The 52,216-nt window shown below is 74.4% G+C and carries 47 protein-coding genes, 4 tRNA genes and 2 pseudogenes; 26 read left to right on the forward strand and 27 right to left on the reverse strand.

The window, feature by feature from the left end; translation table 11 throughout:
• Window positions 1-84: 84 nt before the first annotated feature.
• Window positions 85-160, forward strand: a tRNA-His gene (locus tag RZ84_RS12985).
• A gap of 116 nt (window positions 161-276) precedes the next feature.
• On the opposite strand, the gene RZ84_RS12990 is transcribed toward RZ84_RS12985, so the two are convergent.
• The gene (locus RZ84_RS12990) at window positions 277-927 is read right to left on the reverse strand and encodes an NAD(P)-dependent oxidoreductase (RefSeq protein WP_043264450.1); all 651 of its coding nucleotides are present in this window, start codon (window positions 925-927) and stop codon (window positions 277-279) included.
• 150 nt (window positions 928-1,077) lie between these two features.
• Between RZ84_RS12990 and RZ84_RS12995 the strand changes: the two genes are divergently transcribed.
• Window positions 1,078-2,016 carry a helix-turn-helix domain-containing protein gene (locus RZ84_RS12995; protein ID WP_043264451.1) on the forward strand — a complete coding sequence of 313 codons (939 nt, stop codon included), beginning with the start codon at window positions 1,078-1,080 and terminating at the stop codon, window positions 2,014-2,016.
• 111 nt (window positions 2,017-2,127) lie between these two features.
• Here RZ84_RS12995 and RZ84_RS13000 read toward each other — a convergent pair.
• The 3 genes and pseudogenes from RZ84_RS13000 to RZ84_RS13010 all read right to left on the reverse strand — a co-directional run.
• Window positions 2,128-3,033 (reverse strand): annotated as a pseudogene (locus RZ84_RS13000) (chitinase); the annotation flags it as partial.
• 389 nt (window positions 3,034-3,422) lie between these two features.
• A complete protein-coding gene (locus RZ84_RS13005) occupies window positions 3,423-4,901 on the reverse strand; it encodes a HAMP domain-containing sensor histidine kinase (protein ID WP_043264453.1) in 1,479 nt (492 codons plus the stop codon).
• A 115-nt stretch (window positions 4,902-5,016) separates the two neighbouring features.
• A complete protein-coding gene (locus tag RZ84_RS13010) occupies window positions 5,017-5,709 on the reverse strand; it encodes a response regulator transcription factor (protein WP_043264454.1) in 693 nt (230 codons plus the stop codon).
• 118 nt (window positions 5,710-5,827) lie between these two features.
• Here RZ84_RS13010 and RZ84_RS13015 point away from each other — a divergent pair, with 118 nt between their 5' ends.
• The gene (locus RZ84_RS13015; RefSeq protein ID WP_043264455.1) at window positions 5,828-6,379 is read left to right on the forward strand and encodes a hypothetical protein; all 552 of its coding nucleotides are present in this window, start codon (window positions 5,828-5,830) and stop codon (window positions 6,377-6,379) included.
• A 33-nt stretch (window positions 6,380-6,412) separates the two neighbouring features.
• Here RZ84_RS13015 and RZ84_RS13020 read toward each other — a convergent pair whose 3' ends face one another.
• Both RZ84_RS13020 and RZ84_RS13025 read right to left on the reverse strand, forming a co-directional pair.
• Window positions 6,413-7,273: a spermidine synthase gene (locus RZ84_RS13020; protein ID WP_043264456.1), complete on the reverse strand. Its 861-nt coding sequence runs from the start codon at window positions 7,271-7,273 to the stop codon at window positions 6,413-6,415.
• A gap of 178 nt (window positions 7,274-7,451) precedes the next feature.
• Entirely contained in the window at window positions 7,452-7,742 is a 291-nt protein-coding gene (locus RZ84_RS13025; protein WP_043264457.1) for a chaplin, read from the reverse strand.
• Between the two features lie 219 nt (window positions 7,743-7,961).
• Here RZ84_RS13025 and RZ84_RS13030 point away from each other — a divergent pair, with 219 nt between their 5' ends.
• The 4 genes from RZ84_RS13030 (at window position 7,962) to RZ84_RS13045 (ending at window position 13,092) form a co-directional block, all read left to right on the forward strand.
• A complete protein-coding gene (locus RZ84_RS13030; RefSeq protein ID WP_043264458.1) occupies window positions 7,962-8,984 on the forward strand; it encodes a DUF3344 domain-containing protein in 1,023 nt (340 codons plus the stop codon).
• A gap of 61 nt (window positions 8,985-9,045) precedes the next feature.
• Window positions 9,046-10,242 (forward strand): glycosyltransferase, encoded by a 1,197-nt coding sequence (locus RZ84_RS13035; protein ID WP_241777686.1) that lies wholly within the window; start codon window positions 9,046-9,048, stop codon window positions 10,240-10,242.
• Window positions 10,239-11,723, forward strand: coding sequence for a sugar transferase (locus RZ84_RS13040; protein ID WP_043264459.1), 1,485 nt, complete (start codon window positions 10,239-10,241; stop codon window positions 11,721-11,723). The genes RZ84_RS13035 and RZ84_RS13040 overlap by 4 nt, the downstream gene beginning before the upstream one ends.
• 130 nt (window positions 11,724-11,853) lie before the next feature.
• On the forward strand, window positions 11,854-13,092 hold the full coding sequence (locus RZ84_RS13045; RefSeq protein WP_043264460.1) for a glycosyltransferase: 1,239 nt from the start codon (window positions 11,854-11,856) through the stop codon (window positions 13,090-13,092).
• Between the two features lie 154 nt (window positions 13,093-13,246).
• Here RZ84_RS13045 and RZ84_RS13050 read toward each other — a convergent pair whose 3' ends face one another.
• Window positions 13,247-13,699, reverse strand: a complete 453-nt coding sequence (locus tag RZ84_RS13050; RefSeq protein WP_043264461.1) for a hypothetical protein — start codon at window positions 13,697-13,699, stop codon at window positions 13,247-13,249.
• Window positions 13,700-13,945: 246 nt separating this feature from the next.
• Here RZ84_RS13050 and RZ84_RS13055 point away from each other — a divergent pair, with 246 nt between their 5' ends.
• Entirely contained in the window at window positions 13,946-15,388 is a 1,443-nt protein-coding gene (locus RZ84_RS13055) for a hypothetical protein (protein ID WP_043264462.1), read from the forward strand.
• Between the two features lie 16 nt (window positions 15,389-15,404).
• Here RZ84_RS13055 and RZ84_RS13060 read toward each other — a convergent pair whose 3' ends face one another.
• Window positions 15,405-15,998, reverse strand: a complete 594-nt coding sequence (locus RZ84_RS13060; RefSeq protein ID WP_043264463.1) for a histidine phosphatase family protein — start codon at window positions 15,996-15,998, stop codon at window positions 15,405-15,407.
• A gap of 272 nt (window positions 15,999-16,270) precedes the next feature.
• Between RZ84_RS13060 and RZ84_RS13065 the strand changes: the two genes are divergently transcribed.
• The 6 genes from RZ84_RS13065 (at window position 16,271) to RZ84_RS13090 (ending at window position 22,445) form a co-directional block, all read left to right on the forward strand.
• On the forward strand, window positions 16,271-17,449 hold the full coding sequence (locus tag RZ84_RS13065) for a hypothetical protein (RefSeq protein WP_107068266.1): 1,179 nt from the start codon (window positions 16,271-16,273) through the stop codon (window positions 17,447-17,449).
• Window positions 17,440-19,083, forward strand: coding sequence for a hypothetical protein (locus tag RZ84_RS13070; protein WP_241777687.1), 1,644 nt, complete (start codon window positions 17,440-17,442; stop codon window positions 19,081-19,083). The genes RZ84_RS13065 and RZ84_RS13070 overlap by 10 nt, the downstream gene beginning before the upstream one ends.
• 37 nt (window positions 19,084-19,120) lie before the next feature.
• Window positions 19,121-20,488: an AAA family ATPase gene (locus RZ84_RS13075; protein WP_043264465.1), complete on the forward strand. Its 1,368-nt coding sequence runs from the start codon at window positions 19,121-19,123 to the stop codon at window positions 20,486-20,488.
• 525 nt (window positions 20,489-21,013) lie between these two features.
• A complete protein-coding gene (locus tag RZ84_RS13080; RefSeq protein ID WP_052229919.1) occupies window positions 21,014-21,397 on the forward strand; it encodes a hypothetical protein in 384 nt (127 codons plus the stop codon).
• A 177-nt stretch (window positions 21,398-21,574) separates the two neighbouring features.
• Window positions 21,575-22,315 (forward strand): bifunctional DNA primase/polymerase, encoded by a 741-nt coding sequence (locus tag RZ84_RS13085; protein WP_241777688.1) that lies wholly within the window; start codon window positions 21,575-21,577, stop codon window positions 22,313-22,315.
• 56 nt (window positions 22,316-22,371) lie between these two features.
• Window positions 22,372-22,445: transfer RNA gene (locus tag RZ84_RS13090), tRNA-Lys, on the forward strand.
• A gap of 112 nt (window positions 22,446-22,557) precedes the next feature.
• Here the strand turns inward: RZ84_RS13090 and RZ84_RS13095 are convergent.
• Window positions 22,558-23,802 (reverse strand): M6 family metalloprotease domain-containing protein, encoded by a 1,245-nt coding sequence (locus RZ84_RS13095; protein ID WP_043269803.1) that lies wholly within the window; start codon window positions 23,800-23,802, stop codon window positions 22,558-22,560.
• A gap of 361 nt (window positions 23,803-24,163) precedes the next feature.
• Between RZ84_RS13095 and RZ84_RS13100 the strand changes: the two genes are divergently transcribed.
• On the forward strand, window positions 24,164-25,996 hold the full coding sequence (locus tag RZ84_RS13100; protein WP_043269805.1) for a putative bifunctional diguanylate cyclase/phosphodiesterase: 1,833 nt from the start codon (window positions 24,164-24,166) through the stop codon (window positions 25,994-25,996).
• A 29-nt stretch (window positions 25,997-26,025) separates the two neighbouring features.
• On the opposite strand, the gene RZ84_RS13105 is transcribed toward RZ84_RS13100, so the two are convergent.
• From RZ84_RS13105 to RZ84_RS13115, 3 genes are all read right to left on the reverse strand, one after another.
• On the reverse strand, window positions 26,026-27,150 hold the full coding sequence (locus RZ84_RS13105) for an LLM class flavin-dependent oxidoreductase (RefSeq protein WP_107068267.1): 1,125 nt from the start codon (window positions 27,148-27,150) through the stop codon (window positions 26,026-26,028).
• A gap of 245 nt (window positions 27,151-27,395) precedes the next feature.
• Window positions 27,396-28,121, reverse strand: a complete 726-nt coding sequence (locus RZ84_RS13110) for a maleate cis-trans isomerase family protein (RefSeq protein ID WP_043264467.1) — start codon at window positions 28,119-28,121, stop codon at window positions 27,396-27,398.
• Between the two features lie 100 nt (window positions 28,122-28,221).
• Window positions 28,222-29,160: a maleate cis-trans isomerase family protein gene (locus RZ84_RS13115; RefSeq protein ID WP_043264468.1), complete on the reverse strand. Its 939-nt coding sequence runs from the start codon at window positions 29,158-29,160 to the stop codon at window positions 28,222-28,224.
• A 207-nt stretch (window positions 29,161-29,367) separates the two neighbouring features.
• Between RZ84_RS13115 and RZ84_RS13120 the strand changes: the two genes are divergently transcribed.
• Both RZ84_RS13120 and RZ84_RS13125 read left to right on the forward strand, forming a co-directional pair.
• A complete protein-coding gene (locus RZ84_RS13120; RefSeq protein ID WP_043264469.1) occupies window positions 29,368-30,345 on the forward strand; it encodes a D-2-hydroxyacid dehydrogenase in 978 nt (325 codons plus the stop codon).
• Window positions 30,346-30,427: 82 nt separating this feature from the next.
• Window positions 30,428-31,846, forward strand: a complete 1,419-nt coding sequence (locus RZ84_RS13125; RefSeq protein WP_043264470.1) for an amidase — start codon at window positions 30,428-30,430, stop codon at window positions 31,844-31,846.
• 12 nt (window positions 31,847-31,858) lie between these two features.
• Here RZ84_RS13125 and RZ84_RS13130 read toward each other — a convergent pair whose 3' ends face one another.
• A complete protein-coding gene (locus tag RZ84_RS13130) occupies window positions 31,859-32,359 on the reverse strand; it encodes a DUF3830 family protein (protein WP_043264471.1) in 501 nt (166 codons plus the stop codon).
• A gap of 108 nt (window positions 32,360-32,467) precedes the next feature.
• Between RZ84_RS13130 and ehuB the strand changes: the two genes are divergently transcribed.
• From ehuB to RZ84_RS13160, 6 genes are all read left to right on the forward strand, one after another.
• Window positions 32,468-33,400: an ectoine/hydroxyectoine ABC transporter substrate-binding protein EhuB gene (gene ehuB, locus RZ84_RS13135; protein WP_052229920.1), complete on the forward strand. Its 933-nt coding sequence runs from the start codon at window positions 32,468-32,470 to the stop codon at window positions 33,398-33,400.
• Window positions 33,401-33,568: 168 nt separating this feature from the next.
• Entirely contained in the window at window positions 33,569-34,315 is a 747-nt protein-coding gene (ehuC, locus tag RZ84_RS13140) for an ectoine/hydroxyectoine ABC transporter permease subunit EhuC (protein ID WP_043264473.1), read from the forward strand.
• A complete protein-coding gene (ehuD, locus tag RZ84_RS13145; RefSeq protein ID WP_043264474.1) occupies window positions 34,312-34,962 on the forward strand; it encodes an ectoine/hydroxyectoine ABC transporter permease subunit EhuD in 651 nt (216 codons plus the stop codon). Before ehuC ends, ehuD begins: the two co-directional genes overlap by 4 nt.
• Window positions 34,963-35,059: 97 nt before the next feature.
• The gene (ehuA, locus tag RZ84_RS13150; RefSeq protein WP_043269807.1) at window positions 35,060-35,815 is read left to right on the forward strand and encodes an ectoine/hydroxyectoine ABC transporter ATP-binding protein EhuA; all 756 of its coding nucleotides are present in this window, start codon (window positions 35,060-35,062) and stop codon (window positions 35,813-35,815) included.
• A gap of 428 nt (window positions 35,816-36,243) precedes the next feature.
• Entirely contained in the window at window positions 36,244-37,002 is a 759-nt protein-coding gene (locus tag RZ84_RS13155; protein WP_043264475.1) for an IclR family transcriptional regulator, read from the forward strand.
• A gap of 87 nt (window positions 37,003-37,089) precedes the next feature.
• Window positions 37,090-37,163: transfer RNA gene (locus RZ84_RS13160), tRNA-Lys, on the forward strand.
• 168 nt (window positions 37,164-37,331) lie between these two features.
• Here RZ84_RS13160 and RZ84_RS13165 read toward each other — a convergent pair.
• From RZ84_RS13165 to RZ84_RS13175, 3 genes are read right to left on the reverse strand one after another with little or no spacing between them, the layout of a single operon-like run.
• The gene (locus RZ84_RS13165) at window positions 37,332-37,529 is read right to left on the reverse strand and encodes a hypothetical protein (protein ID WP_043264476.1); all 198 of its coding nucleotides are present in this window, start codon (window positions 37,527-37,529) and stop codon (window positions 37,332-37,334) included.
• A 14-nt stretch (window positions 37,530-37,543) separates the two neighbouring features.
• On the reverse strand, window positions 37,544-38,773 hold the full coding sequence (locus RZ84_RS13170; RefSeq protein ID WP_043269809.1) for a hypothetical protein: 1,230 nt from the start codon (window positions 38,771-38,773) through the stop codon (window positions 37,544-37,546).
• A gap of 8 nt (window positions 38,774-38,781) precedes the next feature.
• The gene (locus RZ84_RS13175) at window positions 38,782-39,201 is read right to left on the reverse strand and encodes an SsgA family sporulation/cell division regulator (RefSeq protein ID WP_043269811.1); all 420 of its coding nucleotides are present in this window, start codon (window positions 39,199-39,201) and stop codon (window positions 38,782-38,784) included.
• A 385-nt stretch (window positions 39,202-39,586) separates the two neighbouring features.
• Between RZ84_RS13175 and RZ84_RS42300 the strand changes: the two genes are divergently transcribed.
• Both RZ84_RS42300 and RZ84_RS13180 read left to right on the forward strand, forming a co-directional pair.
• A complete protein-coding gene (locus RZ84_RS42300; protein ID WP_277816872.1) occupies window positions 39,587-39,718 on the forward strand; it encodes a hypothetical protein in 132 nt (43 codons plus the stop codon).
• Between the two features lie 159 nt (window positions 39,719-39,877).
• Window positions 39,878-39,951: transfer RNA gene (locus RZ84_RS13180), tRNA-Lys, on the forward strand.
• A 110-nt stretch (window positions 39,952-40,061) separates the two neighbouring features.
• On the opposite strand, the gene RZ84_RS13185 is transcribed toward RZ84_RS13180, so the two are convergent.
• The 11 genes and pseudogenes from RZ84_RS13185 to RZ84_RS13235 all read right to left on the reverse strand — a co-directional run bounded on the left by RZ84_RS13185 (window position 40,062) and on the right by RZ84_RS13235 (window position 50,830).
• Window positions 40,062-40,829: a class F sortase gene (locus RZ84_RS13185; RefSeq protein WP_107068113.1), complete on the reverse strand. Its 768-nt coding sequence runs from the start codon at window positions 40,827-40,829 to the stop codon at window positions 40,062-40,064.
• A gap of 172 nt (window positions 40,830-41,001) precedes the next feature.
• The gene (locus tag RZ84_RS13190; RefSeq protein ID WP_043264477.1) at window positions 41,002-41,370 is read right to left on the reverse strand and encodes a hypothetical protein; all 369 of its coding nucleotides are present in this window, start codon (window positions 41,368-41,370) and stop codon (window positions 41,002-41,004) included.
• Window positions 41,371-41,514: 144 nt separating this feature from the next.
• A complete protein-coding gene (locus RZ84_RS13195) occupies window positions 41,515-42,294 on the reverse strand; it encodes an HAD-IIA family hydrolase (RefSeq protein WP_043269814.1) in 780 nt (259 codons plus the stop codon).
• 256 nt (window positions 42,295-42,550) lie between these two features.
• Entirely contained in the window at window positions 42,551-43,627 is a 1,077-nt protein-coding gene (locus tag RZ84_RS13200) for a 2-aminoethylphosphonate ABC transporter substrate-binding protein (protein WP_043264478.1), read from the reverse strand.
• A gap of 54 nt (window positions 43,628-43,681) precedes the next feature.
• A complete protein-coding gene (locus RZ84_RS13205; RefSeq protein ID WP_043264479.1) occupies window positions 43,682-44,479 on the reverse strand; it encodes an ABC transporter permease in 798 nt (265 codons plus the stop codon).
• Entirely contained in the window at window positions 44,466-45,446 is a 981-nt protein-coding gene (locus tag RZ84_RS13210) for a 2-aminoethylphosphonate ABC transporter permease subunit (RefSeq protein ID WP_078893732.1), read from the reverse strand. The genes RZ84_RS13205 and RZ84_RS13210 overlap by 14 nt, the downstream gene beginning before the upstream one ends.
• A pseudogene (locus RZ84_RS13215) lies at window positions 45,439-46,589 on the reverse strand (ABC transporter ATP-binding protein). The gene RZ84_RS13210 and the pseudogene RZ84_RS13215 overlap by 8 nt, the downstream one beginning before the upstream one ends.
• Window position 46,590: 1 nt before the next feature.
• Complete coding sequence (locus RZ84_RS13220) at window positions 46,591-47,331, reverse strand: phosphonatase-like hydrolase (protein ID WP_277816873.1); 741 nt, start codon at window positions 47,329-47,331, stop codon at window positions 46,591-46,593.
• Between the two features lie 5 nt (window positions 47,332-47,336).
• Window positions 47,337-48,458, reverse strand: coding sequence for a TIGR03364 family FAD-dependent oxidoreductase (locus RZ84_RS13225; protein ID WP_043264481.1), 1,122 nt, complete (start codon window positions 48,456-48,458; stop codon window positions 47,337-47,339).
• 193 nt (window positions 48,459-48,651) lie between these two features.
• Entirely contained in the window at window positions 48,652-49,425 is a 774-nt protein-coding gene (locus tag RZ84_RS13230) for a GntR family transcriptional regulator (protein WP_043264482.1), read from the reverse strand.
• A 250-nt stretch (window positions 49,426-49,675) separates the two neighbouring features.
• Entirely contained in the window at window positions 49,676-50,830 is a 1,155-nt protein-coding gene (locus tag RZ84_RS13235) for an ROK family transcriptional regulator (RefSeq protein WP_043264483.1), read from the reverse strand.
• A gap of 56 nt (window positions 50,831-50,886) precedes the next feature.
• Between RZ84_RS13235 and RZ84_RS13240 the strand changes: the two genes are divergently transcribed.
• Window positions 50,887-52,020, forward strand: coding sequence for a Gfo/Idh/MocA family oxidoreductase (locus tag RZ84_RS13240; RefSeq protein WP_052229922.1), 1,134 nt, complete (start codon window positions 50,887-50,889; stop codon window positions 52,018-52,020).
• Window positions 52,021-52,216 lie beyond the last annotated feature (196 nt).

Consider the following 52,216-nt stretch of genomic DNA (forward strand, 5'->3'; position numbering starts at 1 on the left):
GAAACCCGGGAGCGAGCACCCCTCCGGAGCCTGTACACTTTTTCTCAGCCGGTGGGGAAAAGGAACCACACAGCACCGGTCTTGGTGGGTATAGCTCAGCTGGTAGAGCACCTGGTTGTGGTCCAGGATGTCGCGGGTTCGAGTCCCGTTACTCACCCCAGCAGCAAGGCCCCCGATCTTCGGATCGGGGGCCTTGCGCGTTTTCCGTGAGCGGCGTTTTCCAGGAGCGCTTCCCGGGCCGGGCGCGGGCGTTGGCGCTCGGTAGCAGCCGACGGTTCAGTAGCCGACGGTGAAGCGCTCGCCGATGTGGCGGGGCTGCTCGACCTCGTCGAGGAGGGCGACGGCGTAGTCCTCGGCGGAGATGCGGCTGCTGCCGTCGGCGGCGGTGATCAGGTCGTCGGCGGCGGTGCGGTAGGTGCCGGTGCGCTCGCCGGGCTCGATGGACGCGCTCGGGCTGATGTTGGTCCAGCGGACATCGGAGACGGTGCGGTAGTAGTCGAGCGCGTCGCCGTGCGCGTGCATGATCTGGAGCAGGAAGACGGGGAGGCCCTCGGCGTCCCAGACCTGGCTGCCGTCGGGCTTGCGGAGCGAGCCGGCGCCGCCGACGGAGATCAGCCGGGGCGCGTCCCCGCCCAGCGTGCGCAGGCCCTCGACCAGCGCCTCGGCGGCGGGCCGGATGGTGGCGATGTGGCCCGGGCCGTCGCCGCCGCCGACCGCGCTGACCACGACGTCCTGGCCCTTGGCGACCTCGGCGACGGACTCCGGGTCGAGCACGTCGCCGTAGGTCACGGTGAGGGCGGGGTGGGTGGTGGTGACCTTCGCGGGGTCGCGGACGACCGCGGTGACCTGGTGGCCGCGGCGCAGCGCCTCGTCGAGGATGCGGCTGCCGATGGTGCCGGTGGCCCCGAAGAGAGCGATCTTGGACATGGTGCGTTCTCCCAGCTGTGCGTGCGTCCGGGTGCGGACGTCTGGTTCGGCCGGCCGCTTCCCGGCTGCCGTTTTCCGTCATATGTCGTGCTGACGTCTTCTACGCTAGGGGTATCAGCGGGACATTCCGGGGTAACGAGGCGACGGGTGATGGTGAAAAACCGACAGGAGGGTGAAGGGGAGATCCGCGAGGTGGCGTTCTCCGCACCGGCCGGCCGGCCCGCCGGGGTGGAGGTGATGACCCTCGCCGAGCTGCGCGGGCGGGCCGCGGCGTGCCGGCTGTCGACCCCGCACCGCCCCGGGTTCCACCATCTGCTGACCGTCGACCGCGGGCGGCTGGTGCACAGCGTCGACTTCCGGGAGCACGTCCTCGCGCCGGGGGACCTGCTGTGGTCGCGCCCCGGGCAGGTGCAGCACTTCGGGGACCTGACGGGCGCCGAGGGGCGGCTGGTGCTCTTCGAGTCCGGCTTCCTGGACCCGGCGACCGCCGCCGCGGCCCGGATCGAGGACTGGTACGGGCCCGCCGTACGGCATCCGGAGGGCGCGGCGGCGCGGGCGCTGGACGAGGCGCTGGGGCAGCTGCACCGGGAGTTCGCGGCGCTGGGCGGGCTGCCGCTGGAGGTGCACCTGGAGGTGCTGCGGCATCTGCTGGCCGTCCTGGTGCTGCGGGCCGCGTATCCGGGCGGGGCGGCGGACGGGGCGGGCGGCGCGGAGAACTGCGAGGCGAGCGAGACGTATCTGCGGTTCCGGGACGCGGTGGAGCGGGAGTTCACCCGCAGCCGCCGGGTCGGCGACTACGCCCGCTCGCTGGGCTATGCGCCGCGCACCCTGTCCCGGGCCACCGAGGCGGCGGCCGGGGTCGGGGCGAAGGAGTTCATCGACCGCCGGGTGGTCCTGGAGGCCAAGCGGCTGCTGGCGCACGGGGACCAGCCGGCGGCCCGGATCGCGGACCGGCTGGGGTTCGCGGACGCCACCAACTTCAGCAAGTTCTTCCAGCGGCAGGCCGGGACGACACCGATCGCGTTCCGGGCCGCCGTACGGGGAGGGAGCCCGGGCCTGTCCGATGGGTCAGGGTCGGACGGGCCCTGACCTTCTCCGGTCGGGTGGGCCCGTGGTGGCGGGGCGCAGCGGGTGGGGGGAACCGCCGCGCCCCGCCGGGGCGGGCCGGGACACGGGCCCGGACCGGTGTGGGGGGTCGGATCAGCCGGTGTAGGCGCCGAGCGCCTTGGTGAAGTCCAGCGGCGACTGGGCGATGGAACTGCACGTCGGCTGGGCGGAGTTGGACGAACCGCCGGGGCACGGCTTGTCGCGGTTGCCGGACCACATGGACAGCCAGGCCAGGTGCTTGCTCTGGGCGAACTTGACCAGCGCGGCGGCGTCGGCGGGCTTGAAGACCTCGTTCTGGACGTCGTTGACGCCGATCATCGGGGTCACCGCGACGCTCTTCCAGGCGTCCGCGTCGCTCAGCCCGAGGGCCTTCTTGAGCTGGGCCTGGGTGGCGGTGGCGGCCTGGGTGGCGTAGCCGCCCATGCTGCCGGTGTAGGAGGAGCCGTAGTCCATCGCCATGATGTTGACGGCGGAGATCTTGACGCCGTCCTTCTTGGCGCCGGTTAGCAGCGTGACGCCGTCCTGGGTGAGGCCCTCGGGCATGACCGGGAGGGTGAAGGAGACGTCCAGGCCGGGGTGCTGCTTCTGGAGCTGGGCGATGGCCTGGTCGCGGCGGGTGTTGGCGGCGGTGTTGGGCAGCGCGCCGCCCTCGATGTCGAAGTCGACCTTGGTGATCTTGTACTGGTCGATGACCTTGCCGTATGCGGCGGCCAGCTGTGCGGCGGAGGAGCAGGCGGCGCCCAGCTCGGTGCCGTTGGCGCCGCCGAAGGAGACCCGGACGTCGCCGCCGGCCTTGCGCAGCTCCGGAATCTGCTTGGCCACCGCGTCGCTGCCGAGGTCGCCGGAGCCGCCCCACTTGGGGACGCAGCCGCCGCCGGAGGTGATGAAGGCGAGGTTGAAGTTCTTCACCCCGGTCTTCTTGGCGGTGTCGGCGAGGTCGTAGGCGGGGGGGAGGGAGGGGTCGACGAACGGGGCGAAGCCGGCCTTCGCGGCGGCGGCCGGCCGCGGTGCCTTGGTGGCCATCGCGGAGCCGGCGACGGCGAACGCGCCGCCGGCCGCCAGCGTGCCGGCCACCGCCGTCCCGATCAGCTTGGCCGTGCGGCTCGTACGCCGGCGGTGTGCCGAGGAACTCATCTCATGCCTGCCTGTCTCACGTGGGGGGTGGAGGGGGGAGCACCGTGGTGCGTCCCGCACGCTAGCGGCAGCGAAACGGACAAATGCCGGGATCCGTACGGCGGTTGGCGGAATTATGGCCGCCTTAAGGAAGCGGAAGGGGCCGGTTAAGAGCGGCCCCGCCGCCCTCCGTCGTGAACCTCCGATGCCTTCCTGCGTTGCGTCCCCCCTTGCGTTCCCTCCTTGCGCTGCTCCGTGCGTCCCGCCGCGCGCCGTCACGCGCCGGCGTCGGGCGTACCGGTGCCCCGCGAACCGGTACGCGCGGCCCGCCGCCCGCGGGCGGCGAAGCCCCGGCCGCCGAGCCTGCGGCGCAGCCGGTGGCCGCGGCGCCCGCCGTGGTGGGCGCGCCGGCCGTCCAGCGCCAGCCAGACCCGTACCTCCGTGCCGCCCAGCACGGAGCGGCCGATCCGGACGTCGCCGCCGGTGGACTCGGCCAGCCGGCGCACGATGTCGAGGCCGAGGCCGGTGGAGCCTGCCCCCGCTACCGCTGGGGGGGGGTGCCCCCAGCCGCCGCCCGACCAGCCGCGGCGCAGCGCCGCGTCCGGGTCGGCGATGCCCGGGCCGGCGTCCGAGACCAGCACGATGACCGCCTCGTCGGCGTGGTGCACGTCCACCGCGAAGGCGGTGCCCTCGGGGGTGTGCCGGAAGACGTTGCCGAGCATCGCGTCCAGGGCGGCGGCGAGTTCGGAGCGGGCGACCGGGACACGGGCCGGGCGGTCCGCGCCGGCGACCCGGACCGTACGGTCCTCGTCCTCGGCGAGCGCCGACCAGAAGTCCATCCGCTCGCGGATCACCTCGGCGGCGTCGCAGCCGGCCGCGGCGACCGCCTGCTGGGGGTGCGCCTTCTGGGCGCGCGCGGTGCGGATGATCTGGTCGACCTCGCGCTCCAGCTGCTCGACGGCCGCCCGGGTCTGCTCGGCGGCCGGGCCGTCGCCGAGCGAGGCGGTGTTCAGCCGCAGCACGGTCAGCGGGGTGCGCAGCCGGTGCGAGAGGTCGGCGGCCAGCTCGCGCTCGTTGGCGAGCAGCTGGACGACCTGGTCGGCCATGGAGTTGAAGGCGCTGGCCGCGGACCGCAGTTCCCTGGGGCCGTCCTCCTGGACGCGGACGCCGAGCCGGCCCCGACCGAGGTCGTGGGCGGCGGCGGCCAGCCGTTCGGCGGGGCGGACCATGCGGGTGCCGAGCCGGTCGGCGACCGCGACCGAGCCGATGACCAGCGCCAGGCCGACGCCGGCCAGCACCGCCCAGGAGGTGGTCACGCCGTTGGTGAGCGCGTCGTCGGGCACGTACACCTCGACGACCGCGATGCCGGAGGCCACGGCGGTCGGCTGGAGCAGCGAGGTGCCGCCGGGGACCGGGGCGATGGAGGCCCGGCCGAGCTTGACGGCGGCGGCCACGTCCGCCGGGGAGGCCCGGCGGGTGCCGATCTCGACGGGCGCACCGCCCTTGGCGGCGGCCGGGACGTGGACGCCGATCCGGCCGCCGGGTCCGGTCTCGGCGCTGGCGACGGCCCGCTCCAGCTGGGTGCGGTCGGTGGTGATGGCGAGCACCGGGCCGATGGTGGCGGCCTGCCGCTCGGCGTTGGAGTACGCGCGGTCGCCGGCCATCTCCTTGACGACCAGCCCGAGCGGCACCGCGAACGCCACCACGACCATCGTGGTGACCGCCAGCGCCACCTTGACCAGGGCCCATCTCACGGCGTCCGGTCCTTCGCCGCTCCGCCCACGAGGCGCCGAGGCGCGGCTGTCACCGCCGTCCGCGACCGAGCGGCCTCGCCCGCTCCCCCGGCCGCCGCCGGAAGGTTCCCCCGGCTCACCGGGGTGGCTCCAGCTTCACGCCGACGCCGCGCAGGGTGTGCAAATACCGTGGCCGGGCGGCGGTTTCGCCCAGTTTGCGGCGGAGCCAGGACAGATGGACGTCGATGGTCTGGTCGTCCCCGTAGGACTGCTGCCAGACCTCGGCGAGCAGTTCCCTGCGCGGGACGACGACGCCGGGGCGCCCGGCGAGGAAGGCCAGCAGGTCGAACTCCCGGCGGGTGAGGTCGAGCGCGGTGCCGTCCAGCTCGGCCTGGCGGCGCAGCGGGTCGATGGACAGGCCGCCGACCCGGATCACTCGTGAGGGCGGTTCCGCCCCGGCCGCGGCGGCGCGGGAGCGGCGCAGGACGGCCGCCATCCGCGCGGAGAGGTGTTCGACCGAGAAGGGCTTGGTGAGGTAGTCGTCGGCGCCGTCGTTCAACAGCCGTACGATTTCGGCCTCGTCGTCCCGCGCGGTGGCGATGATCACGGGCACGTCGGTGATCCCGCGCAGCATCTTCAGCGCCTCGCCCCCGTCCAGGTCGGGCAGACCGAGGTCGAGGATGACGACGTCGAAGCCGACGTGCGCCACCTCGCGCAGCGCTTCCAGGGCGGTCCCGACGCTGCGCACCGTGTGGCCGGCCTCGGTCAGATGCCGGATGAGGGCCGAGCGTACGAACTGGTCGTCCTCGACCACGAGCACACTTGCCATGGGCGGCACCGTACGCCATACGGGCGGGTTTTCCGGCCCGCGGTTGACTCCTGGAGGGCGGTGACCCCGACCGCGGGAGGGCTGCGACCGGGCGGGCGGGTGGTGCAGTATGAGCCAAATGCAACGAGGACTGGTTCATGCGGCGGCCTGGACGCTGGCGACCGGCGCCGCGGTCACCCTGTCGTGGTTCGGCGTGCACACCGTGCTGTCCGGCACGGCGTACGACCCGCCGCGCGCGCTGCCGCTGTCGGACCAGGTGGCCTCCTCGGCCACGCCTCAGGCGTCCTCCACCCACCGCCCCAAACCGTCGGATTCGGCCACCGCGAGCCCCTCCCCCTCCGACAGCGGGACGCCGCGGACCGCCGTCCCGTCCCGTACCGGCGGCGGTGCGCCGCACTCCCCCTCCGCCGCCCCGGGCGGCGGCTCCGGGCCGGCCACCGGCAGTCGGATCCGCAGCTACGCGACCTCCGGCGGCCGGGTCGTCTTCGACCTCGGCCCGTCCTCCGCCGAGTTGGTCTCGGCCACCCCCAACGCGGGCTGGGACATGCAGGTGTGGAAGCAGAACCAGTGGATCCGCGTCGACTTCACCGGCGGTGGCGCGCGCAGCTCCGTCATCTGTACCTGGAACGGCCATACCCCGACCGTGCAGACCAGCAACAACGCCGCCTAGACAAAGGGCAGTTGGGATCCCCGTGCCGGTTCGTCAGTCGAAGGCGCCGGCGGGCGGGGCCGGCGAGGCGACGGCGGTGGCGTCGGTGACCGGGGCCGCGCCGCCGGTGAAGTCCAGCAGGCCGCGGCCGTGTTCGACCCGGCCGGCGTGCGGGTCGCCGGCCGCCCGCCGGGTCAGCTCGGCGACCGGCAGCTCCCGGTCGGCGGCGAGCAGCACGGCGTTGCCGAACCGCTTGCCGCGCAGCACCGCCGGGTCGGCGGTCAGCGCGAGCTCGGGGAAGACCGTGCGGACGGTGGCTATCTGGCCGCGCAGGAACCGCAGCGGCGGCCCGTCCGCGACGTTGGCCGCGTAGCAGCCCCCGGGGCGCAGCGCCCGCCGCACCTCCGCCACGAATTCCGTACTGGTCAGATGCGCGGGCGTACGGGCCCCGCCGAAGACGTCGGCGATGATCAGGTCCGCCCAGCCGTCCGGGATCCGCGCCAGCCCCGCGCGGGCGTCCGCGCCCCGCACCCGGATCCGCCAGCCGCTCTCCAACGGAAGCCGGCTGCGGACGAGTTGGACCAGCGGGGCGTCGATCTCCACGACCTGCTGGGTGGAGCGCGGGCGGGTGGCGGCGATGTAGCGCGCCAACGTCAGCGCACCGCCGCCCAGATGGACCGCGCGCAGCGGCGCGCCGGGCGGGGCGGCCAGGTCGGCGATGTGGCCGAGCCGCCGCTGGTAGGAGAACTCCAGGTGCGCCGGGTCGTCCAGGTCCACATGGGACTGCGGGGCGCCGTCGATGAGCAGCGTCCAGCCGCGCGGCCGGTCCCGGTCGGGCCGCAGTTCCGCGACGCCGCCGCCGACCGTCTCGGTGACGGACTCCGGGCCGCCGCGCCCCCGCCTGCTCTTCGCCATGCCTTCAGTATGGCGTGCCGGTGCGGGGCCGTATCCGCTGGTCAGCGGCTATGGCCCGGCCGGACCGAGGTGTCCGGCCGAGCCGGGTGGCGTGCCGCCCGCGGCCGGAGCCGTGGGCGGCACGCCACTTCATGCCGTGAACCGTGCCGGTCCGGTGTCCCTCCGGGCCGGCGGCCGGTCACTTGTTGATGCAGACGTTGCCGAATGCCGGGTCCAGCAGCGCGAGGACGTCGACGCTGTTGCCGCACACATTGATCGGGATGTCGATCGGAACCTGGATGACGTTCCCGCTGACGACACCCGGCGAGTGCTTGGCGAACCCGACCGCGGTCGCGCCCCGGCGGTGTTCGAAGCCGCGGCCGTGGTGGCCGTGCCCGCCGCCATCAGTGGCGGATGCGATGCCCGCGCCACCCAGCACCAGCGTGGAGGCAACGGCAGCCATAGCGGCGGTCTTGATGAACCGCTTCATCCCATTCTCCTTTCAGTTCGCGAATGGGGCATCGGACACAACGAACAATGGGAACGGGGGATGCGGGCGTTCCCCCTTACGGGAAAGCGTTGGGCTGTCTGGCTGGTATTCGGCTGATCGGAATCCGTACCGGCCGTGCGGCGTGCCTGCCGCGATTTCCAACATGATTTCTGTCAGAGTGCTCTCCTGTTTGACTGACTAGAAGTCGGAGAGGAAGTCATGCGGAAGTCGATGGACCGCACCGGGCGCGGCGCGGTATGCGCGCTCGCGGCCCTGGGATTGTCGGCCGCGCTGACTTCGGCGGCAGCGGCACCGGTGCCGAAGGAGTCCTCCCGAATTCCTTTCGGCGAACGGTTCCATGCGACGCAGCACGGCGGTATCGCGCGCGCGGCCAATTCCCCGGTTTCGGCGGCCGGCTGCCGCCCGGCGGTGCACCGGGCCGGTCCGTCCTGCGCCCCGCAGGCCGACAGTGCCCGGCTGCGGCTGCCGGCCGGCTCCCGGGTGAGCTACGCCCGGCTGTACTGGGGCGGCGGCCTGCGGGCCGGCGGGCACCCCTCGGCCGGGGACGGTGGCCGGGTGCTGCTCGCCGGGCCCGGTGGCCTGCACAACGAGGTCCGCGCGGACAGCACGATCGGCCACCGCCACCTGCCCCGGTTCGACGGCTACCAGGCGTCCGCGGACGTGACCGCGCTGGTGCGGCGGAGCGGTCCGGGCGGCTACACCGTGACCCGGGCGGGCGCGGCCACCGGGCGATCCCGGGCCGCGGCGCCGGACGGCTGGACGCTGGTGGCCGTCTACGAGAACAAGAAGGAACCGCTGCGCCGGCTCGCGCTGTGGGACGGATTCGAGGTGCTGGGCGCCGACCGCAAGGAACTCTCGGTGCGGCTCAAGGGCCTGCGGATTCCGGCGCATTCGCGGGGCACGGCCGGTGTCGTGGCATACGGCGGCGAGGCCGGGAACCAAAACAACCAGATCGCGGTAAGTACCGGGAAGCAACCGCCGGTGGTGCTCGGGGATTCCGTAAAACCGGCGCCCGGCACAAGCAACCAGAACCACACCGATTTCGACCGGAAGACCGCCCGTACGGCGGTCCGCGGGAACGCTCCCGGATTCCATTCGGATGTCTACGACCTGACGCCGGCGCTGCAGTCCGGCGGCGACCCGCTCACATTCCGCTTCACCACCCGCAATACGGGATATCTGCTCGGCGCGCTCTTCGTCCAGACCGATCCGGGGCATTGAGCGACGCCGGCGGTAATTCCCGCGGAGTTCTGTCAGCTCGGTAATCAGGGGAGCAGTGCGCGTGCTGCGACAGGAACCGCCGTCCCAGGAGCGGCCCACGGTTCTGCATGTGTCCCAGCCGGTGGACGGCGGGGTCGCCCGGGTCGTCGCCGACCTGGTGCGGGCCCAGGTGGCGGCCGGGCTGCGGGTCGTGGTGGCCTCGCCGCCCGGCGGGGCGCTGCACGCGGAGGCCGCCACGACGGGCGCGGAGGTGGTGCTGTGGTCGGCGCGCCGCGGCGCCGGGCCCGCGCTCTCCGGTGAACTGCGGCGGCTGGCCCGGGTGATCCGGCGTACCGGCCCGCACCTCGTCCACACCCACAGCGCCAAGGCCGGGCTCGCCGCCCGGCTGGCCGTACGGGGGCGGATCCCGACGGTGCACCAGCCGCACGCCTGGTCCTTCGAGGCGGCCGGCGGGGCGGTGGCCCGGTCGGCGCTGGGCTGGGAGCGGTACGCGGCGCGCTGGTCGCACCGGGTGCTGTGCGTCAGCGAGGCGGAGCGGGCGCGCGGGGTGGCGGCGGGGGTGCCGGGCCGGTGGGTGGTGGTCCCCAACGGGGTGGATCTGCACCGGTTCTCGCCGGCGGCCGACGAGGACGAGGAGACCCGGCAGACGCTGCGGACGTCGCTGCCCGCGCTGCGGGAGCCGGCGCTCCCGGCCGGGGCGCCGCTGGTGGTGTGCATGGCCCGGCTCTGCCCGCAGAAGGGCCAGCTGACGCTGCTGCGGGCCTGGCCCGAAGTGGTCGCGGCGGTGCCGGGCGCCCGGCTGGTGCTGGTCGGCGACGGGCCGGACCGGGCGGCGCTGCGCCGGGCCGCGCCGCGCGGGGTCGTCTTCGCGGGCGCCGCCGACAGCGCCGTCCCCTGGTACCGGGCGGCGGACCTGGTCGTGCTGCCGTCGCGCTGGGAGGGCATGGCGCTGGCCCCTCTGGAGGCGATGGCCTGCGGCCGGGCCGTGGTCGTCACCGACGTCGGCGGGGCCCGGGAGTGCCTGCCGCCCGGGGCCGCGGACGACTGCCTGGTGCCGCCGGACGAGCCGGCCGCGCTGGCCCGGGCGGTACGCGGCCTGCTCGCCGACGACGAGCGGCGGCAGGCGCTGGCCGAGCGGTGCCGGGCGCACGTCCGGGCGGCCCATGACGTACGGCGGACGGCGGGCGCGGTGCTGAACGTCTACCGCGAACTGTTCGCCGTACCGCGCCCGCCGGCCGCGGAGCGGGTCCGGCCATGACGACGGAGCGGGCGGACGCGCCCCGTCCCCGGCCCCTGCCCCCGCTGCCCGCCGGGCCCCCGCCGCCCGTCGGGCCCCCGGCCGCCGCGGTCCACCCGCCCCGCCGCCCGGCGCCCGGCCCGCTGCCGCCGGTACGCCCCGGCGGCGGCGTACGGCAACGGGCCACCACCGCCCTGCTGATGGCCGCCGACCTGCTGGCCGCCGCCGGGGCGGCCCTCCTGCTGCCCGGCCCGGCGCCGGCGCCGGCGCTGCTCGGCGCGCTGGCGACCGGACTGCTGCTGCTCCACGCCCGCGCCGGGCTCTACCGTCCCGGACCGTCCCGGGCCGCGCTGGACGACCTGCCGCCGCTGCTGGTCCGGGCCGCCGCCGGCTGGTGCGCGGTGGTCGCGCTGCGCCCGGAACAGCCGCCGCATCCGGCGGTACTGCTGGGCGCGGTGGCGGTGCAGGCGGTGCTGGCGTGCGCCGGCCGGGCGGCGGTGTACCGGCGGCGCCGCGCCGTCCTCCGGCGCCGGCCGCGCGCCGCCCTGCTCGTCGGCCCGGACCCGGCCGCCCGGCAGCTCGCCGCCGCGCTCACCGCGCACCCGGAGTACGGGCTGCGCCCGGTGGGCCTGGTGGCATGCGGCCCGGTACCGCACGGCGGGCCGCACGCCACCCTGCCGTGGCTCGGCTCCCCCGAGGAGATCACCCGGGCCGTCATCCGGCACACGGTGCGCGACGCGGTGTTCCTGGTGCCGCCGGAGCGCGACCCGCACACCGCGGCGCTGCTGCGCGGGTTCCTGGCTCAGGGCTCGGCGGTCTGGCTGGCCGGGGCCGGGGCGGTCCGCGACGGCCGGCCGCCGGAGCCGGGCACCGGGCATCTGTGGGGCTTCGCCTGCCGGCCGTGGGAGACCGCGAAGCGGCGGCCCGGCGGCCTGCCGAAGCGGCTGCTGGGCCTCACGCCGGCCGCGGTGGCGCTGGTGGCGGCGGCTCCGCTTCTGGCGGGCTGCGCGCTGGCCGTACGGCTGCTGGACGGGCCCGGGGTGCTCTGCCGGCGCGAGCGCCTCGGAAGGGGCGGGCGCCCCTTCACCCTCCTCACGTTCCGCACCCTCGGGCCCGGTGACGCGGCGGAACCAGCGGCCTGGGGGGACGCCGCCGGCCACCCCGGGACGAGTTCCGTCGGCCGGCTGCTGCGGCGCACGTCGCTGGACGGGCTGCCGCAGCTGTGGAACGTCCTGCGCGGCGACCTCAGCCTGGTCGGGCCGCGTCCCGAACACCCCGTCCGTGCCGAGCAGTTCACCCATCGCTGCCCCGACTACCCGGCCCGGCACCGGATGCGGCCCGGCATCATCGGGCCGGCGCGGGGGCACGGGCTGGGCGACGACGCCTCCCTTGAGGAGCGCACGCGCTTCGACAACCTCTACATCGACCGCTGGTCGCCGTGGCAGGACGTCCGGATCCTGCTGCGGACGGCGGGCCTGCTGCTCCACCGGCGGCGGCGGTGAACCCGCCCGCCGGGACCGCGGCGGTGCCGCCGGCCGCCCCCGCCACCGCTCCGCCCACCGATCCGCCCACCGATCCGGCCACTCCGGCCGCTGACGAGACCACCCTGGCCGCACCCTCTGGAGGCATCCGGTGAAAGTCCTGCATGTCATCACCGGCCTCGAAGTGGGCGGCGCCGAACTGCAGTTGCGTCTGCTGCTGCGCCGGCTGCCCGCCCGCTGCGAGGTCATCACCCTGACCACCCCCGGCCCGCTCGCCGCGGCCATCGAGGCGGACGGCATCCCCGTCACTCACCTCGGCATGACCGACAACCGCGATCTGAGCGCCATCCCCCGCCTGGCCGCACTGATCCGCGCCGGCGGCTACGACGTCGTCCACACCCACCTCTACCGGGCCTGCGTCTACGGCCGGATCGCCGCGCGGCTGGCGGGCGTTCGGGCGGTGGTCGCCACCGAGCACTCCCTGGGCGACGCGGTCATCGAGGGCCGCCGGCTGACCCGGGGCGTGCGCGCGCTCTACCGGGCCACCGAGCGGCTGGGATCGGCGACGGTCGCCGTCTCGGACACCGTGGCCGCCCGGCTGCGCCGCTGGGGCGTGCCCGAGCGGCGGATCCACGTCATCCCCAACGGCGTCGAGGCGCACCGCTTCGCGTACGACCCGGCCGTCCGGGCCACCGTGCGCGCCCGGCTCGGCCTGCCCCCCGACGCGTTCGTGGTCGGCGGGGTCGGCCGGCTGGTGCCGGGCAAGCGGTTCGACGTCCTGGTGCGGGCGGTCACCCGGCTCCCGGGCGTACAGCTGCTGCTGGCGGGGGACGGGCCGGAGCGGGAGCCGCTGCGGCGTCTGGCGGAGCAGTTCGGCTCCGGCGACCGGATCCGGCTGCTGGGCGCCCGCGAAGGGGCGGAGGAGCCGCCCGCCGGCGAAGCCCCGAGCATCCCCGGTCTGCTGTCGGCCATCGACGTCTTCGTCTCGCCGTCCCCGGACGAGGCGTTCGGGCTGGCCGCCGTCGAGGCGCTGGCGTCCGGGCTGCATGTGCTCTACGGTAGCTGCCCGGCCGTCGAGGACCTGCCGGAAGACCAGGCCCCCGGTGCCCGCCGCGTCAGCCCCGGCGTCCACGAACTCACCGCAGAGCTGCGGGAGTTGAGGCGCACCGGACCGGGCCGGCTGCCGGTGCCCCCGGTGGTGCGGCGCTACGACGTCGCGCGCAGCGCCCAGGACCTGATGGCCGTCTACGAAGCGGCGATCGCCTCGGCGCGCCGCCGGAGCCGCCCCGCGCCGGTGCCCACCCCGCAGCCGGCCGTCCTGCCCCCGGGCGTCTCGCTGCCGGACCCCTCCCCGGCCCCGTCGCCGGCCCGCCGGACCGCCTCCCGGTAACCCCCGGCGCCGCCGGCCCCCGCGCGTTCCGTACGCGATCCGTGCGCGGCCCGGCCGCCGCGCGGCGCACCGCCTCCGCCGGCCACCGCCCCGGCCCGCCCCGGGTACGCCGAAGGGGCCGCCCGGCATCGGCCGGCGGCCCCGCATCCCCGCCTCACTGGCAGCGGTCGACCGCTTCGATGGTGCGCGCCGCCTCGCCCAGCGCCGCCCGCAGCACCACCGGGTCGGTGGCGTCCGCGTACGCCCCCTCCGGCGGCACCAGCCAGCCCGTCCCGGTCACCGGCGGGTCGAAAACCGCGCCCTCGCCGCCGCCCGGCGCGACACCGCGGGCACAGGTCTGCGTGCAGGCGCTGCCCGGCACGTCCCAGCCGTCGGCGGTCCCCGGCGGGACCAGGAAACCCAGGGTGTCGCAGGCACCGTCGTGCAGGACCGGGCCGACGCCGTCCCTCAGCCGCAGGATGTCGACCGCCTCCAGGCCCTGCCGGGCCGGCACCGTGACGAGGTCGCAGGGCTGGGACGGTACGCCGCCGGGCGCGGCGCGCCCGCCACGCCCGGCGGCCTGGCCCGCGGGCTCCTTGCCGCCCCTGCTCACGCCGGTCTCCCACACGGAGAACCCCTCCTCAATGCACGCGCCACACCCTTTACACCGTCTTCAACGGCCGGACGCGTCAACAGCTACGGCGGCGGAACGCTGCAAAGGATGGCACTTCATGGCGGATCGTGGGTGAGATATCCGGTTTGTAGCCAAACCCTGAGTGCCGAACCCGTCACAGCCGGTACGGTCGTCCCGCCGCACCGCCAGGATGCGGCATCGCCACAAGATGGCACGGAGAGGGCACGGAGAGGGTCCGCCATGACGTCGCCAGCCGCACGATCAGCGTCGTCCCGCACCGTACCCGTCCGCCCGAACACCGCCTTCCGGCAGCTGCGCGGCCGGCTGTCGCCCGGTGAGTTCGCGGCGGCGGTCCGACGGGCCGCCCGTGAGATCGGCGAGCAGGTCTCGTGCGACGCCCGCTATGTGGGCCGCGTCGAGTCCGGGGAGATCCGGTGTCCGAACTACGCCTACGAGCGGGTGTTCCGGCACATGTTCCCGGGACTGACACTGCCCGACATGGGGTTCACGCCGCGGGAGACGGTACGCGGACGGGGGGCGCGTACGGCGGCGGTCAGCGCCGCGCCCCTGGCAACCGACCCCGACCACCGCGATACCCGTATCCAGATCTGCGAGGAGAGCGACGTGCTGCGTCGCGCGTTCATCACCGGCGGCCCGGCAGCCGCCCTGGGCCTGGCCGGCCTCTGGCCCGGCGACCCCTTCGGCCCCGACGGCCCCTACGGCTCAGCCGCGGTCCCCGCCGTCCCCGGCCCCCGTACACCGATCGGCGGCCGGGCCGGCGCCACCGAGGCCACCGCCGTCGAGGAAGCCGTCCGCCGGATCCGCCTGCTGGACGACCGGCACGGCGCCGACGGCCTCTACCCCCGCGCCACCCAGCCGCTGCGCGCCGCCTACGAACTGCTGGACTCCGGCGTCCAGCGCCGCGCGGTCTACGACCGGCTGCAGGCCGGCGCGGGCGAACTCGCCATCTCCGTGGGCTGGTTGGCGCACGACTCCGGCCGCTTCGACGACGCCCGCTCGCACTACGCCGAGGCGCTGTCCACGGCGCGGGTCTGCGGCGATGCCGCCCTGGAGGCGCACGCCTTCTGCAACACCGCGTTCCTGGCCCGCGACGCCGGGCGCCCGCGCGAGGCGGTACGCGCCGCGCAGGCCGCACAGCAGGCCGCCAAGCAGCTCCACTCGCCGCGGCTGCGGTCGCTGCTGGCGCTGCGCGAGGCCGGCGGCCGGGCCGGGCTCGGGGACCGTACGGGCTGCGAGCAGGCGCTGGCGCGGGCCGAGCGGCTGTTCGCGGCCGGGCCGGGCGAGCGCGACCCGGAGTGGATGACCTTCTACGGCGAGGCCGAGCTGGCGGGCCTGGAGGCGCAGTGCTGGTCGGCGCTGGGCGAGACGGGGCGCGCGGCGGAGCACGCGCGCCGGGCGGTCGCTCTGCAGGATCCTCATTTCACCCGCAACATCGCCCTGTTCACCGCGGAGCTGGCCGGCAACCTCGCGGCCGGCGGTGCCCCCGAGGAGGCCGCCGCGGCGGGCATCCGGGCGCTCGCGCTGCTGGAGCAGGTCCGCTCGGCGCGTATCCGGGCGATGCTGGACAGCACCGCCCGCAAGCTCCGCCCCTACCGCAGCTGCCGCCCGGTCCCGGAATTCCTGGAGCAGCACGCGGCGTCGGCGGGGCGGCAGCCGGCCTGAGGCCCGCCGCGGCCGGTCAGCCGAGGTGCCCGGTGTCGTTCCACCGCTCGATCGCCGGCTCGCCGTACGCCCAGCCGAGGACCGACAGGGACGTCGGGTCCAGCCGGATGCGGGCCCCGAACGCGATGTCCAGCCCCAGCCAGCGGGCGCCCAGGGCGCGCAGGATGTGGCCGTGCGCGAAGACCAGCACATCGCGGTCGGCGGACCGCGCCCAGGCGACCACCTCGTCCGCCCGCGCGGCGACGTCGGCGAGCGTCTCGCCCTCCGGCACCCCGTCCCGCCACAGCAGCCAGTCCGGCCGCCCGGCCTTGATCTCGGCCGGTGTCAGCCCCTCGTAGGCGCCGTAGTCGACCTCCAGCAGCGCGTCCCAGTCCTCGGCGCGCTCGCCGAAACCGGCCAGTTCGCAGGTCTCCCTGGCGCGCACCAGCGGGCTGGTGCGGACCTCGACGCCCGGCAGCCCGTCCCACGGCGCGCGGTGCAGCCGCTCGCCCAGCAGCTTGGCGCCACGCCGCCCCTCGTCCAGCAGCGGAATGTCGGTCCGCCCGGTGTGCCTGCCGGAAAGGGACCACTCCGTCTGCCCGTGCCTGGCCAGGAGAATGCGCGCTGCCATGGGTCGTACCTCTCGCCGGTTTCCCGGCTTCTCGTCGTGCGTGTGTCGGCGCGGGCGGCGTTGACCGCGGGCCCTCCATCATCGCGCACCGCGCCGGACGGCACCGGGCGGCCCCGGTGAGGGGCACGGCGCCGGCCGTTACGGTGGAGCCGCTGCCCGCGGCGGGGGCGGCGGATGCCAGACTTCGGCGGGTGAACGTTTCCCGCGAGAGTCGACCCCCGGCGGCCGGAGCAGGGGGCGCGGCGCCCGCGCCGGCCGGGCCGGCCACCGGCCTGCGGCGGAGTCTGAGCGCGCTGCGCGGACCCGGGGTGCTCCCCCGGTCGCTGGACGCCCGCGCGCTGGCCGCGCTCGCCGCCAACCCCGGCTGCCGGCGCCGCGCGCTGCTGGACGGCGCGGGCGTCGACAAGGCCGCGCTGGCCCGCGCGCTGGGCTCCCCCGCGGCGTACGGGCAGTCGCAGTTCGCCCTGGTGCGCGGCAACTCCTTCGAGGCGCGGGTGAAGGCGGACGGCGGCGCGGAGCTGCTGCGGTTGGTGTGCGAGCGGCTCGCGCCGGACGGCCCGGCGCCGGAGGCCGACGCGGTCGCCCGGCCCGATCTGTCCGCGGCCGGGCCCGAGGGCCGGGCGGCGCGTACCGCGCTGGCGCTGCGCGAGGCGACCGCGGCCGGCGGCTGGGCGCTGCTGGACCACCCGATGCTGGCCCTGGAGGTGGCCGGGTCGCCGGCCTACGTGGAGCCGGATGCGGTGGTGGTGCATCCGGACGGCGGCTGGACGGTCGTGGAGATCAAGTCCTTCCCGATGATCGACGGTGCCGCGGACGCCGCCAAGGTGGGCGCCGCGGCCCGGCAGGCGGCGGTGTACGTCCTCGCCCTGGAGGCGGTCGCCGGGCATGTCGCGGCACGCACCGGCCGCCCCGCCCGGGTCCGCGACCGGGTGCTGCTGGTCTGCCCCAAGGACTTCTCCAACCTCCCCGCGGGCGCGGCCGTCGACGTCCGCAAGCAGCTGGCCACCACCCGCCGCCAGCTGGGCCGGCTGACCCGCGTCGAGGAGATCGCCGCCGCGCTCCCCCCAGGCACCACCTTCGACCTCCGGACGACCGACGACGGCACCCCGACCCGCCCGCCCGAGGAGCTGGCCGCGGCCGTCGAGGCGGTCGGCGCGGCCTACGCCCCGGAGTGCCTGGCCGCCTGCGAACTGGCCTTCCACTGCCGCAAGCGGTCCCGCCAGGAGGGCTCGGTCGCAGCCCTGGGCCGGGGCGTACGGGGCGAGTTGGGCGGCCTGCGCACCATCGAGGAGGTACTGGCCGCCGCGAGCGGCCCCGACGGCTCCGACGCCCCCGACGACCTCGACGATCCGGCCGTGGCCGCCCTGCGCCGGGCCGCCGCGCTGCGCGCCGAGGCGCTGGCCGGCGCCGCCGTACCGGCCCCGCGAGACGGGGAGCCGGGATGTCGCTGATCGAGACGCTGGCCCGGATGGAGGCGGTGGCCGCGGGCCGCGCCCAGCCGCTGACCACGGTCCGCCACCGCCATCTCGCCGAACGCCCGCTGGTGTTCGTCCCGTTGACCACCGCCGGTGAGGCCGGCGCTCCCCTGGGCGCGCTGGTCGGCACGGACCGGGAGAAGCCGCTGCTGCTGACCGTGCCGCAGCCGCGCGACCGCGATCTGCGGTTCGCCTTCCTGGCCGAACTGGCCGAGTCGGTGCTGCCGTACGTGGACGGCTTCGCCGACGACGTCGAGCGGGAGGAGCGCAGGGAGACCGACCCGGAGACCGGCAAGAAGGTCCCGGTGCAGGTCGAACTGTGCGCGGACGCACCGCAGTTGATCGTTCCGAGCAGCGCCGGCATCGAGTACGTACGGCTCCTGGGCCGCTCGATGCGGTTCCGGCGGACGGCCGAGCAGGAGCCGGCGGCGCCGCATCCCGCACCGCCCCATGTCCCGCTGCTGGGCCGCTGGTTCACCCACTTCGGGGAGCGGGCGCGGGTGCCGGGCGCCTGTCTGCTGCTGTCCATGACGGGTCTGCTGACCCGCCATTGGGCGACCGGCCAGAGCGTCCTGGAGGACCAGCACCTGGGCGCGCTGCTCGCCTGGATCGCCCCGCCGCCGGGCGTACGGGGCCAGGACGCGGCCGAGTACGCGGAGGCGGCGCGCGACGCCGGCGGCCAGCTGCGGTGCCCACCGGCCGGGCCGGCCACCGACCCGGCGTTCGACAACCGGCTGCTCGCCCCCGCGATGGCCCGCTACGACGCCGGCCTGCCCGGCGCCGCGGAAGAGGTCCGCGCCCTCGTCGAGAGCCGGCTCCGGCCCACCTGGGACGCCGTGTGGCAGGGCATCGACCTGCTGCGCGGCCTCCCGGAGGGCGCCCGGGTCGCCGACCGCTGGAAGCGCGACCGCTGGTCGTACACCGCGCACCGCGACCGGATCCGCGCCGGGGAACCGCCGCAGCCCCGGCAGGACGACGCCGTCACCGCCGCCCGGAAGCTGTCCACCCGGGAGAGCGCACAGGCCCAACTCGACGCCCAGGAGGCCCTGGACGACCCCCTGGTGATGGCCGCCCGCCGGCTGGCCGGGGAGGCGCTGCACGGCACGGTCACCGCCGTCGAGACGGCCCACTCCGAGGGCAGGCGGCCGATGCCGCGCCCCCTGGTGACGCTGCGCACCGGCGACCGCCCCCAGCTGGACGGGAACGCCAAGCTCTACCGCGCGCTCGCCGACGGCCGCACCCAGACCGCCGAGTTCGTGGCGTACGGGGCCGGGGAGCCGGGGACCCTGGTGGTGCGGCTCACCGGCGGCATGGGCCGCGGCAGGACGCCCGAGCCCGGGTCGGTCCCGGAGCCGGGCGACGCGGTGTGCTGGACGCTCTTCGAGCACGCCCCGCGCGGCGGCCCCGGCCTGCCGGACCCGGAGGACACCCCCTGGACCCACGGCGGCCCACCACCCGGAACGGCCGACGCCACCCCCCTCGGGGCGGCCGGCGCCACACCCCCCGACGCCGCCGGCACCGCCCCGAATCTCCCACCCCCCACTCCGTATCCCCCGCCCACCACCCCGTATCCCGCCCCCGACACCGTCACCGCGGAGGACTTCCTGTGATGCCCCGTTCCGCCGACTCCCCGGCAGGCGCCGCAGCATGACAGACCTTCACCACGACCGGCCGGGCGGCGCCCGGCAGCCCTTCGACCCCGGCGCCGCGGCCGGCCGGGCGACCGACGCGATCCTGCACGACACCCTCCACAGCACCCACCGCGGCGTCGTGGTGGACTCCCCGCCGGGCGCCGGGAAGTCCACCCTCGTGGTCCGCGCCGCCCGCGAACTGGCCGCCGCGGGCCGCCCGTTGATGGTCGTCGCGCAGACCAACTCCCAGGTCGACGACCTGGTGCTCCGGCTGGCCGGCAAGGACCCCGACCTCCCCGTGGGCCGTCTGCACGGCAGCGAGCCGGGCTCCTTCGACCCCGCGCTCGCCGGCCTCCCCGCCGTGCGCACCTCCGCCCGGATCGCCGACCTCGCCGGTATGGACATCGTCGTCTCCACCGCCGCGAAATGGGCCTACACCAAGGTCGACGAGCCCTGGCGGCACGCCATCGTCGACGAGGCGTACCAGATGCGCTCCGACGCGCTGCTGAACGTCGCCGGGCTCTTCGAGCGCGCGCTGTTCGTCGGCGACCCGGGCCAGCTGGACCCGTTCAGCATCGTGGGCGCCGAACAGTGGGCCGGTCTCGCCTACGACCCCTCCGCCAGCGCCGTCTCCACCCTCCTCGCCCACAACCCCGACCTGCCCCAGCACCGCCTCCCGGTCTCCTGGCGGCTGCCGGCCTCCGCCGCGCCCCTGGTCTCTCGTGCCTTCTACCCGTACACGCCGTTCCGCAGCGGCACCGGCCACGGCGACCGGCGGCTGGCGTTCGGCGTGCCGGGCGACGGGTCGGCCGTGGACCGCGTCCTGGACGAGGCGGCCGAGACGGGCTGGGGGCTGCTCGAACTCCCCGCCCGCCACACGCCCCGTACGGACCCGGAGGCGGTCCGGGCGGTCGCGCTCGCCGTGCGCCGCCTCCTGGACCGCGGCGGCGCCGCCACCAGCGAGACCTCCGCCGATCCGGCACCGCTCACCGCCGCCCGGATCGCCGTCGGGACCGCGCACCGGGACCAGGCCGCGGCGGTCCGCGCGGCGCTCGCCGGGCTGGGCGTGACCGGTGTCGCGGTGGACACCGCCAACCGACTCCAGGGCCGCGAGTTCGACGTCACGGTCGTCCTGCACCCGCTCTCCGGGCGCCCCGACGCCACCGCCTTCCACCTGGAGACCGGCCGGCTCTGCGTGCTCGCCTCCCGCCACCGCCACGCCTGCCTCGTCGTCTGCCGCGCGGGGGTCGCCGACCTCCTGGACGAGCACCCCTCGACGGAGCCGGTCCAGCTCGGCGTCACGGTCAAGTTCCCGGACGGCTGGGAGGCAATGATGTCCACATGGGATCGCTGGTCTGAACACCGGGTGGTCTGGCGGCCCTGACCGGCGCCCCGGCGCCTGGCCGACGAGCGCCGACCTCGCCGCCGCCACTTCGCCGGACGCCCGCCGCGGCAGCGGCATCTCGATACCGCGGCACGCCGCCGGGCGGCGGCCCGTGGACACCACCCGGACGGCTGGGAGGCCAACCACGCGGTACCGTCCTCGCCCACCTCGCGGAACACCGGGTGACCTGGCGGACGTAGCGCCGCGGACCGCCGCCCCCAGACCCCGGACCCAGTCCCGCCGCCGACCGCATCGCGGACGAACTGGGCCGGAAGGCCCACCACGACGTCCGCGACATGATCACCTCGCGGAACACCGGATCACCTGGCGCCCGTGACCACCCCGCGGACACCCGGCCCGTGGGCAGCGGGCCCGGCGCGGCCGGGCCGCCCGGCCGGCGCCCGGCCGGTGGGTGGCGGCCGGTGGGTGGCGGCCGGTGACGGGGGCGGGCGGATCCCTCACCTGGGGGCCTACTTGCGCACGGCGGGACAATGGAATGCGGCAGACAACCCTGGAGGTAGGTACATGTCCGAGCCGCGACCGGCTCCCGATCCCCGCGGTACGGCGCCCGGCTCCCGGCGCATGAAGCCCGCGCAGCTGCTCTTCGAGCCGCCCGAAGCCACCGCCGACCCCGAGCACTTCTTCGGTCTGGAGTCGATGGAGGATCCCGGCGCGCTGCTGGGCCGGGCGACCGAGCTCACGCTCGCGTTCCGGGCGGCGGCCGACCGCGCCACGGAGTTCCAGGCGCTCGCCGCCGCCCAGCTGACCGACCCCCGCCGCTTCGACCGGCTGCCGCTGTCGGTGCTCGCCGAGCGGGCGGAGTGGACCGAGGACTACGCGCGGAAGATGGTCGAGTTCGGCCGCAGCCTGATGCGCAGCGGCAGCGCGGTGCTGGGCGACATGGACTGACCCCGGGGACCGGCCCCAGGAGGCACACCGACCCCACCCACCCCACGACGGCTCACGGTCCAAGATCATGAGCCGCTGGCATATGCGGGGACGGAAGATACTCCCTGCCCCATCGCCCTGTCCCGGTTTCCGCCAATCAGGTCTGCCGGTACCCGGCGTATCGCTAGACCTGTCCGCATGAGCGAGCACAGCGAGCCGATCAACCATGAGGTGCGTGCCGCGCGCAGGCGAGGGCGAGCGGAGCACGGGCGTACCCCGGGCCGGAGGCCGGGAGAGCCCGGCCTGCGCGACCGGCTGCCCACCGTTTCCCGGCCCCCGGCCTTCCCCGCCGCCGCGTACGTCACGCTCGCCGGCGCCGACTGGCTGGCCTCCGCGAGCCCGCATCCGGACAGCGTGCACACCCTGTGGGCGGAGCGGCCCACGGCGCCGAGCGTGCTGCCGTGCGGCGCCGTCTTCGACGTGATCAACGCGCCGGTGCTCTTCGGGCGGCGCATGGTGGACCGGCTGTGGTCGGCGGGGCCGGGCTCGGGACCGGTGGCGGTGCACCGCGGGCGGCTGCTGTTGTTCGCCGCGCCGGGCACCGCCCAGCGGCTGCCCGCGCTGCTGGCCTGGGAGGAGTGGGCCGCGGCGGTGCCGCCGCTGCTGTGCCACGGCGGCGGCGACGCGGTGACGGTCCCGGCGCTGTACCCCCGCCCCCGTACGTCCGGCGCCGCCGCCGAGGACGACCCGGCGGGTGCCACCGCGTCCCGCTGGCTGGTCGCCCCCGATGTGCGCAACCCCTGGCTGCCCGGTCCGGACGTCCTGCTGTGGGCCTGTGTGGGGGCGGCGCGGAGCGAGCTCGCGGCCGACCGGGAAGGCGCCCGTCCGCACCACGAAAGCGCTGCTCAGCCCTTGGATACCGCGGTCACGCGGGGCTGAGGGGAATCGATTTTTGCCCTCCCCGGCCAGGATGCTAATGTTTTCCCCGTCAGCAGGCGCCGCTAGCTCAGTTGGTTAGAGCAGCTGACTCTTAATCAGCGGGTCCGGGGTTCGAGTCCCTGGCGGCGCACCGACAGGCGAAGGCCCCCACTCCGGTGGGGGCCTTCGTCGTGTCCGTCCCCTTGATCGTGCCCGTTCCCGTCATCCCATCCGTTCCCGTCGTCGTGCCCACGCCGCGCCGGTCAGGAGCTGTGGCTCACCTTGACCACCCAGTCCCCGCCGGCCGCCCGCCCCTGGACCTGGATGCGTACGCCGTCCTCCGTGTCGTTCATGCTCTCCCCGACTCCCAGAGGGGCGTCGGCGAGCGGCGGGTAGACGGAGGCGCCCCAGCAGGCGGAGGTGCCGGGGTGGCCGTCCAGTACCCGGACCGGGCCGGACCCGGACGCGGTCCCGCTGCGCACGCGGTAGACGAGGATGCCCTCGGTGCAGATGTTGCGGTCGTTGCCGACGGCGCCGCGGGCCTCCATGGCGAGCGCGGTGTCCCGGCCGGTGCGGACGACCAGGAGGCGGGTGCGGCGGCGCTCGCCGGGTTCGTCGGGGGCGGACAGGGTGCGCAGCGCGTGCACGGTGGGGTGGGACAGCTCGACGCAGTCGACCTGGCTGTCGGCGATCCAGCCGAGGCGCCACTTGTGCCAGGCGAAGGGGTCGGGGGCCAGCCCGAACTGGCTGCCCATGAGGTCCCAGTCCCCCACATAGGTGTCCCAGTTGCCCTTGCCCTCCTCGGGGCGGTGGTAGAGGTCGGGCAGGTCGAAGACGTGGCCGGTCTCGTGGGCGAGGACGTTGCGGTCGGGCGGGCTGTGCTCGAAGACGGTGACGAAGCGGCGCAGCTCGACGCCGTCCACGTGCATCGGCTCGTCGAGGTTGACGACCTTGGTGGCGTCCGAGTCGACGCCGGGGGCGCTCGGGTCGGCGACGAGGTAGATCAGGTCGTAGCGGCTGAAGTCGACCGAGCGGTGCGCGGCGGCGACCGCGTCGCGGAGGTAGCCGGCGCGCCGGCCGGAGTCCCAGTCGCGCTGTATCCCGTACGCGGTGGACGGGTGCGGCATCCGGACCCAGTGTTTCTGGATGTGCGGGCGCAACGTGAAGGTGCCGTAGGAGGCGCGGTCGAAGAAGCGGGACGTGGCGGGAAAGTAGTCCCCGGAGAGCCGCTGCGGGGTGGTGGTGGGGTGGGCGTCCGGAAACGACAGAAAAATCATCACCGCGTCAAGGGTGCGATTCGGGCGCGGGTAAGCATCGTTCCAACCGTCCACGCCTTCGGAGTGATGGGCATCGGTGCGTCCCAGGGCGCAGGAGAGGGAAGCCTCGGAAGCAGTGGCCGGACCGGCCACGATGGAGGTCGCGATCAGTGCGGTCAAGGAGGTGAGAACGGCTGCTACGCGCCGCAGTTGGCGGCTGTCCACCCCCCGGGGGGTGTGGCGGCGCAGCACATGGACCTCCAGGGACGGATTCGGGACACCCACCTACCCTGAGGCGATTTAATGCTATTCGTCCTGTTCTGGAACCCCATATGAGTGACCGGCGAGTCCCCCGTGTCCCGTAACGGAAAGTCACAAGCGACCAACGGGGCAAACGGTGCGAACAGAGCCGGGCAGAATTGGCTGAAGTTCCGTCATGCGTGCGGATGGTCACGGCTACGTCGCTGGATCGGCCGTTGCGCCAGCCTCTATGATCGCCACACTTTCCAGCGCGAGGTCCCCCCTCCATCACGAGACAAGCGCCATGCGGGAGCGAGCAGTGAGCGGACACCCCGACGGTACGGGCCGCACGCCGGGAGCGACGCTGCCCTCGGTGACCGAGCGTGATGGTACGACCAAAGAAACCGGCGCCGCCCGGACCACTCCGGCGGCGCCCTGCGACGGTTCGGCGCGCTGCGACGACACCGCCGCCTCACTCGGCGACTACCGCGCCGCCTTCCATGCCTCCCGGCACCCGATGGCGGTCCTCAACCGCGACGGGCTGGTGCTGGCCGCCAACCCGGCCTTCGGCGAGCTGGTCGGCGCCGACCCGGACGACCTGGTCGCGGCCACCGCCGCCGACCTCACCGACCTCGGGGCCGACCCCCGGGTGTGGACCGCCTACCGCGAGGTGCTGTGCGGTCGCAGCGACCGGCTGCGCTGCACCCGCCGGCTCAAACAGTCCGACGGGAACTCCGTATGGGTGGAGGTGACCGTCGAGCCGGTCACCGACGGGATGCCGGGAGGCGAGGAGCGGGTGCTGCTGTCGGTCTCGGACATCAGCGACCGGCACGATCTGCTGGCCCGACTGCGGCATTTGCAGATGCACGATCCGGTGACCCGGCTGCCGAACCGCGCGCTGTTCTTCGAGCGGCTCGCCGCGGCCCTGGAGACGGCCTCCTTCGAGCCGTCCGGCACCGGCCGCATCGGGCTGTGCTATCTCGACCTGGACGGCTTCAAGGCCGTCAACGACACCCTCGGGCACCGGGTCGGCGACCGGCTGCTGAGCGCCGTGGCGCAGCGGCTGACGCGCTGCGCGGAGAGCGGCCCGGACCGCGGTCCGGGCCGCGGCGGGCATCTGGTGGCGCGGCTGGGCGGCGACGAGTTCGCGCTGCTGGTCGAGGACTCCACCGGCACCGACCAGGTGGCCGAGCTGGCACAGTGCGTCCTGGACGCGCTCCAGCGGCCCTTCGACCTGGCCGGGCAGCGACTGTCGGTGTCGGCGAGCATCGGCGTCGTGGAGCGGACCGCGAGCGGCACCACCGCGACGGGGCTGATGCAGGCCGCGGACACCACGCTGTACTGGGCCAAGGAGGACGGCAAGGCCCGCTGGACGCTCTTCGACCCGGAGCGCAACGCCCACCGGATGACCCGGCAGGCTCTGTCCAGCACGCTGCGGCCGGCCGTGGACCGCGGCGAGTTCACCCTGGAGTACCAGCCGCTGGTCGGGCTGGGGGACGGCCGGGCGCAGGGAGTGGAGGCGCTGGTGCGGTGGCGGCACCCGCAGTTCGGGGTGCTGTCGCCGAATCGGTTCATCGCGCTGGCGGAGGAGAACGGCGCGATCGTCGAACTGGGGCGCTGGGTACTGGAACGGGCCTGCTATCAGGCGCGCGCCTGGCAGCTGGCGCACCCCGGCGGCCAGCCGCTGTTCGTCAGCGTGAATGTGGCGGTACGTCAGGTGTGGGACTCCGACCTGGTCGCCGACGTCGCCGGGATCCTGGCGGAGACCGGGCTGCCGCCGCGGCTGCTCCAGCTGGAGCTGACCGAGTCGGCGGTGATGGGCTCGGCCGGCCGGCCGCTCCAGGCGCTCCAGGCGCTCAGCGACATGGGCGTACGGATCGCCATCGACGACTTCGGCACCGGCTACTCCAACCTCGCCTATCTCAGCCGGCTGCCGGTGTCCGTACTGAAGCTGGACGGGTCGTTCGTGCACGGCTTCCGGTCGCAGGAGCACCCGAACCCGGCGGACGAGATGATCGTGGAGGCGCTGGTCGCGCTGGCGCACCGGCTGGGGCTGACGGTGACGGCGGAGTGTGTGGAGAGCGCCGAGCAGGCCGAGCGGCTGCGCCGGATCGGCTGCGACACCGGGCAGGGGTGGCTCTACTCCCGGCCGGTGGCACCGGACCGGGTGGAGGCGCTGCTGGACGCGGGGCGCGCCTGCGGCTGAGCCGCGCGCCCCGCGCCGGGCGGCCTGCGTCAGCCCCGCGGGAGTCCGTAGGCGTCGGCTATGAGGTCGTACGAGCGGCGCCGGACCGCCCCGGTGTGGGCGTTGGCGGTGAGCATCAGCTCGTCGGCGCCGGTGCGCTTGGCGAGGTCGTCGAGGCCCTGGCGGACCGCGTCGGGGGTGCCGTGGACGACGTTGCCGAGCCAGTTGTCGACGAAGTCGCGCTCGATGTCGCTGAAGGAGTGGGCGGCGGCCTCGTCGGGGGTGGGGACCAGGCCGGGGCGGCCGGTGCGCAGCCGGAGCATGGCCAGTGCGCCGGTGCGGACCTGGCGGCGGGCCTCCCGCTCGTCCTCGGCGGCCAGCGCGGAGACGCCGATCAGGGCGTAGGGCTCGGCGAGGACCTCGGAGGGGCGGAAGGAGGCGCGGTACAGGTCGAGGGAGGGAACGGTGTTGGCCGCGGAGAAGTGGTGGGCGAAGGCGAACGGCAGGCCGAGGGTGCCGGCGAGCCGGGCGCTGAAACCGGACGAGCCGAGCAGCCACAGGGGCGGGCGGTGCGGGGACTGCACGCCACCGGGCGAGGTCGCCTGGACGGGGCCGGGGACGGCGTGGATCCGGGCGTACGGGTGGCCGTCGGGGAAGGAGTCGTCGAGGAAGCGGGTCAACTCGGCGAGCTGCTGCGGGAATTGTTCCCCAAGCTCTCGGCTCCGCTCGAGCAGGGGAGACCCCAATACGCCTTCGTCCAGCCGGTCGGTGCGGCGGAGGGCGGCGGCGGTGGCGCCGTCGGTGCCGGGGGCGCGGCCCAGGCCCAGGTCGACGCGGCCGGGGGCCATCGCCTCCAGGGTCCCGAACTGCTCGGCGATGACCAGGGGGGCGTGGTTGGGCAGCATGACGCCGCCGGAGCCGAGCCGGATGCGGTCGGTGTGCGCGGCGAGGTGGGCGAGCAGCACCGCCGGCGAGGAGGAGGCGACGCCGGGCATGGAGTGGTGCTCGGCGACCCAGTAGCGGTGGTAGCCGCGGCGCTCGGCGGTGCGGGCGATGTCGACGGCGGTGCGGACCGCGGCGGTCGCGGTGCTGCCGGCGCCGACCGTCACCAGGTCGAGCACGGACAGGGGGACGGGCGCGGTGCCCAGGGCGGTGCCCCGGATCCCGTCGCCCAGGGGGGCGTCGCCGCTGCCCGCGCGTTCGTTGCCGGGGGCCTGCTGGTCTTCACCGCTCACGGTGCGGGTCCTCCTCGCGTCGCTGATCTGCCGTCACGACCCCGTCACGGGGCTGCCGTGACGGGTCTGCGAGGAGGACAACCGGAGTAATTCTCCGGTTATTCCCGGGTGGGGTGGCGGTCTGTTCCCGGGTGGAGTGGTGGTTTATTCCCGATTCCGGCGGTGCCCGTCGGGGCCGGTCGCGGTCAGTCGCGGGCGGCCCGGGAGAAGAGTGTGCCCAGTTCCGGGCAGGCGAGCGTGCGTCCGAGCAGCCGCAGGCCCTCCCAGACCGTCACCTGATTGGCGGTGAGGACCGGTTTGCCGAGCGCCGCTTCGAGGGCGGGCAGATGGGCGGCGGTGTGCAGGGCGGTGTCGGGCAGCAGGACGGCGTCCGCGTCGGGATGGTCGCCGGCGCGGGCCAGGGCCAGCACCTCGTCGCGGCCCCAGGTGCCGACCTCGGCGGCGGTGATGATGCCGCTGCCGCGGGTCGCGACGACCTCCGTGCCGGCGGATTTCAGGAACGCGTGGAAGTACTCGGCGACATCGTCGGGATAGGTCGCGGCGATCGCGACCCGTCGGGCGCCGACCTCGCGGACGGCGTGCGCGAAGGCGAAGGACGTGCTGGAGGCCGGCAGCCCGGCGGTGGCCGACAGCTCCCGCACCTGCTGCTGGGCGCCTTCCCAGCCGTAGACGAAGCTGGCGCTGGTGCAGGCCCACACGACGGCCTCGGCGCCGCGCGCCCTGAGCTCGGCGACGCCGGCGGCGAGCCGGGGCGCGGCGCCCATCTCCAGGAGGGCGTCGACGCGATGGGCGTCCTCGCCGATGTCGGTGTGGACGAGCGGCAGGCGGACGGTGCCGCCCAGGAGCGTTTCGAGCCGGGGGTAGTCGTCCTCGGCGGAGTGGCCGGGGTAGAGGAAGCCGACCGATGCCATGCAGATCTCCCTTGCGGGTGCGCGTACGGGGTGCGGTGCGGGAAGCGGGCTGCCGGCGGGGGCGCCGGCAGCGGGCGGGCGGGGCGGAGCCGGACCGGCCTCACACGGGGGGCTGAGGTCCGGGGTCGTCGGGCAGGTACGGGGGCGGTTCGGTGCCGTCACCGGGATCCGCCTCGGGCGGCGGGGCCGGCGGTCCGGCGAAGGCGGCCTCGGGGGTGGCGCCCGGTCCGCCGTCGGGCGGCGGCTGAGTGCCGGTCATGCCGGGGATGCCGGTCGTCCCGGTCATGGCCGCCGGCCCGCGCCGCGCGACCGGATCGACCAGCGCCTGGTAGGCGCCGACGGCCGGTACGCCGATGGCGCGCAGCGCGGCCCACATCGTCACCTGATTGGCGGACAGGACCGGCATCCGCAGCTCGGCTTCCAGCTGCGGGATGACGTCGTAGGTGGGCAGGTTCGTGCAGCTGATGAACAGCGCCTCGGGGCCGCCGACAACGGCCGCGCGGGCCATGTCGACGACGTCGCGGTAGGGGACCTTCCAGATGTGCCGGGTGAGTCCGAGGTAGGCGCGGCCGGTGACCGTGATGCCGGCCTCGCCGAGATAGTCCTCCAGGGAATCGGTGACCGATTTGGTGTAGGGCGTGACGACGGCAACGTGATGGGCGTCGATCTCGCGGAGTGCTTCGATGATCGCACCCGAGGTGGTGAGCGAGGGGACCTCGCCCGCCTGCGTCATGGCCGCGCACATCGCCCGTTCGCCCGCCATACCGCCGACGAAGCTGCCGGACGTGCACGCATAGGCGATGACCTGTGGCGATACCGCGCACAGCGCCTCGACGGCGGCGTGCAGCGTTTCGTGCTCGCTGACCAGACGGGCCAGGTCGAGACTGACCTCGACGGGCACGAAGGGCGTACGGGTGAGGTGGAGGGACACGTCGTCGGGGACCCAGCGCCACAACTCCCGATCGAGCGCGAAGTCGAAGGGTGCGACGACGCCCACGCCGAGCTGAGGCTGTGGGCCACCCAGGAAAGAGACGTCCATGAAGGCCCCTAGAAGACACGAAGGGCTGGATTGGCCAGGCCAGTGGCCGGAGGAGGTGGTGCAGCCGGACAAGCCGGGACGTCGGGACAGAGCCGTTGTTGACACGGTAGATACGACTTCCTAGCGTGGTCAATCCTCGCATCTCAGGCATCTGTCGGCGCCCTTTTCCTGCATACGGGGCACACGTTTCAGAACGGTTTCTGGCCTATGTCCGCACGCACCGACTTCACCGTTCTCGTCCTCGGCTCCGACCCGCCCCCGAAGCTGGACCGGCTCGCCGGCCGGGCCCGCGTGGTCTTCGCCGACGAGACGTCGCTGACCGATCGACTCCCCACCGCCGACGTGCTGTTGGCCTGGGATTTCACCTCCGACGCGATCCGTGAGCGGTGGCCGGAAAGCGGCCCCCGCCCCCGTTGGGTGCACACCGCGAGCGCCGGCGTGGACCGGCTCCTGAGCCCGGCGCTGATCGCCGACGACAGCGTCGTCGTCACCAACGCCCGCGGGGTCTTCGAGCAGCCGATCGCCGAGTACGTCGCCGGGCTGGTGATCGCCATGGCCAAGGACTTCTACGGCAGTTGGGAGCTGCAACGGCAGCGGCGCTGGCAGCACCGCGACACACTGCGGCTGGCCGGCACCCGCGCCGTCGTGGTGGGCTCCGGGCCGATCGGCCGGGCCATCGGCGCCACCCTGCTGGCACTGGGTGTCACGGTGGATCTGGTCGGCCGGCGGGAGCGGCCCGGCGATCCGCAATTCGGCCGGGTCCATGCCGCCGGCGCGCTGAACGGGCTGCTGCCGCAGGCGGATTGGGTGGTCTGCGCGGCGCCGCTGACGGAGGAGAACCGCGGCATGTTCGACGCGGCGGCGTTCGCGCGGATGCCGCGCCGCGCCCGGTTCATCAACGTCGGGCGCGGGCCGCTGGTCGACGAGGCGGCGCTGGAGGCGGCGCTGCGCGGGTGGCGGATCGCGGCGGCGGCGCTGGACGTCTTCGAGCGCGAGCCGCTGGGCGCGGACAGCCCGCTGTGGGACGTACCGCATCTGATCGTCTCGCCGCACATGAGCGGCGACACCCTGGGCTGGCGGGACGCGCTCGCCGAGCAGTTCCAGGACAACTTCGACCGGTGGGCGGCCGGCGAGCCGCTGCTCAACGTGGTCGACAAGCAGCTCGGGTACGTACCGGTGACGTGAGGCACCGGCGATGTGACGCCGCGGGCCGCCGCGGCCCCGCCCCCGCCCGCCCCGCCTGGGGCCACCGACGCCCGGAGGACGCATGACGCACGGACCGACCCACCTCGCCGATCTCACCGCCACCCGTCTGACGGCCGGCTACGCGGCCGGCGAGTTCTCCCCCGTGGAGGCCACCGCGGCCGTACTGGAGCGCGCCGCGGCGGCCCAGGCGGCCACCAACTCCTTCACCCTGATCACCGCGGACGAGGCGCTGGCCGCCGCCGGGGAGTCGGCGAAGCGCTGGCTGCGCGGGGAGCCGGCCGGGCCGGTGGACGGGGTGCCGGTGACCGTCAAGGACCTTCTGCTGACCCGCGGCACGCCGACGCTGCGCGGCTCGCGGACGGTGCGGACCGAGGGCGCGGTGTGGGACGAGGACACGCCGTCGGTGGCCCGGCTGCGGGAGTCGGGTGCGGTGTTCGTGGGCAAGACGACCACGCCGGAGTTCGGCTGGAAGGGTGTCACCGACAGTCCGCGGCACGGGGTGACGGGCAATCCGTACGATCCGCGGCGCACCGCGGGCGGCTCCAGCGGCGGCAGCGCGGCGGCGGTGGCGCTGGGGGCGGGGCCGCTGAGCCTGGGCACGGACGGCGGCGGCTCGGTGCGGATCCCGGCGTCGTTCTGCGGGATCTTCGCGCTCAAGGCGACGTACGGGCGGGTGCCGCACTATCCGGCGAGCCCGTTCGGGACGCTGGCGCACGTCGGGCCGATGACCCGCGACGCGGCGGACGCGGCGCTGATGATGGACGTGATCTGCCGCCCCGACTGGCGGGACTGGTCGCAGCTGGGGCCGGTGGCCGGCTCGTTCCGGGAGGCGCTGGCCGGCCCGGTGTCCGGACTGCGGGTGGCCTACAGCCCGTCGCTGGGCTGGGACGTCCCGGTGGCCCCGGAGGTCGCCGCGGCGGTGCGCGGGGTCGCGGACCGGCTGGCCGGGCTCGGCGCGCACGTCGAGGAGGCCGACCCGGGCATCGAGGATCCCGTGGAGGCGTTCCACACGCTGTGGTTCAGCGGCGCGGCCCGGCTGGTGCAGCCGCTCGGGGACGCGGAGCGGGCGCTGCTGGACCCGGGCCTGCGGGAGATCTGCGAGCAGGGCGCCCGCTACAGCGCGCTGGAGTATCTGGCCGCGGTCGACGTGCGGATGGCGCTGGGGCGGGCGATGGGCGGCTTCCACAGCGGCTACGACCTGCTGGTGACGCCGACCGAGCCGATCACCGCCTTCGAGGCGGGGGCCGAAGGGCCGCCCGGCTCCGGCCACACCCGCTGGACCGGCTGGACGCCGTTCACCTACCCCTTCAACCTCACCCAGCAGCCCGCCGCGACACTGCCCTGCGGAGTGGACGGCGACGGGCTGCCGATCGGGGTCCAACTGGTGGGCGCGCGGCACGCGGACGCGCTGGTGCTGCGCGTCGCGCACGCGCTGTACGAGGCCGGGGTCGCGCGGATCCCGCCGCCCCCGGCCGCGTAGCACCGGGGTTCCTCAGGCCCGGCGGAAGCTCAGGGTCTCCCCCAGGGCCCCGGCCCGCCACAGGTCCTGGCAGGCGTCGGCCATCCGGTCCAGGCCGTCGACGACCGCGCCCCAGACGATGCCCGGCACCCAGCCCGCGTCGCCGTTGATCAGCAGGTTGTTGCGCTCGTAGAACAGCGCGAGGTCGACGACGGTGGCGCGGCCCTGGTGCTTGGCCTCGCGCTCGTAGCCGTACGACGCGGTGCCCAACTGGGTGTCGCTGAAGGTGAAGTAGCACAGGTCGCCGGGGATCGGGGTGATCGTCGGGTTCTCCAGCGGCGGCTCCTGCGGCGCGAACGGCGGAACAAGCGCGTAGATCTCGTTGCGCGCGTACTTGGCGTGGTAGACATCGCCGCCGAGAGGGAGCGCATCCCAGACGGCGTTGCAGGTGATCGGAGCGCGGTCGTCGAGCAACTTGGCCGTGCAGCTCACGCCGCGCTTGTCCAGGGAGACTTCGATGAAGCGATCGGTCATATCCCGAGCGTAGGGGGCAATACCGGCGTACGGAACATCTCCCGGCACCTACGTGACGGGCCGGAAACGATCGGCATAAGTGTGAAGGGTTCGGGTAGCCGCGCGCCCATGGCTCCACCACAGGGGAAGACCTCAGAAAACCAAGGACAACGAACCAGCGGCATCCGCCGCCGCTCGCTGCTCGCGGGGGTAGCGGCGCTCGGCGCTGCGGGTGCCATGGGAGCGGTCAGCGCCTGCAGCAGGGTGCCGGCCGCCGACGCCGCGGGCGGCGGGCATCTGCTGGAGCGGCTGCGCAAGAAGGGGTCGGTCACGCTGGGACTGGCGGGCGAGCAGCCCTACGGCTACATCGGCACCGACGGCAAGATGACCGGCTCCTCCCCCACCATCGCCCGGACCGTCTTCCGGCGGCTCGGCGTCCCGCGCGTCGAGCCCTTTCCGACGGATTTCGGCTCGCTGATCGTCGGGCTGAACTCCCAGCAGTTCGACGTGGTCGCGGCCGGGATGTACATCAATCCCGAGCGCTGCGCCCAGGTCATCTTCGCCGACCCCGAATACCAGATGCTGGACGCCTTCCTCGTCCCCAAGGGAAATCCGAAAAAGCTGCACACCTACAAGGACATCGCGCGGACCGGCGCGCGGATGGCCACCGGTGTCGGTTACGCCGAACTCGGCTACGCCAAGGAAGCCGGCGTCACCGGCATCACCACGCTGCCGGACCAGTTGGCGGGGCTGCTGGCCGTCGAGCAGGGCCGGGTGGACGTCTTCGTCGGCACGGCCGTGACGGTGCGCAACGTCGTACGGCAGTCGGGGACCACGAAGGCGGAGGCGACGCCCGAGGTCACACCGTTCATGAAGGGCAAGCCGGTCATCGACGTCGGCGCCTTCGCGTTCCGCACACCGGAGACCAATCTGCGCGACGCCTTCAACCGCGAGCTGCACAAGATGAAGAAGTCCGGGGAACTCCTGGACCTCATGCGGCCCTTCGGCTTCACCGAGCATCAGATGACGGAGATCACCGCCAAGGAGAAGTGCCGGCCATGAGCGAGCGAATCTTTGACATGAGCGCGTCTTGCGCATACGGGGGCGGGCGAAGCGGGGTGCCGGCATGAGCGAGCACAGCATGGGGGTCCCCCCGGCCGGAGGCTGGGGGAGAATCATCAGGGGGTGCGCGCCTCGCGAATGCGAGGGCGAGCGAAGCGAGGTCTCGGCATGAGCGACATCACCTGGGGGCTGTGGCAACTCCTGTTCAAAGGGGTCTGGATCACCGTCCAACTGACCGTCTACAGCGCGGCGCTGGGCGCCGTGGTGGCATTCGGCATCGGGATAGCACGCACCCACCGGCTGTGGATCGTGCGGTTCCTTTCCGGGGCCTATTTCGAGATCTTCCGCGGCACCTCCGCGCTGATCCTGATGTTCTGGATGTTCTTCGTGCTGCCGATGGGCTTCGGCTGGCAGCTGGTCCCGATGTGGGCCGCGGTCCTCACCCTGGGCCTGACCTACGGGGCGTACGGGTCCGAGGTCGTGCGGGGCGCGATCGCGGCGGTGCCCGTGGAGCAGCGGGAGGCGGGCGTGGCGCTCAGCTTCTCGCCCGGCCAGCAGCTGCGGAAGATCGTCCTGCCGCAGGCCTGGCCCGGCATGATCCCTCCGTTCAACAACCTGCTGATCGAACTGCTCAAGGGCACCGCGCTGGTGTCGATCCTGGGCGTCGGCGACATAGCGTTCGGGGCCTCCCTGGTCCGCAACGCGACCGCCCACAGCGCCCCGGTCTACACGATCATCCTGGTCATGTACTTCGCCCTGGCGTTCCTCCTGACCCGCGGGATGCGGATGGTGGAGCGCCAGGCCAAGGCGGGCGTCGGCCAGGCCCCGGCCGCCCGACCCTCGCTGAGGAGCCGGCTGAGCACCGGCCCGGCCGCCACGGGCGCCGGCGCCGCCGCGGAAGGTGAGGCACGATGACATTCGACTGGTCCGCGGTCGGCCACTTCATGCCGACGTTCTGGAAGGGCGTCGTCGTCACCCTCCAGGCCCTGGTCCTGGGCTCGCTGATCGCGTTCGCGCTCGGCCTGGTGTGGGCGCTGGCGCAGCGCTCCTCCCTCAAGGCGGTGCGCTGGCCGGTGACCGCGATCACCGAGTTCGTGCGCAACACCCCGCTGCTGGTGCAGCTGTTCTTCCTGTTCTACGTGATGCCGGAATGGGGTGTCACCCTCAGCGCCCTGGCCACCGGCGTGATCGGCCTGGGCCTGCACTACTCGACGTACACCGCCGAGGTCTACCGCGCCGGCATCGACGGCGTCCCGGCCGGCCAGTGGGAGGCGGCCGTCGCGCTGAGCCTGCCGCGCCGCCGCACCTGGACCGCGGTGATCCTGCCGCAGGCGATCCGCCGGGTCGCCCCGGCGCTCGGCAACTACGTCATCGCGATGCTGAAGGACTCGCCGATGCTGTTCGCCATCGGCGTGCTGGAAATGCTCGGCCAGGCACGGCAGTTCTCGTCCCAGACCTTCCAGACCGTCGAGCCGTACACGGTCGTCGGCGTCGCCTTCATCCTCATCGCCTACCCCGCTTCTCTTCTCCTGCGAGCCCTGGAGCGCCGCCTTGTCCGCTGACCGCGACACCCCGAACACACAGCCCGCGCAGCACGCCGACGGCGGGCCGGACGCCCCGCGGCCCGGCGAGGCCGCGGCACCCGCCGAGGGCACCGAACTGATCCGCTTCGACAAGGTCACCAAGCGGTTCGGCGCGCACACCGTCCTCGACGCGCTCGACATGAAGGTCTACACCGGCAAGCACGTCACGCTGATCGGCCCGTCCGGCTCCGGCAAGACGACGATCCTGCGGCTGATGATGACGCTGCTCAAACCGGACGAGGGCACCATCAAGCTCGGCGACCGGTACCTCACCCACGAGGAGAAGGGCGGCAAGCTCGTCCCGGCGAGCGACCGCTACAGCCGCGAGGTCCGCAAGAACATCGGCATGGTCTTCCAGCAGTTCAACCTCTTCCCCAACATGAAGGTGCTGCGGAACATCACCGAGGCCCCGGTGCACGTACTCGGCCTCGACAAGGACGCCGCCGAGGAGCGCGCCCGCGAACTCCTCGAACTCGTCGGCCTCACCGCCCATCTCGACAAGTACCCCACCCAGCTCTCCGGCGGCCAGCAGCAGCGGGTCGCCATCGCCCGCGCCCTGGCCATGCGCCCGCAGGTCCTGCTGCTGGACGAGGTGACCTCGGCGCTCGACCCGGAACTGGTGGCCGGCGTCCTGGACGTGCTGCGGGACATCGCACACACCACGGACATCACCATGCTCTGTGTGACGCACGAGATGAACTTCGCCCGGGACATCTCCGACTGCGTGATGATGTTCGACGCCGGCCGGGTCATCGAGTACGGCCCGCCGGAGCAGATCTTCACGGAGCCGGCGCACGAGCGGACCCGCGAGTTCCTGAGCGCGGTTCTCTAGCGCGGTTCCCCCAGCACGGTCCGCCGGCCGTCAGCCGTGCGGCACCGGCGCGAGTCCGGCTCCCGGGCCGGACTCGCGCCCCTACGGTCGGATCCGGCCGACGAACCGTCAACTCCGATCGTCACCATCGGACGTCAACGCCCGTCGTCAGCCGCCCGACAGCCGCCCGTCAGCCGCCCGCCTCCGCATCCCTCACCAGCCGTTACTGCCGGTCGGTGCGCGATCCCATGACCTGGGCATATGCCAGGGTGCATGGCCCCTGCACAGACGCGTGAACCGGTCCGGTTTTCGGTCAAGACCCCCTCCATCGAGGCTCGTTGGCCGCTATCGTGATACAAGCCCCGTTGCCGGAAGCGGTCCGCGAACGCGCGACCGTGCCCCCAACGACGGTCACGACGCAAGCGGTACCAACCTGCTAGGGGGACACCGTGGCGCTGAAGCCCGAGCCGACCGCGCCGTTCCATTCGGTGCAGTACGCGCTTCGCGTACTCGAAACCATCTCCAGGCACGCCGGCGGCGTGACCGACGTACAGATCGCACGCGAAACGGGCCTGCCAACAGGCCACCTCGCCTCCATGCTGGCGATGCTCCGGCGCGAGGGATACACCGAGCAGCTCGCCGACGGCGCGTATGTCGTCGGTGAGGCACTGCTCCTGCTGGGCTCGGGCGGCGACCGCGACCGCGCCCTGCGGGACAAGCTCCAGCTCACCCTGGACCAGCTGCGCGACTCGGTCGGCGCGGCGGTCTACATCAGCCGCTACATCGACGGCGAGGTGAAGATCCTCCACTACGCCGACGGGCCGCTGGCGCCCAAGGTCAACGAGTGGGCCGAGTTCCGCCGCACGGCACACGCCAGCGCGGTCGGCAAATGCCTGCTCGCCCAGCTCGACTACGACGGCCGGATGGACCACCTCTCGCGCCACAAGACCGCCCGGCTCACGTCCCGGACGATCACCAACGAGAAGGTGCTGTTCCACAAGCTCGACAGCCAGCCGCCGACGGTCCCCGTGCTGGACCTCCAGGAGTACGCGGTCGGCACGGTCTGCGCCGCCGTACCGATCACGGCCGGTGCGACGGTCGGCTGCCTCGCGCTGTCGATGCCGCTGGAGCACGCCCACCGGCTGCGGCAGGCCGCCGACACCCTCAACCGCAAGGCGGCGCCGGTGCTGCTGTCGCTGGCGATCTGAGGCGGTGCGGGCCGCGCGGTCCGGGGGCCGCTCCGGGCGTGGTCATGAGCACCCCTCTCGACCAGGTAGTATTTCTTTCGTCAGCGCGCGCCGCTAGCTCAGTTGGTTAGAGCAGCTGACTCTTAATCAGCGGGTCCGGGGTTCGAGTCCCTGGCGGCGCACGTAGGAAGTGGGCGTTTCCGAAGTATCGGGAACGCCCACTTCGTTGTGTTCGGCCACTGCCCACGGGCTCCCTCTCGCCTCTCCGCTCCCCCCTCTCACCTTTTCCCTCGCCCACCGGTCCAGAAGATGGCCGCGGTCAGAAGATGGCCGCGGTCGTGATCGCGGTACTACGACGCCATGAGGGCCGTCCGGTCCTGGTCCGTGATCGGGCGGTAGCACGGGACGGGGAAGGGGCGGTGGCCGCTGCCCGCCGGGGCCGCGCCGGTACCGGGGGGGCACCGGGGGCTCTCCGCGGCGACCACCACACCGGCTCGGGGCAGCGGAAACCGGCCCGCCGCGCCCCCGCGCAGTGCGAGGGCGACCATGCCCCGGTCTCCGGTCAGGCCGCGGTGGGGAGGGGGCCGGTGGTGGGGGCGGCGGCGGTGTGGACCAGGGCGGTGTAGGTGCGGCGCAGGGCGATGAGGGATTCCTGGGCCTCGCGGTAGACGGCGGCGTCGGGGCCGCCGCGGTGGGCGAGGGTGCGTACGGGGGCGCAGTGGCGGTCCATGGCGCTGAGCCAGGCGCGGTGCTGGGCCGGGAGGTGGCGGCGCAGGAGCTGGCGGCGGCCGTCGCCCGTGCGGCGGCCACCGATGCCCAGTACGGCGTCCGCGGCCTGGAGGACGGGCGGCTCAAGGGCGCCCTGTTCGGCGAGCGCGCCGAGGACGGTGCGCTGCTGGTCGGTGACCGGGGCCGCCGCCAGTTCCGTGGCCTCGGAGTGGAGTTGGGCGCGCAGCGCGTGCTGGATGCGGACCAGGCGGCGCAGCGCCGTCGGGGTGGAGGAGTCGTCGGGGGCGCGGCCGGCGAGGGTGTCGGCGAGGCGGAACAGCCAGATGCCGTGCGCCTCCAGCCGGGTCGCGGCGAGCATCAGCCGGTCCAGGCGGCTGAGCGGCTGGCCTTCGGGGGCCCAGCGCACGATGGGGACGAGCTGTTCGGTGCGGGCGAGTTGGTCGATGGGGATGTGGCGGCGGGGTTTGCGTTCGGGGGCCCAGTTGTGGAGGGCGAGGGTGGGCAGGGCGACGAACTGGTCGTGGTCGATGCGGTGCGCGATGGCGGCCCAGAGTTCCAGGAAGCCGTCGTTGGCGACCTCGCGGGCGGCCGGGGCCTGCGGGTCGAGGGCACTCCAGCCGCAGGACACCGCGATGACCGCGACGCGCATCGCGGCGGCCTCCGCGTTGCGCGGTGAGAGGCGGGAGACGCGCTGCCGGAGGGCGCTCAACTCGTCGGCGCGGTGGGCGCGTTCGACGACGGCGATGGCGGTTTCGTGGTCGGGGGCGACCGCGGCGGTGCGCGCCATGGCGTCGAGCCGGGTCCAGGTTCCGATCATGGAGCGCACGGGGGGTCGCTCGGGGAGGAAGCCGTGCGCGCAGGGGTCGTGCGGGGCCGGTGCGCCGTCGGGGTCGACCGCGGAGTCGGTGTGGACGTCCGCGGGGACGGCCTGGGCCGGTATCCGGACGGCGGGGTCGGCGGGGGTGCGCGGCTGCGCTCCGGGGGCACCGGCCGCGGTACGGGGGGCGGTGGCGGGCGGGGCGGTCGCGCGTATGGCGAGGCGGGTGTCGGATGTCGTCGTCATGGGAGTCATCAGCACTTCCCCGCCAGCAGGCGGGCCAGATGGGCGTCGATATCGAGATAGCGGGCCTCGTGGCCGGGCGGCACGATGGCCGCGGTCTGCTCCAGCCAGGCGGTGAGTTCGCTCGCGCGTACCGACATCTCGCAGATGCTGTCGTCGGTGGTGAGCTCGATATGGACGCGGTGGGTTCCGCCGGGGCGGCCTGCGGGCCATACCCGTACGTCGCCCTCCCCGGTCTCGCAGCAGAGTCCGCCGAGCAGCAGGTCGCGGGCGAACAGCCAGGTGGCGACGGTCTCGCCGCGGCTGATGAAGGCGACCTCGACCTCGTAGGGGCGGTCGCTCCGGTAGCTGAACCGGCCGGCCAGCGGGACCGATCCGTCCGGCCCCAGGAGGAGCTGCATCTCAAGGGTGCGCTTGGCTGTCGACACCATGACGATCAACCTTTCCGGACGAAGGGGCGAGTCCCTGGGCCCCGGGGCCGGGGCTCGCGTTCTAGCAGACGTCGGCTTTCGGCATGGGGTTGCAGATGACCGGGGAGTAGTGATGGACGCCATGATCGGCGGGGTGCCGGGGGCGGGGGCGGGGCGCGTCCGGTGTGCCGGCGAGGGCGGGGCCGGGCGCGGGTGGCGGCGGCATGGTGATCGCGGGCGCGGGCGCGGGCGGCTCCGGGGCGACGCCGTGGGGGCGGCGGCGCCGTCACGGCCGCGTACGGCGGGATGTCCCGGGCTGTCATGCGTTCTCCTCCGGGCTGGGCTGCTCGTTCCGTTGGTGCGCCTCGGCGTTCGCCTCAGCCTCTCAACTGGCAGGAGTTACCGCATGTTGACTGCGCAACTGCTGCGCTACGACCACGAACTCGATCTTCACTGGCGAATGTGGACGAACTACCGGAAGAAGGTCCCGAGATCGCGGGACCTTCGACCCGGGCGCCGGGCGATCCCGGCGAAGTAGGGGCTGGAGAAGGGGCGACCGCGGGGCGCGGCGGAAGCGGGAGGAGCGACGGGAGCGGTTGGTGGGAGTGGCGGCGATCACAGGGGGCCGGTGCGTGAGGGGCGACTTCTCGGGTACGGACCACCCCCGGAGTTCGTGTAGAGTTCCTCAGGTCAGCGCGCGCCGCTAGCTCAGTTGGTTAGAGCAGCTGACTCTTAATCAGCGGGTCCGGGGTTCGAGTCCCTGGCGGCGCACGTAGGACTGAGGTCCCTCGCATCGCGGGGGGCCTCAGTTTTTTGTGCCCTGTGGGTTGTTTTGTGCTCGTTGGGTCGGTTTGTGCTCAGTGGGTTGTAGGGCGGGCCGGTTACGTGTGGCGGGCGGGGCGGATACCGGAGAGGTAGGCCGAGATCACGACCGGGGCGGGGTGGCCGCGCTCATGGTCGCCGGCGGGGACGTGGGTGATCAGCCGGAGTTCGGAGCGGCCGGGCCGGTGGGCGGCGTATGCCGTGCGGGCGGTGAGGCGGTCGCGGTCGTAGACCTGGATCTCTTCGACGGTGAACCGGGCGGTGGTGCCGTCGGAGCGCTGGATGTCGATACGGTCCCCGGGTCTGATGCCGGTCAGCCGGTGCCGGGCGGCCCGCGGGGTGCCGTGCGGGTGGCCGGCGGGGGCGGTGGTACGGGGGTCCGGGCCGGTCGTGAGGACGGCGGCGCCGGGTTCGCCGGGGCGGGGGCCGGCGGCGTACCAGCTGATGGGGGCGGGTGGGTCGACGTGGCCGGGTGCGCCGGGCGGGGACGGGGCCGCCGGGGTCGGCGTGCCGTTCCCGTCCCGGCCGCGGGTCGCGATGGCGGCCCGGAGGCCGAGGGCGGCGATGGTGATCCGGGTGGGTTCGGCGGTGCGCGCGGTGCGGGCGGCGGCGACCCGGTGGTGATCGGGTACCGGGGGCCGCGGGTGGGGGCGGCCGACGGCGGCGATGTCTCCGGTGGTGGGGAGCTGGGCCATGCTGCCGCCGGCGAGATCGCGGCCGTCGCAGAGCCAGAGCGTCAGCAGCAGCGCGGCCCAGGTGGCGCCGATGAGGAGGTTGGGGCGGATGCCCTGGCCGGGGGTCTTCCGGTGCTCCGGCTTCCCGTGCACCTGCTGTCTGTCCTCCGGTTTCCCGTGCGCCCGGTTCCGGCGCTCCCGCTTCCCGTCCTCCCGGCTCGCCCGGCTGTCCCGGCCCGCCCGGCCCGCTGGGCTCTCCCGGCTCCCCCGTACCTCCCGGGGCCCCCGGCCGGCCCGTTCTTCCCCGGGCTCCCGGCGTGTCGTCTCACTCGTCGCCACCGCTGCTCCCCTGGCGTTCGCGTCGCAGGCGGAGCCGCAGGCGCAGCAGTTGGCCGGCGACGACGAGGATCGCGCCGCCGGCCAGGACCAGGGCGACGGCGGAGGTGCTGCTGAGTTCACGGTGCGCGGCGGCGGGCCGGCCGCCGGGGGCGGTGGCCGGGTGGGGCCGGAGCGCCGGGTCCTCGGCCGGGTGGGCCGGGGTGGTGGCGGGAGCGCGGGCCGGGCGCGCGGCCGGGGCGGGGGCGACGGCGACCTGGGCGGTCCCGGTGCCGCGTTCGTCGTCGACGTGCGCGGGCGCCGTCGTCACCGCGCATGCGGCGAGCGCGGCACAGAGGGTGAGTTGCGGTGAGCGCATGGTGCACCTCCGGATACTCCGAAGGTCCGCCCGTGCGCGGCCGGGCGCATCCGGGGCGGGGCGGTGGTGCGCCGTTCGGGCGGTGCCGCCCGCCGGGCGGGGGCGCGCCGGGCCCGGCTCCTGCCCCGCTCCGGCCCGGCCGGGTCAGACCAGGTCCACCAGGCTCGCGATCGAGTCGACGACGCGGGAGGGGCGGTAGGGGTGCCGCTCGACGTCCTCGGGGCGGGTGAGGCCGGTGAGGACGAGGAAGGTCTCCATGCCCGCTTCCAGGCCGGCGACGACGTCGGTGTCCATACGGTCGCCGATCATGGCGGAGGTCTCGGAGTGGGCGCCGATGGCGTTGAGGGCGTGGCGCATCATCAGCGGGTTGGGCTTGCCGACGAAGTACGGTTCGACGCCGGTGGCCTTGGTGATCAGGGCGGCCACCGACCCGGTCGCGGGCAGCGCGCCCTCCCGCGACGGGCCGGTCTCGTCGGGGTTGGTGGCGATGAAGCGGGCGCCGTTGTCGATCAGCCGGATCGCCTTGGTGAGGGACTCGAAGCTGTAGGTGCGGGTCTCGCCGAGGACGACGTAGTCGGGTGCGTGGTCGGTGAGGATGTAGCCGATGTCGTGCAGGGCGGTGGTGAGGCCGGCCTCGCCGATGACGTAGGCGGTGCCGCCGGAGCGCTGGTCGTCGAGGAACTGGGCGGTGGCCAGTGCGGAGGTCCAGATGGACTCCCAGGGGACGTCGAGGCCGATGCGGTTGAGGCGGGCTTGCAGGTCGCGCGGGGTGTAGATGGAGTTGTTGGTCAGAACGAGGAAGGGCTTGCCCGATTCGCGGAGCCGCTTGATGAAGGCGTCGGCGCCGGGGACGGGGACGCCTTCGTGCATCAGGACGCCGTCCATGTCGGTGAGCCATGACTCGATCGGCTTGCGCTCTGCCACTTCCGGACTCCTGCCGTGCGTGTTGATCAGGGCTGGCCGGTTGGCCAGGGCGTCGGCCGGGATCCGCGGGCGGGGTACGGTCACGGTTCACGGGCCGCCGGTCGCGGGGTGACGCGGCGGGGGTGCGCGGTGACGTGAGGTATGTCTCGTACGGATGGCCGACAGGCCCCAGCCTAAGTCAGCGGGCGGCCGGGTGACCCCGGCGATCACCGGGATGTGGTGATCACCGGGGATGTGGTGGGCGCGAGGGTGGTCGTCAGCTGCCGGTGGCGGTCTTCCAGGCGTTGACGTAGGTGTCGAGGTTCTCGTCGATGCCGTTCCAGTCGGGCTGGAAGATCTGCACGCCGTTCATGATCTTGGCGAGGGCGGTGGCGTTGGGGTCGGTGGCCTTGACGTCCTTGCGGGAGGTGAAGCCGCCGCCGGTGGCCGAGACCTGTTCCTGGACGGGCTTGCTGATCAGGTAGTCGAGGAACTTCCGGGCGTTGGCGACGTGCGGGGCGTCCTTGACCAGGCCGGCGGCGTAGGGGAGGGCGAAGGTGGTGGGGCGGGCGCCGGGCTTCGGGGCGGGGAAGAAGATGCCCTGGTTCGGCATGGACTTCATGTTGGCGTAGTTCATCTGCACATCGCCGTTGGCGATCAGGAGTTCGCCCTTGTCGGTCTTGGGGGCGAGCTGGCCGGTGGAGGAGGACGGGCCGACGTTGTTGGCCTGGAGCTTCTTGAGGAAGCTCATGGCCGGGCCCTGGCCGCCGAAGTCGTGCAGGGCCTTGATGACGACGGCGGTGCCGTCGCCGGCGACGCCGGGGGTGGAGTACTGGAGTTTGCCGGCGAAGCGGTGGTCGGTGAGGTCCTGCCAGGTGGCCGGGGGTTGCCCGACTTCCTTCTTGTTGTAGATGAAGCAGAAGTAGTTGTTGACGATGGAGACCCATTTGCCGTTGGGGTCCTTGTCGGCGGCGGCGACCTGTTCGGAGCCGTGCGGGCGGTAGATGTCCAACAGGCCCTTGTCGTCGGCCTGTTGGATGAACGGCGGCAGGGTGACGATGACATCGGCCTGGGTGTTGGAGCGCTCGCGGGCCAGGCGCTGGACGGCGGCGCCGGAGCCGGACTCGACGTAGTTGACCTTGATGCCGGTCTGCTTCTCGAAGTCCTTGAAGACCTTGTCGTAGAAGCCGTCGCCCTTTTCGCTCTTGAGGCCGTCGGCGCTGTAGACGGTGATCTCCCTGGCGTTGGGGTCGGCGGAGGAGGCGGTGCCGCAGGCGGTGAGGGTGCCGGCGAGGACGAGGGCGGCGGTGCAGGCGGCGAGGGCGGGGCGGACGGTGCGGGGGCGGGGGCGCATGGTGTGGGTGACTCCTGTGGTGGGGAGGGGAGTTGGGGGCGTGGGTGGCCGGGGTCAGCGGTAGCCGGCCCTGGTGCGGATGCGGGCGACGCCGGCGAGGACGAGCAGGGTGGTGGCCATCAGGGCGACGGCCAGCGCGGCGCCGGTGAAGAGGGAGCCGCGGTCGGTGGCGGCGAAGATCTGGACCGGCAGCGGCATCCAGTCCGGCGGGTAGAGCATCATCGTGGCGCTCAACTCGCCCATGGAGAGGGCGAAGCACAGGCCGGCGGCTGCGGTGAGGGACGGCAGCAGCAGCGGCAGCTTGACCCGCCACAGGACGTACGCGGGGCGGGGGGCGAGGCCGGCGGCGCTCTGTTCGTACGCGGGGTCGAGGCGGCCGAGCGCGGCGCTCACGGACTGGTGGGCGAAGGCGGTGACCAGCACGGTGTGGGCGGTGATCACGATCTGCGGGGTGCCGTTGAGGAGGAACGGGGGCCGGGAGAAGGCGACGAGGAGGGAGAGGCCGACGACGACGGAGGGGACGGCGACGGGGAGGAGGAAGAGGGTGTCGAGCAGGCGGCGGGCGCGGCGGCCGAGCTTCTCGGCGGCGAGCGCGGCCCAGGTGCCGGTGACGAGGGCGGCGGCACTGGCCGCGAGGGCGGTCAGGACGCTGGTGAACAGGGCGGCGGGGGCGCTGCCCCGTGCGCTGTCCTGGTAGTGCGTCAGGGTGAGGTGGGAGGGGAGGGCGCCGCTCCAGCCGGTGGCGAAGGAGGCGGCGGCGATCACCAGGAGCGGGAGGGCGAAGACGGGCAGGAAGAGGAGGAAGAAGGCCGCCCAGGTGGCCCGTCGGGCGGACGCGCTATGCACGAGCATGGTGGGCGGCTCCGGTGCGGGTCGGGGTGTCGTTGCGGGGGTGGCCGGTGGGGGTGGTGCCGCCGGGGGCTCCGTCCGGGTCGGCGCCGGGCCGGGCGGTACGGGCGGTGCCGCGGCCGGCCGCGGTACGGGACATGACGGTCCGGTAGAGGGCGTAGAGCGCGGCGGACAGCGCGACGTCGACGACCGCGACGACGCAGGCGCCGGTGTAGTCGCCGTCGAGGATCGCCTTGCCGTAGACGAGCACCGGCAGGGTGACGACGTCCTTGGCGCCGGTGAACAGGACGATCCCGAACTCGTTGAGGCTCAGGACGAGGACGAGTGCCCCGCCGGCCGCGAGCGAGGGCAGCGCCTCCGGGAGGATCACCGTCCGCACGATGCGCCACGGCCGGGCGCCCAGGGAGGCGGCGGCCTCCAGCTGGCCGGTCTCCACCTGGGAGAACGCGGCGAGCAGGGGGCGCATCACGAACGGTGTGAAGTAGGTGACCTCGGCCAGCAGGACGCCCCAGGGGGTGTGCAGGAAGTCCAGCGGGCCGTGGGCGGCGCCGGTGAGGTCCGTCCAGAGGCCGTTGGCGATGCCGGCGGTGCCGTAGAGGAACAGCAGGGCGAGGGTGATCAGGAAGGACGGGAAGGCCAGGAAGATGTCGATGAAGCGGGCCAGGGCCCGGCCGCCGGGGAACGGGACGAAGGCGATGACGAGGGAGAGCGCGAGGCCGAGCAGCAGGGCGCCGAGGGTGGCGCCGGCCGCGAGGAGCGCGGTGGTGGTGAGCGCGCCCTGGAAGGAGGCGGCGGCGAGGACCGCGGCGTAGGGGGCGATGGAGGCCCCTTGGCCGTTCTCGGGGGTGACGGACCGGGCCACCACCAGGGCGAGCGGGTAGAGGAAGACCAGGCCGAGGGCGGCGGCCGGCGGCAGCGCCCAGAGGGCGGCGGTGCGGCGGGGGCGGGTGCGGGGCTCCCGGTCAGGCATGCGGCGCCCCGTCCGCCGCGAGGCCCGCCGGGATGAGGACGGCGTCCTCCGGGGCGAAGTGCAGGGCGATCTCGGTGCCGAGGGCCGGGGGTTCGCGCAGTTCGCGGACGTCGACCATGATCCGGTGGCCGCCGGCCGCCACGTACAGCCGGTGGGTGGCACCGCGCCACTGGATCTCGGCGACCGTGCCGTGCAGGGTGTTGCCGCCGGGCGCCGGGCTCTCACCGAGGCCGATGAGGTGCGGGCGGACGCAGAGGGTGGCGGTGGCTCCAGGGGCGGCCCCGCCGACGGGTACGGTCAGCGGCCGGCCGGCGAAGTCCGCCCCGCCCTCGCGTACGGTCACCGGCAGCAGGTTGGCGGTCCCACGAACGACGCGGTGAAGGCGGTGCGCGGGCTGCGGTAGAGCTGCTGCGGGGTGCCGCAGTCGCGCAGCCGGGCGTTGTCCAGGACGGCGATCCGGTCGGCCAGGGTCAGCGCCTCGACCTGGTCGTGGGTGACGTAGAGGATGGTGACATCGGGCAACTCGCGGTGCAGCCGGGCGAGTTCGGCGAGCATTCCGGAGCGGAGCCGGGCGTCGAGCGCGGACAGCGGTTCGTCCAGCAGCAGGACGCGGGGGCGGATGGCGAGCGCGCGGGCGAGGGCGACGCGCTGCTGCTGACCGCCGGACAGCTCCCGGGGGTGCCGGTCGGCGTAGCCGGCCATGCCGGTCATCTCCAGCGCCTCGGCGACCCGGCCGGGGATCCCGTCGCGTGGCGCCTTCTGTGCCCGGAGTCCGAAGGCGACGTTCTCGGCGACCTTCATGTGCGGGAACAGCGCGTACTGCTGGACGACCATGCCGATGCCGCGCTGGTACGGCGGGAGGTCGGTGACGTCCCGGCCGCCGATCAGCACCCGGCCGCGCACCGGCCGGACGAAGCCGGCGACCGCCCGCAGCGCGGTGGTCTTGCCGGAGCCGGACGGGCCGAGCAGGGCCATCACCTCGCCGGGTTCGACGGTGAGGTCGAAGGAGTCCAGGACAGTGTTCGCACCGTGCCCGCCGTGTTTGCCGTAGGCGACGGTGACGTCGTCGAAGCGGATGCCGCAGGGCGGGGCGGGGGATGCGGGCGCGCCGGTGCGGGCGGGGGCGGCGGCGGGCGCCGGCATCTCACACCACCCCCAGCAGCGCGGGCAGTTCGGCGACCGACCCGAGGACGTGGGTGGCGCCGGCGGCCTCCAGCGCTGCCGCCCCGTGGACCCCGGTGAGCACGCCGGCGACGACCGAGGCGCCGCTGCGCCGCCCGGCGGTCATGTCGGAGGAGGTGTCGCCGGCCACCGCGATCTGCCGTACGTCGGCGGCGGCGCCGGTGCGGAGCAGGGCGGTGAGGACCATGTCGGGGTAGGGGCGGCCCCGGCCGCCGGCGTCGGCCGGGCACAGGGTCAGCGCGGCCAGGTCGCGCCAGCCGAGGGCGTCGAGGACGGCGTCCTGGGTGACGCGGGCGAAGCCGGTGGTCAACACGACCGTGCGGCCGGCCTGTTGGAGGGCCTCGATGGCCTCGCGGGCGCCGGGGACGGGGGTGATCCTGCCGTCGTCGACCAGGTCGGCGTAGGCCGTCTCGAAGGCGCGGTTGGCGCGGCGGGCCGCGTCCTCGGTGGCGGCGGGGTCGCCGTCGGGGGCGGCGAACAGGTGCCGGAAGACGGAGATCTTGGACGCGCCCATGGTGGCCCGTACGTAGGCGAGTTGCTCGGCGTGGGCGGGGCTGCCGGGCTCGACGCCCATGTGCCGGGCGGCGGCGTCGAACGCCCGCTCCACCAGGCCGTCGTCGGCGACGGTGGTGCCGGCCATGTCGAGGACGGCCAGCCGGATGGCGTCCCGGTCGTGCCGGGCGGGGGTCGGACGGGGTGTCAACTGGCTCACCATCCCAGTTCGTTCGCGGTGGTTTCGGCGATGGCCGGGGCGCAGGTCATACCGCGTCCGCCGGGTCCGGTGACCAGCCAGACACCGTCGCGGACCTGCCGGCGATGGACGACGCGGGCGGTGTCGGTGCACTGGGCGTAGACCCCGGCCCAGCGGCGGCGGATGCGCGGCAGCGGGCGGCCGAGGATCGCCTCGACGACGCCGGTGAGGTGCTCGTAGGGCTCCTCGACGGTGTCGAAGGCGAACGGCGCCCGGTATTCGTGGGTGTCGCCTATGGTCAGTCCGCCGTCGGCCCGCTGGACCATCAGCAGCTGCATCTTGTGCGCGGCGGCGGTCGGGGCCTGGGCCTGGCCGGCGTCGAGGGCGTCCAGGGCGTCGCCGCGGTAGGCGGGGTAGTAGCGGAAGCTGTCGGCGTCGGCGACGGAGGTGGGCAGCGGCTCGCCGAGCGGGTCGGTCTGCATCATCTGGAGGCGTACCCGGCGCACCGGCAGGTCGGGGGCGAGTTCCCGGACCAGGCCACCGAGCCAGGCGCCGGTGCACAGGATCACCGCGTCGCCGTGGTGGGTCTCGCCGTGGTCGTCGCGGACCGCACGCCCGCCGACCACCTCGCGGACCTCGCGCCCGCCGAGGTAGGTGTACCGGCCGGATGCCAGCAGTGCTTCCTTCAGAGCGAGTTGGGCGACGCGGGGTTCCACGGCGGCGTCCCGCTCGCACCACAGGGCGCCGGTGAAGTCGCCGCGCAGGGCGGGGTTGACGGCGCGGGCCCGCTCGGCGTCGAGGAGGCGGTAGCCGCGGGCGGCGGCGTCGGGGCGGCGGGTGGCGGCCTCGGCGACCGCGCGTTCGGCGTCGTTGCGGACGACGGTCAGCGATCCGGTGGCACGGAAGCCCAGGCCGGGGACGCGTGCGCCGATGCCTTCCCAGAGTTCGCGGGCGCGGAGGGCGGTGGCCAGCTCCTCGCCGCCGGCCCGGCCGCTGACCCAGATCTGCCCGAAGTTGCGGACCGAGGCGCCGCGGGCCTCGGCCTCCCGCTCGATGTGCCGGACCTCGTGACCTCGTTCAACTGCGTGCCAGGCGTGCATGGTTCCCAGTACGCCGGCTCCGACGACTATGACTCGCATGCCCCAGACGGTCGCGGCGGCGGATGACCCGCGGGGGACGGTTCGGCAACGGGACGGTGAACAGGGGTCCAAAGTTGGCCTAGACCCGTTATCGTTCCGTTATCTTGGCGAAGAGGTCGCGCCACCGGCCAACGTCCGTATCCGGGGCGGCCGTTGCGGCCGTTGCGGGCGTTGCGGTCAGGGCGGCCGGCCGCTACGGATTCCCGGGCCGGGTGCCCAGGTGCGTGGTGAACGAGAACCGGTCCCCGCGGTAGAGCGACCGCACCCGCTCCAGCGGGCGGCCCTCGGTGTCCCGCGACAGGCGGTGGATCAGCAGCATCGGCAGCGCGCCGGGGGTGCCGATCAGCAGCGCCTCACGCGGGGTGGCCAGCACCGTCTCCAGTCGTTCGTCCGCGTCCCCGAAGCCGATGCCCAACCGGTCGTGGAGGTAGGCGTAGAAGGAGGAGTCCGGCGCGAAGTCGTCCGCCAGGTCCGGGACCCGGGCCACCGCGACGTAGGTGCTCTCCAGCCCGACCCGCTCGTCGTCGGCGAGCAGCACCCGCTCCATGTGCCAGACCGGGTCGCCCGCCGTCACCGCGAGGTCGGCGGCGAGCGCCGGCGGGCAGCGGAAGCGGTCCAGCGAGACCAGGTGCCGGCCGGGGGTGCGGCCCTGGCGGCGTACGCCCTCGGTGTAGCTGGCGAGGGACAGCGGCTGCTCCATCTTGGGCCCGGCGACGACCGTGCCGCGCCCCAGCCGCTTCAGCCGCCCCTCCAGCACCAGCTCCCGCAGGGCCTGGCGCAGCGTCTCCCGCGAGACCGCGAACCGCAGGGCCAGTTCGCGCTCCGCGGGCAGCGGTTCGCCTTCGCCCAACTCCGAGAGCAGGGCGGCGATTTCGACCTTCGCCGCGTAGTACTTGGGGATGCGTCCGTGCTCGGGGATGCCGGACCGGATGGGTGCGCCAGGTTCCTGGCCGTACGGGAACTCCACCCGGGGATCTTCGCACCGACGGCGGGGGCGGGGGGCCACGCCCCTCGGGGAACGGCCGGGCCCCTTCCGATCCCGACCCCGTCGGGGACCGGCTCCAGGCCCTGTCGTCGAACTCCCGCCTGCCGGGCGGCGTCCGGCACGCGCCCCCACCCTCGAACGGCTTCGCACGGCTCGGGCGGGGCCCCCTTCGCCGCACCGGACGCCGCCCGGCACGCCCTACGGGCGGACGACGGGAGTGTGACGACAGGGCCTAGCGGAACAGCCCCGTCAGCACCAGCTCGGCGGCGCCGTCCGCGACGGTCCGGGCCCCGCCGCGGGCCAGGGCCACCGCGGGCGCGGCCCCGGGGCCGCCGCCGGGTGCCGCCCGCGGCCGGCCGCGCAGCGCCGCGTGCCCGGCGAGCTCCCGGGCCACGCCGCTCCGGAACGCCTCGGGGTGCTCCCGTACGGTGCGGCCCCCGAGCAGCACCCGGTCGATGTCCAGCAGTTCGACGAGGTTGGCCGCGGCCACGCCCAGCACCCGGGCCGCCGCCGGGAGATCGCCGCGGGCCACCGCCGCCAGGCACAGCGCCTCCACGCAGCCGTGCCGCCCGCAGCCGCACCGCGGACCGTCCAACTGCACCACCTGGTGGCCGAATTCGCCGGCGCCGGTGTGCGGGCCGCGGTAGAGGGCGCCGCCCAGGACGAGCCCGGCGCCCAGCCCGGTGCCGAGGTGGAGGTAGGCGAAGGAGGCGCCGGCCTCCTCCGGTGCGCGGCCGATGCCGAGCGCCGCCGCGTTGGTGTCCTTGTCGAGGACGACGGGCAGGCCGAGGCGGGCGGCGAGCGCGTCCCGCAGCGGGAAGCCGTCCCACTGCGGGAGGCCGGTGACCTGGCGCAGCACGCCGCTCTCGTGGTCGAGCGGCCCCGGGCAGGCCACCCCGGCGCCGAGCACCGGCGGCCCGCCCGCCGCGTCCCGCAGCGCCGCGACCTCCCGTGCGGCGGCGGCCAGCACCGCCTCGGCGCCGGCGCCGAGGTCCAGCGGTGCCCGGCGCTCCGCGACCGGCCGGCCGGCGAGGTCCGCCAGCACGCAGCGGATCTCGTCGCGGTCCAGGTGCAGGCCGACGGCGTACCGGGCGCCGGGGACCAGGCGCAGTACGGTGCGCGGTTTACCGCCGGTGGAGGCCCGGCGGCCGGCTTCCCCGGCCAGGCCGTCGGCCCGCAGCCGGGCGGTGATCTTGCTGACCGCCTGCGGGGTGAGGCCGGTGCGCTCGGCCAGCTCCGGGCGGCTGGCCCCCGCCTCGCCCGCCGCGCGCAGCAGACCGAGCAGCAGCGCGGCGTTGTGTCCCCGCAGGGCGAGGAGGTTCGCGCCGGGGCCGGCGGCGGGTGTCGTGGGGGCGGTGGCCGGGGGGCCGGGATCGTTGCTGCTCACACCCCCATTGTCCGTGCTGCTTGCGCTTTGGCAACAGCGTTGCGAAAGTGGACGGCATGAATGCCCCCCTGGGTGACCCCCTGGGCACCCCCCACTCCCCCCGCCCGCCCTTCCGTGTCGGCCTCGTCGGATACGGCCTGGCGGGGTCGGTCTTCCACGCCCCGCTGATCGCCGTCACCGAAGGGCTGCTGCTCGACACCGTCTCGACCTCCGACCCCGAGCGGCAGGCACAGGCCCGCGCCGAGCACCCGCAGGTCCGTACGGTGGCCACCGCCGAGGCCGTGCTGGACCGGGCCGCCGCCGGCGCGCTGGACCTGATCGTGCTGGCGAGCCCGAACAGGACGCACGTCCCGCTCGCCACCGCCGCGCTGGAGGCCGGTGTCCCGGTCGTCGTCGACAAGCCGCTGGCCGCCACCGCCGCCGAGGCCGAGAAGCTCGCCGCGCTCGCCGCCGACCGCGGGCTGCTGCTCTCCGTCTTCCAGAACCGCCGCTGGGACAACGACTTCCTGACCGTGCGCAAGCTGATCGCGGACGGGGCGCTCGGCGAGGTGCGGCGCTTCGAGTCCCGCTTCGAGCGCTGGCGGCCCCGACCCAAGGGCGGCTGGCGCGAGTCCGGCGACCCGGCCGAGCTCGGCGGGCTGCTCTACGACCTCGGCAGCCACCTCGCCGACCAGGCACTGACCCTCTTCGGCCCGGCCGCCTCCGTGTACGCCGAGGCCGACATCCGCCGTCCGGGCGCGGAGGCCGACGACGACACCTTCATCGCCATCACCCATGCCAACGGCGTCCGCTCCCACCTGTGGATGAGCGCCATCGCTCCCCTCCTGGGCCCCCGTTTCCGGGTGCTGGGAGACCGGGCCGGCTACACCAAGCACGGCCTGGACCCGCAGGAGGCCGCGCTGCGCGAGGGCCAACGCCCCGGCGACGAGGGCGTGGAGTGGGGCGTGGAGAAGCGGACCGGCTGGGGCCGCCTCGGCGCCGGGGCGTCCCCCCGGAGCGGCGGCGGCGATCCGGTGGAGACGCTGCCGGGCGACTACCCCGCCTACTACGCCGCGATCGAACGGGCCCTGCGGGAGGGCGGCGAGCCGCCGGTGACCGCCACCGAGGCCGCGGCGGCACTGCGCGTCCTGGAGGCCGCCCGGATCTCCGCGGCCGAGGGCCGGACGGTCCGGATCGGGGCGGCGGCCTGACGCTGCGCTTGGCGGGCTTCCCACGTTGTCGGCTTTCCCGCCGTTCCGCTGCGCTTTGCCTGCTGCCCACGTTGCCGGGTGCGGCACCGTTGCGCCTGCGGCGGGCGGTGCCGCTGCGCGGGGCTGTCGGGTGCGGTGACGGGCCGGAGGGGCAGGGTGTCCGGACTGCTTCGCTTTACGTCCGGACACCCTGCCC

The sequence above is a fragment of the Streptomyces sp. CT34 genome (genome assembly GCF_000805335.1).
In the GTDB taxonomy this organism is placed as follows: Bacteria; Actinomycetota; Actinomycetes; order Streptomycetales; family Streptomycetaceae; genus Streptomyces.

What these genes read in the sequence shown, in the direction of transcription:
- RZ84_RS12990 (WP_043264450.1), bottom strand. Translation starts at nt 927, where the DNA reads ATGTCCAAGATCGCTCTCTTCGGGGCCACCGGCACCATCGGCAGCCGC.
- RZ84_RS13085 (WP_241777688.1), top strand. Translation starts at nt 21,575, where the DNA reads ATGAGCGAGCACAGCGAGCCGATCAACCATGAGGTGCGTGCCGCGCGC.
- RZ84_RS13080 (WP_052229919.1), top strand. Translation starts at nt 21,014, where the DNA reads ATGTCCGAGCCGCGACCGGCTCCCGATCCCCGCGGTACGGCGCCCGGC.
- RZ84_RS13190 (WP_043264477.1), bottom strand. Translation starts at nt 41,370, where the DNA reads ATGCGCTCACCGCAACTCACCCTCTGTGCCGCGCTCGCCGCATGCGCG.
- RZ84_RS13060 (WP_043264463.1), bottom strand. Translation starts at nt 15,998, where the DNA reads ATGGCAGCGCGCATTCTCCTGGCCAGGCACGGGCAGACGGAGTGGTCC.
- RZ84_RS13055 (WP_043264462.1), top strand. Translation starts at nt 13,946, where the DNA reads ATGACGTCGCCAGCCGCACGATCAGCGTCGTCCCGCACCGTACCCGTC.
- ehuC (WP_043264473.1), top strand. Translation starts at nt 33,569, where the DNA reads ATGAGCGACATCACCTGGGGGCTGTGGCAACTCCTGTTCAAAGGGGTC.
- RZ84_RS13040 (WP_043264459.1), top strand. Translation starts at nt 10,239, where the DNA reads ATGACGACGGAGCGGGCGGACGCGCCCCGTCCCCGGCCCCTGCCCCCG.
- RZ84_RS13170 (WP_043269809.1), bottom strand. Translation starts at nt 38,773, where the DNA reads ATGACGACGACATCCGACACCCGCCTCGCCATACGCGCGACCGCCCCG.
- ehuD (WP_043264474.1), top strand. Translation starts at nt 34,312, where the DNA reads ATGACATTCGACTGGTCCGCGGTCGGCCACTTCATGCCGACGTTCTGG.
- RZ84_RS13205 (WP_043264479.1), bottom strand. Translation starts at nt 44,479, where the DNA reads ATGCTCGTGCATAGCGCGTCCGCCCGACGGGCCACCTGGGCGGCCTTC.
- RZ84_RS13165 (WP_043264476.1), bottom strand. Translation starts at nt 37,529, where the DNA reads ATGGTCGCCCTCGCACTGCGCGGGGGCGCGGCGGGCCGGTTTCCGCTG.
- RZ84_RS13075 (WP_043264465.1), top strand. Translation starts at nt 19,121, where the DNA reads ATGACAGACCTTCACCACGACCGGCCGGGCGGCGCCCGGCAGCCCTTC.
- RZ84_RS13010 (WP_043264454.1), bottom strand. Translation starts at nt 5,709, where the DNA reads ATGGCAAGTGTGCTCGTGGTCGAGGACGACCAGTTCGTACGCTCGGCC.
- RZ84_RS13130 (WP_043264471.1), bottom strand. Translation starts at nt 32,359, where the DNA reads ATGACCGATCGCTTCATCGAAGTCTCCCTGGACAAGCGCGGCGTGAGC.
- RZ84_RS13115 (WP_043264468.1), bottom strand. Translation starts at nt 29,160, where the DNA reads ATGGACGTCTCTTTCCTGGGTGGCCCACAGCCTCAGCTCGGCGTGGGC.
- RZ84_RS12995 (WP_043264451.1), top strand. Translation starts at nt 1,078, where the DNA reads ATGGTGAAAAACCGACAGGAGGGTGAAGGGGAGATCCGCGAGGTGGCG.
- RZ84_RS13225 (WP_043264481.1), bottom strand. Translation starts at nt 48,458, where the DNA reads ATGCGAGTCATAGTCGTCGGAGCCGGCGTACTGGGAACCATGCACGCC.
- RZ84_RS13240 (WP_052229922.1), top strand. Translation starts at nt 50,887, where the DNA reads ATGAATGCCCCCCTGGGTGACCCCCTGGGCACCCCCCACTCCCCCCGC.
- RZ84_RS13210 (WP_078893732.1), bottom strand. Translation starts at nt 45,446, where the DNA reads ATGCCTGACCGGGAGCCCCGCACCCGCCCCCGCCGCACCGCCGCCCTC.
- RZ84_RS42300 (WP_277816872.1), top strand. Translation starts at nt 39,587, where the DNA reads ATGTTGACTGCGCAACTGCTGCGCTACGACCACGAACTCGATCTTCAC.
- RZ84_RS13070 (WP_241777687.1), top strand. Translation starts at nt 17,440, where the DNA reads ATGTCGCTGATCGAGACGCTGGCCCGGATGGAGGCGGTGGCCGCGGGC.
- RZ84_RS13175 (WP_043269811.1), bottom strand. Translation starts at nt 39,201, where the DNA reads ATGGTGTCGACAGCCAAGCGCACCCTTGAGATGCAGCTCCTCCTGGGG.
- RZ84_RS13030 (WP_043264458.1), top strand. Translation starts at nt 7,962, where the DNA reads ATGCGGAAGTCGATGGACCGCACCGGGCGCGGCGCGGTATGCGCGCTC.
- RZ84_RS13110 (WP_043264467.1), bottom strand. Translation starts at nt 28,121, where the DNA reads ATGGCATCGGTCGGCTTCCTCTACCCCGGCCACTCCGCCGAGGACGAC.
- ehuB (WP_052229920.1), top strand. Translation starts at nt 32,468, where the DNA reads ATGGCTCCACCACAGGGGAAGACCTCAGAAAACCAAGGACAACGAACC.
- RZ84_RS13015 (WP_043264455.1), top strand. Translation starts at nt 5,828, where the DNA reads ATGCAACGAGGACTGGTTCATGCGGCGGCCTGGACGCTGGCGACCGGC.
- RZ84_RS13120 (WP_043264469.1), top strand. Translation starts at nt 29,368, where the DNA reads ATGTCCGCACGCACCGACTTCACCGTTCTCGTCCTCGGCTCCGACCCG.
- RZ84_RS13020 (WP_043264456.1), bottom strand. Translation starts at nt 7,273, where the DNA reads ATGGCGAAGAGCAGGCGGGGGCGCGGCGGCCCGGAGTCCGTCACCGAG.
- RZ84_RS13025 (WP_043264457.1), bottom strand. Translation starts at nt 7,742, where the DNA reads ATGAAGCGGTTCATCAAGACCGCCGCTATGGCTGCCGTTGCCTCCACG.
- RZ84_RS13200 (WP_043264478.1), bottom strand. Translation starts at nt 43,627, where the DNA reads ATGCGCCCCCGCCCCCGCACCGTCCGCCCCGCCCTCGCCGCCTGCACC.
- RZ84_RS13125 (WP_043264470.1), top strand. Translation starts at nt 30,428, where the DNA reads ATGACGCACGGACCGACCCACCTCGCCGATCTCACCGCCACCCGTCTG.